This window comes from Paenibacillus guangzhouensis (assembly GCF_009363075.1).
Lineage (GTDB): Bacteria > Bacillota > Bacilli > Paenibacillales > Paenibacillaceae > Paenibacillus_K > Paenibacillus_K guangzhouensis.
The window spans coordinates 749,728-807,398 of the sequence record NZ_CP045293.1; the positions used below are offsets into that span (position 1 = coordinate 749,728).

Below are 57,671 nucleotides of genomic sequence, written 5' to 3' on the forward strand. Positions count from 1 at the left end.
CGATAACAACGACATCCTTGTCATAGGCATATTTAATCGCATCATGCAGGAAATTAGCTTCGGCGTAGTTGCCAAGGCTAAGGTTAATCACCTTCGCGCCATGATCTGTTGCCCAGATGATCCCTTGCGCCACCGAATAGGTCGTTCCTGCTCCAGAATTGTCGAGCACTTTAACCGGTAATATCTTGTTGTACCAAGACATACCAGCGATCCCTTCATGGTTATTCACTTTGGCGGCAATAATCCCGGCAACATGCGTGCCGTGCCCGACATCATCAAGCGGGTCTGAACCAGGGTCAATCGCATTGTAGCCCTTCAGTAATTGGTCCTTCAAATCTGGATGATGAATGTCCACGCCAGTATCCACTACGGCGACAATCACTTGATTATTGCCCTTTGTTAACCCCCAGCCTTTGTTCGTATCAATGATTGGCAAATTCCACTGGTACTCTTTGTAAAGCGAGTCATTTGGCTGTTCTCCGGCTGTCGGGTTCACAGCGACGTCATTGGTCATATATAAGAAATGGGGTTCAATATAGACGGGATCCCACTTCTTGAAGTAATTCGTCAGCTCATCCGCAGACATATACCTCGATCTAAAAATATAGGAATAGCCCACATGTTTCATATGAATGCTGTGGATGTCTTTTTTCATTTGATTCAGCTGCTTCTCCGTTGGCTGATGTTTGAAGCGGACAACGATCTCATTCGTATAGTAGTGGCTTGTATCGCCGTTCTGTTCACCTTGCGTAACACGTTTACTTTTCATATCGTCCGTATCTACGGTCTTGACCCGGAACTTATGATCATGTGGGTACGGAATGAGGCGAAGGTTGCGGCGTTGATGTTTGTTGACCGTATTTAATATTTCTTGATTGATGACAGCGACGATGCCGCGATTTTTATTGGTTTTGGAAGGAACGCCAAGAACAAGGTATTTATGGTTTCCTTTCAATGCTGGCGTCGTTTCATATTTCTGGCGCTGTTCGACCTTTTGCTTAGCGGTTTTAATTTCTTGTTCCAATTGAGACTTTGCTTCAGGGTGTAAATTTGGCGGTAATTGACCATAAACGTGCTGTTTTTTGCCGTCCATCCAGACGAGATAAGCCATGTGCTGATGGTCTTTCTGCAGTTTAGCAGCATAGGATTGAATACGTGCAGGTGTTGCTTTGTCCAGATCTTGAAGCATTTGATGGAGATGGTGATTGCAATCGATTTTGCACATCTTTTCCGTTAATTTTACGTCATTTTGCAGCACCATCTGTTTCATGTTTTTCTCTTGCTTCACATTAACATGAGGTGCAGCGTAAGGTGCTGGCTGTGGGGCTTTGGATTTCGAGTTGTTAGATGATATGATGGGGTATAGAAGCGCCCCAATCCCGATCACGAATAAAAAGGCGATAAGGCCTCGCCGCATAAGTAATCCCTCCGTTGTCCTGATTAGTCTATTCTTATCTTAGATTGGAGCACGGGGTGTTATTTTATTCGACAGGAAAAGAGTACCGTTTCCAAATGATTTATGGTAGGATTTAGATGGAACATTTGCTAAGGGGGAGCCATATATGTCAGCAGCCAATGTGAAGCAACTTTGTGAATCAACAAGAGATAAATTAAAGCTTGTGATTAAGCAGATGGAGAGCTTCTTGAATGAGTATTCACTCGCGAAATTAGTGGAAGATAATCAAGAAATGACCGAATTCTACCAAGGATATTTGTCTGACATGCGGCATTTGCTCGTATTCTCTGAAGTTTCTTATGAGGCGCTCGGTGTAGCGCTTAGACGTGCGACATTCGATGTCGATTTTGGCGAGAAGGCTTTATATGATGTGTATCATCGCTGTGTGAACAGCTTCTATTATCCGAAGAACGAATGTTATTCGGAAGACGGACGGTATGCTTATACAGGACAAGATGCCATTCGCTTCAGCAAGAAGCCGATTCGATTGGCTCGTGAGATTATCTTGGAACTCAGCAAAGTATATGAAGAGCTGCGTGAAGACCTCACTTATTATGAAAGTGACTATTTAACACAACGTCGCATGCAGAATCAGAAAATATAAATCGAAAATCGATCAGTCGATTTTTTGAAAGACCTCTAATATTTACTTGTTTAGTGCACCTCAATACAGGGTAACTTGTAGTTGGGGTGATAAATGATGACAACAACCAAACCAGTTGTAAAATGTAGTGTTGCGAACTGCAGCTATTGGGCTGCAGGGAACAAATGTCAGGCACAATCCATCATCATTGACGTGGATGCGAATGCACAAGCGCAATATGATGCCGAATTTGCTGCAGACTTCGGTTCGAAGTCGCCTGAGTCAGCGCCTACTTCTTCTGTCACTTGCTGCCATACGTTCAAACCTAAAGCGGGTGAATCCAAGTGAAGAAGAAACGTCACGGATCCCGTCATTTGAAGGATGAACATCGCGACATCAATGACCGAGAAGAATACGGTGCTGAGGTTGCACCCGGTGCTTGGGTAGAGAAGGACGATATGGGGCGTACAGCGCGTGCGCGTGAAGATTCAGACGCCGATGCAGGCGCAGGAGTAAGTTTGGGTTGGATTGCCCTCGTATTTGCGATCGCTTCCTTGTTCTTCTGGCCCGTTATTATGGGACCGACGGCTGCAATCCTTGGCTTCTATGCTTTCCAGCAAGGCCAGCGGGGATTAGGCACTTGGTCGATGATTCTAGGTGGTATTGCATTTTTTGTATTTGCATTCTTTATAAGGTAATTCGAGCAGCGAGGCGACTGATGGGTCGTCTCGTTGTTTTTTATGTGCAGATAAAGTTATTTTATGTCGAAAAATAGTGGTTCTAGACATCGAAAAAGTGTACAATAATAACAAAGTTGACTTTTTTGGAACGCATATCAATCAGAATGGGGAGAAATGATGCAAATCGATCCGCGCTTGATGAAGCAAATGATTCAGATGCAAGTAGTGAACAATATTGATTTGACAGGTACCGCATTGGAGAGTACGACGGTTCCACAGGGTTCAAGTAATGATTTTGGCGCTATGCTCGAGCAATTGCTGATGGGTGCTGAGGGACTCACAGATGACTCTTCTACGACTTCGAACTTGAATTTAAGCGCACTCGCCAGTTTGTATCCAGCAATGGGACAGGCATCATCGACCGCTACGGATGGCATGAGCGATTGGAGTACTCAGCAGCCTACGATTACAACGGAGTATGACGATCTTATTCGGAAGGCCAGTCAGAAGTATGGCATTAGCGAAGCCTTGATAAAAGCAGTCATTAAAGTCGAGTCTTCTTTCAACCCGGATACAGTATCTTCTGCAGGGGCGAAGGGGCTGATGCAGCTTATGGATGCAACAGCTCGCGGTCTTGGTGTAAGTAATTCGTTTGATCCTGCACAAAGTATTGACGGCGGTACACGCTATCTTAGTTATCAATTGCGTCGATTCGATGGACAAGAGAAGCTGGCGCTTGCGGCTTACAATGGTGGACCGAATCGTCTGGCACGTCTTGGTATTAAGACGGAAGAAGATTTGATGGCTAAGCTTCATTTACTGCCTCAAGAGACACAGAATTATCTGCGTAAAATCGATAACGCACTCCAAGCTGTTACAGTGTAATTAGACGAAGATTGTTGATCAACATCGATAAACAAGATATGGATTCAATGACGGATCAAAATGAGGGCCTCCTCGTTCTTTGATCCTTTTCTATGTATATCACACGGGATGGGTTAAGCACCCGCAGGAGAGGATGAACAACAGTGTTATATTTTGATCATTGTGCTTCAACACCACCCTACGATGAAGTCGTTCAGACATTAAGTGAAGTGATGCGCATGCAATACAGCAATCCTTCATCCATTCATCAGGCTGGTCTTGCAGCGGAGAAACTGGTGACAAGAGCCCGTGAGGTGATTGCGTCGGCATTAAAAGTAAATCCAGGTGAAATTCTATTCACATCGGGCGCCACAGAGAGCAACAATATCGCAATTCAGGGTGCGGCTCTCAAGAAGAAAAGCCGTGGGAATCATATTATTACAACAGGCATCGAGCATTCTTCTGTCTATGAATGCTGTCGGCTCATGCAGCGTCAGGGCTTCGAAGTGACCTATTTGCCTGTTGATACATTCGGCTGTATCCGGATCGAGGATTTAAGAGCAGCTATCACTGAACAGACGATCCTCGTGAGCATCATGCATGTGAATAATGAAATGGGGAGCATTCAACCGATCGCTGAGATTGGCCAATTATTACGTGACTATCCTCGGATTATTTTCCATGTCGATGGCGTTCAGGGACTCGGCAAGGCGCCTGTTCAGTTGAAGGAGTGGGGCGTAGACCTCTACAGCATCTCAGCGCATAAAGTTAAAGGGCCTAAAGGTGTTGGTTTACTATACTGCCGTGAGGGTATACAGCTGCAACCCATTTATGCGGGTGGAGAACAAGAGCGCGGATTACGCCCCGGCACCTTGAATGTACCGAGTATTGTCGCGATGGCGAAGGCCATTCGGATGACGACAGAACGTCAAGCAGAATCGGTAGAGATTATGCTGAAGCTGAGAAATCAACTGATTCAGGTAATAGATTCGATCCCGGCTTTGGTCTTGAACTCAGGAAGAGATACAGAACGCGCAGCACCCCATATCGTCCATTTCTCTTACCCAGGCATGAAGCCGGAAGTCATGATTCATATGCTTGAAGAATTCGGCATTATGGCGTCCACGCAATCGGCTTGTTCTTCCAAGGATCTAAAGCCAAGCCGCGTGCTCCTCGCGATGGGCTGCAATGAAGCTCGTGCTGCTGGTGGGATCCGAATCAGTCTAGCTGCGGAACATAGCGAACAAGATATTGCAACATTAGAAGCGGCGCTCCGCACGATTGTAACGAAGTTGAAGCCGCTCGAGAGGGGATAATAAGGTACATGAAATACGATATGTTAATTCTTCGTTTCGGCGAAGTCACGCTGAAAGGCAAGAATCGGACAAGGTTCGAAAATACGGCATTAAGCCATGTACGTCGACTTGTGGCGGAGTTCCCGGAAGTTGAAGTTCGTAAGGAGTATGGTCGTATCTATGTAGAGCTTCATGGATTAGATGCGGATCAAGTGATTACGAGACTCAAGAATGTCTTCGGGATCAATTCGATTTGCCTTGTGAAGCGGGCGGAATCGGTGCTGGAGGATATCCAAGCGATAGCGCTAGAATTTATGCATGAAGTGATGGAGCGTCATGGGCAAGAAGCGATCATTCCATTTAAGGTCAGCGCTAGGCGCGTATGGAAAGGGTTCCCACATGGCTCTCAGGAAATGAACCATCTGATCGGAACACCGATTCTTCGTACATTCCCTGCATTGAAAGTTAACGTGAACGATCCTGTCGTAGATCTGCGAATCGAGATTCGCCAAGATGGTACCTATATTTATCATGAAGTCGTTGAAGCGGTAGGTGGATTCCCGCTTGGTTCGAATGGAAAAGCGATGCTCTTGTTATCTGGAGGGATTGACAGTCCTGTGGCAGGGTGGTCTGCACTTCGCAGAGGGCTTGAGATCGAATGTGTTCATTTTCACAGTTATCCGTTTACTAGCGAACGCGCGCAGCAGAAGGTGCTTGACCTGGCTAAGGTACTTGCAGGCTTCGCAGGCAAGATTAAAGTGCATATGGTTCCTTTTACAGAGATTCAGACAAGATTTACACAGGTTGGTCATGATAATTTGATTATTACGTTGATGCGCCGTGCGATGCTTCGAATCGCGACAAAGCTTGCGGAACAGCATCGTGCGATGGCGCTAGTAACCGGAGATAGCCTCGGGCAAGTGGCGAGCCAGACGTTAGGATCTATGAATGTCATTGGCAGAGCAACGGATATTCCGCTGCTTAGACCGCTTGTCATGATGGATAAGAATGAGATCATTGATATTTCGGTAAAAATCGGAACCTATGATCTTTCCATCCTGCCTTATGAGGATTGCTGTACATTGTTTGTGCCGAAATCCCCGGCAACGAACCCGAATTTGAGAATCGTAGAACAGATTGAAGCGCACATCGAAGGCCTTGATGCGTTGATCGATGAAGCGGTTAACCATACGGAGACGATCGTTCTGCGAGACGAAATCGATGAGAACAACGAACACCAGGAATCAGCTTCTGTGGAGCTGAAGAGTGATGAGCCAACAACGAAGCTGATCGATGAAGATCGTTGGTTCTAGGTATTAGATGAATGAACAAAAGGGCATCCCTATGGGATGCCCTTTGTGTTTCGTATTACACGGCGAATTACGCACTTTGCTGCTCACGCCGATGTTGGGCATTCTTGAGCATTCTGCCAACGAGTAGAACGATCACAACGATAATCAATATGAACGTCCATTTGAGGACGGGAGATTCTGCGAAAAACGGATGTATTTTTTTCTCCTCTGTAATCATCTTCGCTGCGTTATATGCTAATACAGCGGAACCAAAATAGATGATCCAGGGGAAACGATCGATGAGGCGAATGAAAACGGTACTGCCCCATACGACGATCGGCACACTGATAATCAGACCGATTGCGACGAGTAACGTATGTCCTTGAGCTGCGCCAGCGACGGCGATGACATTATCAAGACCCATTGCAGCGTCAGCGACGATGATCGTCCAGACGGCTGCCATTAGTGACGTACCGGGCTTTATGTTTTCTTCTTCTTTATGATCAGCTAGTAGCTTGATGGAGATCCATAACAGCAGAAGCCCGCCAACAAGCAATAACCACGGGATTTGCAGCAGCTTTACGACGATAATTGTAGCGAAGATGCGGATTAGAACAGCACCTAATGTACCGAAAATGATCGCTTTCTTTTGCTGGTTTACATCAAGGTTGCGCGCTGCCATACCGATAACGATCGCATTATCACCTGCGAGGAGCAGGTCAACGAATACGATGTTGGCGAGTGCGATGAAAAACTCTAAACTAAATAATTCCACGTCTATCACTCCTCTGTCTACCCTTCATGCACTTATTGAAAATATATGGGCTCGAATTCAAGTCCAGGCAAGGGTCCATATTTAAGCATAGCTTGACTCACTTCTACATACAAGTGTAAAAGGGGGGTGAGCTGTTGGAAAATTTATTTCTACTACTCGAAATATTGATTATTAATATGGTTCTGAGCGGTGACAATGCGGTTGTAATTGCCATGGCAAGTAAGAACCTGCCCGTGTCACAGCGTAGAAAAGCGGTGTGGTGGGGGGCTTTTGGCGCTGTCATTCTTCGGTGTATCCTCACCGTTGCCGCGATGTTGCTCCTCGACATTCCCTTAATCCAGGCGATCGGTTCTTGTTTATTGCTCTATATTGCAATCAAACTGCTGATCGATGAAGATGACCTGGGTCGCGTGAAATCGGCTTCGAGCCTATGGATGGCGGTTCAGACGATTCTGATTGCTGATTTCGTGATGAGTCTAGATAATGTGCTCGCGATCGCAGCCGTAGCCAAAGGCGATTTCCCGCTCATTATTATCGGGATTGCACTAAGTATTCCCATTATCGTCTGGGGAAGCACGATGATCATGAACTTGCTTCATCGGTATCCGGTGCTGATCTACCTCGGTTCAGGCATTCTTGGATTCACGGCAGGGCAAATGCTCATGGAGGACCGAAAAATGCAAGAATGGATATTCCGTGATTGGGCGCCTGTGTTGTATATTGTTCTTCCTGTGCTTCTGGCTTTTATTGTTATTGCCATTGGACTTGCATTCAAACGCAGACAGTCTTATTCCCATTAATTTTCATTTCTGCAGGAGAAGCGCCTGCGGAATTTTTTTTGTGCGGCGGTGGTTTTTTTTAGAAAGTTCAGATAAACTAAAGGTAGAATCTGTCGCTTTTTGTCTTGTCCAATTGAATATATGGAATGGGGGTAAGGGGATGACGAATAAACAGCAGGGACTAGGGATCGGTATCTTATTCGTAGGTATCGTGATTTTGCTAGGCAAACTGGGTGTATTTAACTTTATCGGTGAACTGTTCTGGCCGTTGTTTATATTAATACCCGGCATTCTATTGCAGTTCCTATATTTCTCAAGAGTGCTGCCTGCAGGAATACTCATACCCGCTGGGATACTAACGACGTATGGACTTATTTTTCTCATCTGCAATCTGGCTGGATGGGAATCGCTACAATACTTATGGCCGTTCTTTATATTCGGTGTTGCTGTAGGATTGTATGAATATTATGTATTTAGTCAGGATCGGCCTCATGGCGCATATATCGCCTCGTTGATCTTAGCGATCATCACTGTCGTTTTCTTGGCAGCGACGATGCTGTGGACGATTGGGATCTATTTCATCGCAATCGGTCTAATTGTTGTTGGGCTTGTACTCGTCTTCTGGAAACGGAAAAGCAAATGGTAATCCTTGCATGACGCAAAATTCAGTTTGCATTTTTTATACAATTCCGTATAATTAAAGGGATATGTCAAGCGTCGGCATTTTGCCTGGCGCTTATTTTGTGTAAAACACCCAATGGAGTTACAATTAAATTTAAGATATTGAAAGGATTTGAACATTTCTTATGCATTCAAGAGAAAACATTCGTAATATCGCTATTATCGCGCACGTTGACCACGGGAAAACGACCCTCGTCGATAAGTTGTTGCAGCAATCGGGAACATTCCGTGAAAACGAGCAAGTCACAGAACGTGCGATGGACTCCGGTGATATTGAGCGTGAACGCGGCATTACGATTTTGGCGAAAAATACAGCTATCACGTATAAAGAGTTCTTAATTAACATCATGGATACACCAGGCCATGCGGACTTCGGCGGTGAAGTAGAGCGGATCATGAAAATGGTCGATGGTGTACTCCTCGTCGTCGATGCATTCGAAGGATGTATGCCACAGACAAAGTTCGTACTTCGTAAAGCGCTTGAGAGTAATCTAACGCCAATTGTTGTCGTGAACAAAATTGACCGTCCGAACGCTCGTCCAGCTGAAGTTATTGACGAAGTATTGGAGCTCTTCATCGAGCTAGGTGCCAATGATGATCAATTGGATTTCCCTGTTGTCTACGCGTCTGCATTGAACGGGACATCCAGCTTGGATCCGGAGAAGCAAGATGAGAACATGCTTGCCCTCTATGATACGATTACTAGCCACATCCCTGCGCCTACGGAGGATGTAACACTTCCGCTTCAGTTCCTCGTAACATTAATGGATTATAATGAATATTTGGGTCGTATTGCGATTGGTCGCGTGAACCGCGGAACGATTCGTCAAGGCCAACCGGTTGCCGTGATGACACGTGAGGGCCAGATGAAGCAAGCACGTATCGAGAAATTGTTCGGTTTCCAAGGCTTGAAGCGTATTGAAGTCGAAGAAGCGGGTGCAGGCGATATTATCGCAATCGCAGGTATCAAGGACATCAACATTGGTGAGACCATTGCAGATCCAGCGAACCCAGAAGCATTGCCAGTCCTCAAAATCGATGAGCCAACGCTTCAAATGACATTTATCGTTAACAACAGCCCATTCGCAGGTCGTGAAGGAAAATGGGTTACGTCCCGTAAACTTCGTGAGCGTCTATTCAAAGAGCTTGAAACAGATGTAAGTTTGCGTGTCGATGAGACAGATAGCCCAGATGCATTCATCGTATCAGGACGCGGTGAGCTTCACTTAGGGATTCTGATCGAAAATATGCGTCGCGAAGGCTTCGAGCTTCAAGTCTCCAAGCCAGAAGTTATCATCCGCGTTGAAGACGGCGTGAAAATGGAGCCAATCGAACGTTTGTTAATCGACATTCCAGAAGAGAGCATGGGTTCTGTTATGGAGAGCCTTGGATCACGTAAAGCGGAAATGGTCAACATGATTAACCATGGTAATGGCCAAGTACGTCTTGAGTTCTTGATCCCTGCTCGTGGATTAATCGGATACCGTACGAACTTCCTTACATTGACGCGTGGATACGGCATTATGAACCATGCATTCGATAGCTATGGACCGCTTGTTACAGGTCAAGTTGGCGGACGTCACCAAGGCGTATTAGTATCCAGTGAGAACGGTACGTCGACACTGTATGGTATTCTCTCGATCGAGGATCGTGGAATTCTATTCCTACAGCCAGGTTCAGAAGTATATGAAGGCATGATCGTGGGTGAACACACACGTGATAACGATATTATCGTGAATATCTGTAAAGAAAAACAATTGAACAACATTCGTTCTGCAGGTAAAGATGATACCGTGAAGATGAAAACTCCTCGTCTGTACACGCTTGAGCAAGCACTAGAATACTTGAACGATGATGAGTATTGTGAAATTACGCCGAAGTCCATTCGTCTTCGTAAAAAAATTCTGAACAAGAATGAACGCGAACGTGCGGAGAAACACCGCAAAATGGCTGAAGCGAACCTGTAAGTGTGAATTTGAATTCCACGCGGGCAGCATGAATCGAAGTATTTATTTAATCAAGAAAGAGGAGTGAACAGCATGTTTCATGACTGGTTTGCTGCGCATCCGATTATATCTTTTCTAATCATCTATTGTTTCTTGGTGTATATCTTTAATAAAGTGTTTCGTGTTCGGAAATTGCCGATTCTTAAAGACCTTGTCATCTATTTGATGATTGCGGTTGCGGCATTTGTGCTGCTCGTGTTTCAAATTGATAAATTACCCATTATTCCTTGTCTAACGGTGGCAGTTGCTCTTATGCTGATGGTGCGCATTCGATATTTCGTCGAAGCGCGCCAGAAGCGTAAAAGCGCTGGACAACCCTCTACGGATGGCAAGTAAGCTATAGTCAACGGTTGAAAGGGGAATAAGGAATGAAGCTGCAGGATGCCTTGTTTAATTGGCTTCAAATTCGAATGGTTGCAGACGCCAGACCAGATGATCGCGCAGCAGAAGATACGGTGCAGTTCTTCGCTACGATATTGCAAGAGGATCATGGCATGACTGAATTTGATATCGTCATGGTTGACGATACGATGGTACATATCAAGTATGTAATCGATGGAAAAGCAAAGAAACAAATGGTTCCACGCGAATCCGCTGAACAGTTGCTTCATGACATAAACTCGAACCCGAAATACAACGAATAATTACTGATTTAGCATTTGAAAAGGTGTTGTTGAGAATGAATCCAGCTACTGGACTCCCGCCGAGGGAGGGCCCTAAACGGAGACGCAGCGCTCAGACGACGAAGAAGAAGCAGGTGAAGCCGAAGAGTCCTGTGCGAACCACGCTTAAGACACTAGGCATTCTGCTCATTGTCGGTATTCTAGCGGCCTGTGTCTATGTTGGTTATGTCGCCTATAAGGCAGATAAGGAATTGGATAATATTTCGACGGTCGTCGATGAGAAGCCACTTCCTCCGGAAGAATCCGCTAAGGTGAAGCCGGTATCGATCCTGCTCCTAGGGGTGGATACACGGGAAGAGTCGGGCGGACTGAATACTGATGTCTTTATGGTGGCGACCTTAAATCCAGAGAAGAAGAGTGCGACGGTCGTATCGATTCCTCGGGATACGAAGGTAGAGCTTCGCGGTTATAAGTCTCACAAGATTAATAGCTATTATGCAGCTTTTCGTTCGAAGAATAAGGACACAGCCAATGATGAGATCAAGGAAATGGTTGGCAAATATTTGGATATTCCAATCGACTATGTTGCGATGATCAATTTTAAGGGCTTCAGTGATGTGGTTGATGCGCTAGGCGGTGTCGATGTGAATGTCGACATGGACATGCGTTATATCGATAAAGCTGACGGCACGAACATTAATTTGAAACAAGGCTTCCAGACCTTAAATGGCGAGGATGCGCTCAATTTCGTTCGTTATCGGAAGTCGAACACGAAGAACCCAACGAAAGGCTCAAGCGACTTCGATCGGAACCGGAGACAAAGCGAAGTGCTGCACGAAATGATGCGTAAGCTGCAGAGCTTCGATGGGTTGACGAAGGTGCCGGCCATTATTGAATCTGTCGGTAAGAACCTGAAGATGGATATTCAGAAAGAGCAAATCAAAGATATGATTACGACATACATCACGATGAATAAGGATAATATTCAATTCATTCCGATTGAGGGAAAATGGAAAAGCCCTTATGTCTATCTCGATGATGATAAATTCGAAGCGGCTAAGCAAGCGTTGAAGCAGCAGCTTACACTTCAACCATGACGCAACTTTATCGGGCGTAGGCATTTCTGCTAGTAGATGCAAGTTTCTTCCTGTGATATCATATAATTAATTAGAGGTTGTTCAAAAAGTCATCTTATGATCACGTAGCATGAACAAGGAGAGATTTCGACATCGAATCTTGCATTCAAACTCGAAGTCCGGTGCTCATTTAGGTTTTGCCTAAACTCCGCTCCTCCTTCTTCATTTTCAAGCAACCTTCTCGGTGCTAATAAGCCGACTTTTTGAACATATAATTAGAGGTTGTTCAATCTTATAGCAATTGAAGTTATAGGAGGCTAGGGGCCCATGGCAGAAGTGATTGTATCACTATCCGACGCTTTGCTGAAGCAATTAGAACAGGAATCCTTCGTCTTATTAAGTACGGTTGATGCCGAGACCGGCGGTCCAACGACAAATGCGATCTCATGGGTATACGCTGTAGACAACAAGACGTTGCGATTCGCAATTGATCAGCGTTCTAGACTAATTGCAAATGTGACGCAAAACCCAAAAGTTACAATATCGATATTTAGTGAAGGGTCTCTTCATGCGGTATATGGGACAAGTGAGGTCATCGCTTCTCCACTTGCCGAAGTGCCGATTAAGCTCGTCTGTATTGAAGTGAAGGTCGACACCGTTCGTGATGCGATGTTCTATGGCGCACGAATTTCGGTGATGCCTGCTTATGAGAAAACCTATGATAAACGTGCTGCTGACAAGTTAGATGGACAAGTTTTTGCAGCCATGCGTAAAGCCTAGTGAATTTTTCACTGGGCTTTTGCCTATTTAAGGGGCATGTTAACGGCTATTGCTTCGTATTATTCTGAGGAGAGGGTGATGGCCTGGTTGACCGAAATAGATAGATCATGAAGGAGTATGCATTACACGATGCGGCAGTGATTACCACGCTTGGAGGCGGCGCAGATGAAGAAAATATTTGTGTTGGATACGAATGTATTATTACACGATCCCAATGCGATTTTTGCTTTTGAGGATAATGATGTCATCATTCCTGCGGTGGTATTGGAGGAGATTGATTCTAAGAAACGGAATGCGGATGAAATCGGCAGAAATGCAAGATATGTATCCCGCTTATTAGACAGTCTTCGAGAAAAGGGGCAATTACACAGCGGCATTCAGCTCGATCAAGGCGGAACGCTCACCGTAGAGCTTAATCATCGGAGCTTCGTTCGAGTCCAAGAGATGTTCGGGGAAATTACGAATGACAATCGAATCTTGGCCGTAGCGTTGAATTATCACATCGAAGAGCAACAGACAGAGGAGCCAAGACCTGTCGTTCTCGTCAGCAAAGATGTTTTAGTCAGAATTAAATCCGATGTCCTTGGACTGAACACACAAGATTATTTGTCGGACCGCACGGTGTCGTTGACAGACTTATACCTTGGCAACCTAACGCTGCATGTGCACCCTTCCGTCATTGATGAGTTTTATACGTATCGGTATTTAAATATTTCACAGCTGCAATTGAAGTACCCGCTATATGCCAATGAATTTGTGATCTTGCGCGACGAAATGGGTACGAGCAAGTCGGCCTTATTGCGCGTGAATGCTGAAGCGACCAAGTTAGAGCCATTGTTCTTGAGCAATGACCCGGTATGGGGCATCAGTGCTCGAAATGCGCAACAACGTATGGCACTCGAGCTGTTGTTGAACGACGATATTCCCCTGGTTACGATTACGGGAAAAGCCGGTACAGGTAAGACATTGCTTGCACTGGCAGCAGGTCTGATGAAAGTGGAAGACGAGCACAAATATAAGAAGCTGCTTATCGCAAGACCTGTGGTTCCGATGGGTAAGGATATTGGTTATTTACCGGGAGAGAAGGATGAGAAGCTTCGACCGTGGATGCAGCCGATCTATGATAATCTCGAGTATCTTTTCGATACCAAGAAAGCTGGAGATATTGATAAGATCTTAGTCGGGCTTGGAAGCATCCAAGTAGAGGCGCTGACCTATATTCGGGGGCGTTCCATTCCAGGTCAATTCATTATTATCGATGAAGCTCAGAACTTATCGAAGCATGAAGTGAAGACCATTGTCTCGCGGGTCGGCGAAGGCAGTAAGATCATTCTGATGGGAGATCCGGAACAGATCGACCATCCGTATCTGGATGCAGCGAGTAATGGATTGACGTATATCGTGGAACGATTCAAGCAGGAAGGAATTAGCGGTCATATTACCCTCGAGAAAGGCGAACGATCGAAGCTCGCGCAATTGGCTGCTGATTTGTTGTGAGGATAATGGAATAAGAGTGTATAGGCCTGCTTCGAAATTCGAGGCAGGTTTTTTCTCGGCTTTCCCGTAGTGTGACTGACTATCTTCTAGGATAGCGCTCCATTGTACGCGGTTATTTTTGTAGGCGACAAATGCGTCCAACCTTGCTAGAATATAAGCATGAAAAGGGGGAGGGAGAATGCGTGTCTAACAAAAGAAATACGTTGATGCTCTTTGTTATGTTGCTCCTAATTCTTCTATTATTAACCCCTATGAACGGTGTAACACCAAATCGTAATACAGAGAAACGTGAGCAGGATACGAGTCAGGTTGCGATTGCGCCATCTGGAGACCAGGCGGAGCGTGAAGAGAAGTTAACGGTCTCTGTAAGTCTAGAGCCGGCTCAATTTGCTGTACTACAGTCCATGAATCAACGATATATGCAAGACCATCAGATGGTTGTTGAACTTTCCAATACATATCCACAAGATGCTTATCATCTATTTGCAGAACAATCGATGCTAGGGGACGCCGCAGATGTCATGCTCCTGCAAAGTGAGTGGGTGAATAAATTTGCCGTATCTGGCTATTTATTGCCTGTTGACTCGTATTTCTCTGGCGTTGCGGCTTCGGAGCCTTTAGATTGGTTAATGAACCAAGTGAAGTGGAATGGATACATCTGGGGAATTCCTAAAGACGTCGATCCTTATATTCTCGTCTGGAATCCTAAGTTGTTACGGGAACTTTCGATGGATCAGCTGCCGAGTGAGAGGGAAGGGTGGATCAATCTAGAGCGGTATTTCTCGAAATTGCCGAATGCCCCTTATCTGATTGCGGCTGATTTGAATGATGGCTATCAGATCTTATCATCACTGCGCAGATTGGGAAGTTTGGGGGAGATCTCCACGTTTCTAGAGTCGCTTCGGCCTCATATCTATGTGGCGGAAGATTCGGCATCGCTATGGGAAATGATGGCTCGAGGGGAATTGCTGGCGATGGTAACGACTGCGTCCGCATGGCAGCAGCATCCGAATACCGATTTGAGTGTCGAGTCCGTTAATCCAGCAAGGAACGGGAAAAGTTTTTGGGCTCGGAGTCGGAGTTTCGTTGTTTCTTCCAAGTCACGATTAGAGAAGGAAGCGAAGGATTGGATTCAAGCGATGACGACGGCAACGGCGCAAGAGGAAGTCCTTCACGAGACGAGAATGCTTCCCGCTCTGAAATATATGTACACACCATCTTCTCTTCCTGCACTACACGGAAGCATGCGTGACAGGCTAGCCCAAATGACTGATCTAGGTCTAAGGAATTCCCCGACAATCGTGCAAGAGATGAAGCAACTGGGGCATGTCTTCGGGCAATATATTCACAACCTCGTTCCACTGCAAACCTTACTCTTGCAATTGGAGTCACTAGAGCTGGAGACGACGGTCAAAAGCGTTGATCCGCACGATGAAATGGAAAAGGGGACATCATCACTAGATCACCCGTAGATTATGTCCCCACACGATTGTATAATTATAAGTTCATTTTTAACTTAACTTCCAACGTACCCTTATCGATCGTAACGCTTGTAGCTTGAATGAAGGAGACGAGCTTCGCAGGGTAGAACCCAAGATCGAATTCCTTCTCGAGTGATTTGCGCGTCGTGTCCGGCAGTTCGAGGCCGTTGAAAAGAAGATGATCCACATGGAATAAGATGCAGTTCTCTGGCGTACTCTCGACCGTATAATGACCTTTAATCTCGACTTTGATCGCATTCCGTTCACCGTAGGCGACAAGTTGATCTTTTTCGAATCGGAAGGCGAAATTTTTGAACATTTCATTTTTGTTGCGTAGAAATTGATTGAGATCTTCTTCACGTAAATTAATGGTGTAATTGAGTCCGTTAATGACAAGGCTGCCTTCTGTATTTTTAATGAGACTAGGCAAGTCCTGCATGGCATCGGAGAGGGCTTGGAAATAAGATCGTACCTCATACATGCCGATGTTCTGCCAGAAGCTTGTGAGTTCATCAATTAACTTTTTGAGTTGCTCTGCGTTTGTGCTATGCGCTAATTGGTCATTGACTTCATTCTGAAGAGCCAAAACGCGAGTCCGTTGCTCGGTCAGATTGGCGAGTACCTCGGTTAATTCGTCCTGCTTCTCTTGATATCGCAGCCCCAGCTTCTCAATCTCTTTGTATTCAGAGGCGAAAGTCGTCAATATATCGTGGTCTTGCTCCATGATGATGGAGTAATAATCATAGACCAAGAAGAATTTCTCGAGGCTATCGAGCGATAGGATGGCTGCGAGCAGCGAATCGCGGTCCCCCATATAATAAGCTCTTAATACTTGTCCGGCTTGCTTGCGTTTGATCTCGATTTGCTCGTTTTTTGCAGATAATTGAACTTGAATGTCAGATGATTGCTTTTGTAATGTATCTAATTCTTGTTGTATACGTTCAATTTCGTGATCAATTTCGACAATCGATAAGCTTTTCTCGAGAATTTGCTTAGTCTCTTCGTCTGTGGGTTCGGCGAGGATCAGAATGGGCTTCCATGTTGTGAGTAACAGGACCATACAGAGCAAGCACGCAAGTCCGCGAATCCAATATTTCATTGGGTGTCCCCCTTAGCTTGGTCCATATAAATATATGAGAGTGAAATGAAATCATGACGGATTCACATTAACTTCAGCTTTCGATAGAAAGGATGTCTCTCTTGTCTCATTATCAGGGAACCGATCAATTAATTCAATATATTCGCGCGGAAATGAAAGATAGTCCTATGCAGCATATCCCTTTTGGGCGCTATATGGAGCTTAGTTTATATCATCCAACAGCAGGCTACTATATGAAGGATCGACCTAAGATCGGCAAGGAAGGCGACTTCTATACCAGCTCGAATTTGGGTTCCATGATGGGGGAAATGTTAGCTGCAAAAATCGCGCATATAATAGAAGAAAATTTTCACAAGGCTACGAATGAGCAGGTTCGTATTGTGGAATGGGGCGCGGGCACAGGCCGACTTGGTGTGCAAATCCTCGAAACATTAGAGGGCAAATATCCTGAGATGTATCGGCGGATTGCATATACGATTGTAGAGCAGAGCGAATATCATCGCCAGCAATCTCAGGAACAGTTCGATAAGGCTGAGAAACAGGCAGAATGGTGGACAGAAGATCAGTTTTATGAGCGAAATGATCAATCTCCCGTCATTGTAATAGCAAATGAACTACTTGATGCATTTCCTGTCGAGCGGGTACGTTATCTAGAGGGGGAACGTGGTAAGTGGTCACTCGAGCAACAATTTGTGAGTTGGGATGAGGGATCTGCTGTGTTTGTTGCGAGGTGGAGTGAAGCAGTACCAGATGTCGAAGCCTATGTACGTGAACATGTGATAGAACGTGGGATTCGGCTTCAAGCCAAACAGGAGTTAGAGGTTAATCTAGGCGCGCTTGCTTGGATTCGGAAGATGGCGGCTGCGATTCGCCAAGGATATTGCATCATTATTGATTACGGTGATCAGACGAAGGAGCTCGCATCGGCACATCGCATGAAGGGAACCTTGATCTGCTATCATCGTCATCTCGCACATGATAATCCCTATATCAACGTAGGGGATCAAGATATTACAGCGCATGTGGATTTTACGGTACTTGAGAGTGAAGCTGCTGAATCGGGTTTTGTACGAACGTTCTATGGCACCCAGAAGTATTTCTTAATGGAGGCAGGTTTGCTGAACCAGCTGCAGGAGCATTACACGGCAGATCCATTCGATCCCATTGCGAAACGTAACCGTGCGATTAGACAGCTGCTGCTGAGTGATCAGATGAGTGAATTGTTCAAAGTGTGGATTGGACAGATAAAATAATTTTATAATGTAGAAATAAAAAAACGATCGAGCCGATGTCGGTTTCGATCGTTTTTGGTATGTGCGTGTAGATTAGAATGGTAATCCCATTTGAAAGACGGTCCAGTAACTAAAACCGGTAAAGGTCACGATCATATATCCCCAGAAAATAAGAATATAGGTTTTCTCGGTGAACTTCAGGTAGCCTAGCAGTACGAAGAATGCAGTCTGGAAGAAGAACAGTAATGCCATTTCCATCATATCTCCGGCGAATGCCATGAGCCCAATCATCAATGTGAAAAAGCCTAATACGCGAAACATACGTGCCATATGTACATCCCCCTCTCTAACGCGCTAACCATAATTTTCTAGTCCTATTATATCCTTCGCGATCCGAAGTGTAAATCCGGAATCGTGACGAAATAGCAAACTTTTATCATTATAGTGACATTTATTATTGATTTTTATACTTTGTCAAAAAATAGGTATGAGCCCCTGCCAATTTGGTTATACAAAATAGTAGAAAAAAGATTCTATGAACTCTACCAAGGGCATAGAGATGGAGTAAGCACATTTTTACCCCCGATGTATTCAAGCGGATGATTATTAGCTGCTTTGATATCGGTTTATTTTAGAATGTTGTTAGGAGGTTTATTGCATGACTGCCATTAGACAGGATGCATGGAGCGTTGAGGATGATTTAATTTTAGCTGAGGTAACTTTGCGTCATATACGCGAAGGAAGCACACAACTTGCTGCGTTCGAAGAGGTAGGCGAGAAAATTGGAAGAACATCGGCGGCTTGCGGGTTCCGGTGGAATAGCTTTGTGCGTAAAAAGTATGAAACAGCCATTCAAAATGCCAAAGCACAGCGGCAAAAGCGGAATTACATGAAGAAGCAGCCAATGATGGTCGAGGGAGCTCATGTTGCATCCCTAATGACGATGGAAGCAGCGGAAGAGACATCATTTAAACACGAAAATATGAGTGAAGAATCGATATCAATCGATGCGGTGATTCGGTTTCTGCGTCAGTGGAAAGGCGCCTATCAAGATGTAGGCCGTCAGATTAAATCACTCGAGAGAGAGATACGTGATAAGGAAGAAGAACTCTTGTATTTGCGTAAAGAGAACGAACGTCTCTCCCGGGAAGTGAACGATGTCCAGACAGACTATCGGGTCGTAAATGATGACTATAAAGCACTGATTCAGATTATGGATCGTGCGCGTCGGTTAGCCTTTCTCTCGGAAGAGGAAGAAGAGAACAGGACTCGCTTCAAGATGGATGCGAATGGGAATTTAGAGCGAATCGAATAGGTAGTTAACGTAAAAAATCCTGAGTATCGCCGTGTTGTAACGCGATTTACTCAGGTTTTTTGTGTTTTTTCCATATCTTTGCTATATATATCATTATAGCTTGGACAGAAGGGGAGCAAGTACCATGAATATACATATTGTTGGCGCCGGATCACTAGGGTTATTGTTTGCCGGGAAATTAGGCATCGCAGGAGCTAACGTTACATTGTATCCACGCACAGAACAACAGTCAGAACAATTGAGAGAACATGGCATTACGATTATTACCGCTCAAGATAAAATCGAACAGAGAACGCATGCTGTGACAATACAAGCTTGGGATCAAATCACTGCTGACACTATGGTTGAAGATGGGGATTGGATCCTAATAACTGTGAAGCAGAAACATATCGACGACTTGTTCATACAAAGATTGGCTTGGCTAGCCGGGCAGCAGGGATATATCTGTTGTTATCAGAATGGTGTGGGACATATAGAATGGATAGAACAGGCGATTGATGCGTCACAGGTATATGTCGCGATTACGACAGAAGCCGCGCGGCGAGATGCTACAGGCATCGTGACGCACACAGGTAGTGGGAATACACGAATTGGCCACCTAAGAGGCAGCTTGAATGAGGAAAATCTCGAAAATAGTCTAATGAAGTGGCTAAATCGAGCAGGATTCAGCGCACAGGTGTCGAAAAACATCGATATGGATGTTTATCGTAAACTTATGATCAATGCCATCATTAATCCGCTGACTGCGATCATGCGTATCCGGAATGGTGAGTTGTTGGACAAGCCGGAGCGATTGCAGTGGATGAAGTGGTTATATGAAGAGATTGAAGCGGTATATCAAGCGAACGATATTTATGTGGGGGCTGCCATGTGGGATCAAGTGAAGCATGTCTGCGCTGCAACAGCGGCGAATACGTCCTCCATGCTCAAAGATGTGCTAGCGGGATCGGACACAGAGATCGAATGGATTAATGGGAGTATACTTCGTCTAGCTGAATCGACTGAACTTGATCCTATCTACAATCGAGCGGTCTATACGCTTGTGCATTCACTCGGAGGGCCACTCGCATAACCATCTTATTCTGGAGAGGAGAATCGAGATAGGTGAAGATATTTGGTTTTTTATTACAGTTTTTGACGGTGTTGCCCTTCATTCCTTTTCTCAGTATATGGTTGATTTATGGATTCATAAATGGAGATAATAAGAAGGCTTTCCGTCTTGCTATGGATGTAACCACTTTATTCTTGATCCTTGTCGTCGCTACGATGTACAATACGATCTTTGGCGGCAGCTTCGGATTTTACCTGATTGTCTTGGTTTTATTGATCGCAGGAGGCTTACTGGGCGGGGCGCAGAACCGTAAACGAGGGAAGATCGATGCGCTAAAGCTAGTGAAAACGATCTGGCGGTTGACATTTTTTGTCATGGCGTTTTTTTACATAATATTCCTAATTACTGGCGTTATTCGATATTCCTTGCATATTGTCTGATAATTCTTTTAAATTAGACCTAGATTTTTTTGACCAGTGGATGTATACTAATTTTCAATTACTTTAAATATTTTTTAGGGGGAGTCTAGTTTGAAAAGAAAAAGTTTACTTCTGATTCTTACTTTGATTGTTGTCCTCGGGACAGTGCTGGCCGGATGTGGAGGCAAAACAGAAAACAAAAATGAAGCCTCTAAAGGTACAGAACAAACGACTGACTCCGAAACAGCTAAAGTAAGCAAGGGCGGAACATTCCGCATGAACTTGCATTCTGAGCCGCCAAGTCTTGATCCTGCACAAGCACAAGATAACACTTCGGGTACTGTGCTTAACGCGATTTTCGCAGGTCTTGCTGAAATCGACAAAGACGGTAAAGCCGTTCCAGCCGCAGCTGAGAGCTGGGAAGAGAATGGCAACAAGATCACTTTCCACCTTCGCAAAGATGGTAAATGGAGCAATGGTGATCCTGTAACAGCACATGATTTCGAGTACGCTTGGAAACATGTCTTGGATCCAAAAACACAACCAGCTCCACCTTATGCTTATCAATTGTTCTACTTGAAGAACGGTGAGAGCTATAACCAAGGTAAAGCTGATGCAGCATCTGTTGGTGTTAAAGCTACGGATGATTACACACTTGAAGTTGAGCTTGAGAACCCAACGCCTTACTTCGTTAGTTTGACATCGTTCTATACGTATATGCCAGTTCACAAATCGGCTCAAACAAATCCGAAATGGGCAGCTGATGCAAATACAATTATTTCGAACGGTGCATTCAAAATGACTGCATGGCAGCATAATGGTTCGATCGAGCTTACGAAGAACGAGAACTACTTCGCGCAAGACAAAGTTAACTTTGATAAAGTTCAAATGGCGATGATCGATGCATCCGCTACTGAGCTTAGCATGTACCAAACGAACCAATTGGATTACTCCGGTGCTCCAACGGGTGAATTGCCTACAGACCAAATTCCTGTATTGAAAAAATCGTTACCAGACGAATTGAAAATTCAAGGTATTGCAAGTATCTACTACTACGTATTCAACAACACAGTAGAACCTTTCGACAATGCTAAAATCCGTAAGGCATTTGCTATGTCGATCGATCGTCAACAAATCGTTGATAAAGTAACGCTTGGTGGCCAAATCCCAGCTTACGGCTTCGTATCCCCTGGTATCATGGGTGAGAGCAAACCGTTCCGTGAAGAGCATTCCGATGCGGAATACATCAAACCAGATGTAGCAGAAGCTAAGAAATTGCTTGAAGAAGGTATGAAAGAAAAAGGCTACACAACTCTTCCGCAAATCACTTTGATCCATAACCAAGGTGATGGACATAAGAAAATTGCACAAGCAATTACAGATATGTGGAAACAAAACTTGGGTGTAACTGTTAAAGTTGAATCCCAAGAGTGGGGCGTATTCCTTAAAAACCGTACCAACGGTAACTATCAAATCGCACGTTCCGGTTGGGGCGCAGACTACAGTGACCCTATGACATTCCTTGATATGTGGGTAACAAAAGCTGGTAACAACGATGCGAAGTTCTCGAACGAAGAGTACGACAAATTGATCAAAGAAGCAAAAGCAACAAGCGATAACAAAGTTCGTATGGATAACTTTGCTAAAGCGGAGAAAATCTTAATGGGCGATAGCACAGCGGTTCTTCCGATTTACTACTATACAAGTGTAGGTTTGGTTAAACCTAACCTTAAAGGTCTATTCCATGACTTTAACGGAAGCATCCACTTCAATAACGCTTACTTCGAAAAATAAGACATCTCAAGTTGTAGCACGATGAAGCTAGATTCGGGATATATGAGAAATCGCATATATCCCGAATTTTTTTGAAGATATAGATTGTATCTTATTTCACAGATATTGGATACAGTTTTTGAAACGAATACCGTCCCCTTAAACGACGGCGAGGTCGTTTCGTATGGTCAAAATATTATGATATGGGGGTGTTCGTTTGGCACGGTATATATTCAGCAAGTTTTTCTTTATGCTCGTTTCGATGTTTGTGCTAGCGTCATTGACTTTTGGTCTTATGAAAATTATTCCCGGCGATCCCTTTATGTCGGAGAAAGCTGTACCGCCTGAAGTAAAGGCGAAGTTATTTGAACAGTATGGGTTGGACAAGCCGATCCTAGAGCAATACGGTATTTATTTGAACAATATTCTTCATGGTAATCTTGGCGTTTCAATGAAATTGCAAAATCAAGAGGTTACTAAGGTAATCAGTGACTCTTTCAAATATTCGTTACGACTTGGTCTTGTATCAATTGTAGTATCGGTTATTGTCGGCGTATCCCTTGGAATGCTGGCAGCACTTAAACACCGCAAGCTGCTAGATAATGTGGCGATGGTGATTGCGGTTATCGGGATTTCGGTACCGAGTTTCGTACTTGCATCATTCATGCAGTATGCATTCGGGGTCAAATTGATGTGGCTTCCAGTTGCTGGATTGGATAGTCCGCTAACCTATGTCATGCCGGTTCTAGCATTGTCAGCGCTTTCCATTGCGTTCATTGCACGCCTAACGCGTTCGAGCATGTTGGAAGTATTATCGGCCGACTATATTAAGACAGCGAAAGCGAAAGGCTTGACAGCTGGTACGATTCTTCGCAGACACGTGCTGCGCAACGGAATCATGCCTGTTGTTACGTATATCGGTCCGCTTGCAGCTAACGTTATTACGGGTTCCGTTGTTATCGAATCTATCTTCGGGATTAGCGGCTTGGGTAAAGTCTTCGTCTACAATATTACGAACCGTGACTATCCAATGATCATGGGGATTACATTGTTTTACGGTATTATTTTGATGTTGGCGCGTTTTGTAACGGATCTATCTTATGGCTTTATCGATCCGCGTATTAAATTGCGTTCACAACGGAAGGAGGGCTAATCGTGGCAGGAAATCAGAATCATGAAGCTGTACTCAACAATCTGACGCCAGATGATTTTCGTCCTATTAGCCAAGATGATAAGAATAGCGAAATCATTCAGCGTGAGAGCCTTTCGGCATGGCGTGATGCTTGGGAGCGTCTGCGTGAGAATAAACTCGCCATGTCAGGTCTTACCATTCTAATTCTTCTAATTATTATGGCCATCTTCGGTCCAATGTTCTCAAAGTATGATTACTTTACTAATAACCTAGATGCGACGAATTTAGCACCATCCGGTGATCACTGGTTCGGAACGGATGATCTTGGTCGCGATATGTGGGCAAGAACATGGATGGGTGCGCGCATTTCCCTTATTGTTGGTTTTGCGGCTGCGCTGTCCGATTTGATTTTCGGCGTTATCTATGGTGGTATTATGGGTTATGTCGGCGGTAAGACCGATGAAATTATGAATAAGGTATCTGAAATTCTATATTCGATTCCTTACTTGCTCGTTTGTATCCTATTGCTTGTTGTCATGGAGCCAAGTCTATTGACTATCATTATTGCGATGGCGATTACAGGCTGGATTAATATGGCTTGGATCGTTCGCGGTCAGACGATGGGTCTTAAGAACCAAGAGTATGTTCTTGCATCCCGTTCGATGGGTGCTGGCGCAGGCCGCATTTTGCTTCGCCATTTGATTCCGAATGCGATGGGTCCAATCATCGTAACTTTGACGTTAACGGTTCCATCTGCGATTTTCGCAGAGGCGTTCCTCAGCTTCTTAGGTCTTGGTGTTCAAGTTCCAGTCGCATCTTGGGGTTCCATGATCAGCGATGCATTGAGTTCGTGGATGATCTATCCATGGCGCATGTTCTTCCCAGCGATCCTCATCAGCTTGACGATGTTGTCGTTCAACGTACTTGGTGATGGTCTTCGTGATGCACTCGATCCAAAAATGAAAAAATAGGAGGTGTGTAGGTATGCAACCCATTTTGGAAGTTAAAGATTTAAGCGTGTCCTTTAAAGTCCGCGGCGGTGAGGTTCAAGCGGTTCGCGGTGTGAATTTCCATGTGAATAAAGGGGAAGCGGTAGCGATCGTGGGTGAATCGGGTAGTGGTAAGAGTGTTACGGCACAATCCATTATGCGACTTCTTCCTACACCCCCAAGCTTTGTGAAGAATGGTTCGATTCTTTTCCAAGGGGAAGAGATTCTGAATAAAACGAATAAAGAGATGGAAGCGATCCGCGGTAAAGATATCGGGATGATCTTCCAAGATCCGATGACTTCGCTTAACCCGACGATTACGATCGGGAAGCAGATTACAGAAGGTCTAATCAAGCATCAGAATGTATCGAAAAAAGATGCACAAGGTCGTGCGATTGAGATGTTGAAACTCGTTGGTATTCCGAATCCGGAGTCCCGGTTCAACCAATATCCGCATGAATTCTCAGGCGGTATGCGTCAGCGCGCGATGATCGCGATTGCGCTTGCTTGTAACCCATCGCTTCTTATTGCGGATGAGCCGACAACAGCGCTAGACGTTACGATCCAAGCTCAAATCCTCGATGTAATGAAGGATATGCAGAAGAAACTTGGCGTTTCGATCATTCTGATTACGCATGACCTTGGTGTCGTTGCAGATATGTGTGATCGCGTTGTCGTTATGTATGCAGGTAAAGTCGTTGAGACAGGGACGAAATGGGAGATCTTTAAGAATCCTCAGCATCCTTATACAAGAGGCTTGCTTCGTTCATTGCCTCGTCTGGATCAGAAAAAAGACGAGCCGCTCATTCCGATCCACGGAACACCGCCAGATTTGATCAAGCCACCAGCTGGCTGTGGATTCTGTGCGCGTTGTGATGAAGCGATGCGCATCTGTGAGACGCAGGATCCAGGTGTAACGCAGCTTAGTGAATCACATGCATCCCGTTGCTGGTTGCTGCATCCAATGGCTAAGGAGGTGCAGGCATGAGTAATAAACAACCTTTAGTTGAAGTAGATCAACTGATGAAATATTTTAACATTGGGGGCGGCGCAACACTTAAGGCCGTGAACAATATTAGTTTCTCAATCCAACAAGGTGAGACTTTAGGGGTTGTAGGGGAGTCGGGTTGCGGTAAATCTACTGCAGGCCGTACGATACTCAGACTCTATGAGCCAACAGCAGGACAAGTCCGATTCAATGGAACGAATATCTATGATTTGTCGGGTTCCAAACTTAAAGCAATGCGCCGCGAAATGCAAATGATTTTCCAAGATCCATACGCTTCTCTTAATCCGCGTATGACGGTCTCGGATATTATTGCAGAGCCGCTCTTGATTCATAACTTGAACGCAAGCCGCGCAGAGCGTAAAAAACGTGTTGAAGAATTGCTAGATCTCGTTGGTCTGAACGCGGAACATGCGACACGTTACCCGCATGAGTTCTCAGGCGGACAACGTCAACGGATTGGGATTGCAAGAGCGCTTGCTGTAAATCCGAAGTTCATCATTTGTGATGAACCGATCTCAGCGCTAGACGTATCGATCCAAGCACAGGTCGTGAACTTGCTGCAAGATTTGCAGCGTGATTTCGGATTGACTTACCTGTTCATCGCGCATGACCTCTCCATGGTTAAGCATATCAGTGACCGGGTAGCGGTTATGTATCTTGGTAAAGTTGTTGAGCTTGCGACGAGTGAAGAGCTCTATGCAAATCCGCAGCATCCTTATACGCGCGCGCTATTATCCGCAATTCCGATTCCGGATCCAGAAGTCGAAGCAACGAAAGAGCGCGTCGTATTGAAAGGCGATCTTCCGAGTCCAATCAATCCGCCAAGCGGCTGCCATTTCCGGACAAGATGTCCGATGGCAACAGAGAAATGTGCTTCGGTTGAGCCAGAATTGGTAGAGACTAAATCGGGTCATTTCGCCGCATGTCATTATATTTAATCGGTTAAGCAAAGGGTTGTTTATTGGAGTCCTCCAGGACTTCGATAAACAGCCTTTTTTTATTTTTTGCTCCTTGTTCCTTTGACGAAATGACCTCAGGTTGTGTACAATCAAGAGAGATCACTTTCAAAAAAATAGTGGCTTGTTTTTTTGGGTCCAAATATAAATTGAAATGGAGGGGCTGGACGTGAACGTAGTTCAAGTACCCATGAAAGTCAATCAACCTTTATCAGATACATATATAAAGGATTATGAGCAGGTTCGTGAATTGTTCGATTATAATCCAGTATCTGAGCAGGATTGGCATGCAAGAGTAGCTTGGTTAGACAAGACGCGCGATTTACGCGCGGAACGCAAAGAGCTCGTTAAGCGATTGCGCGCATATAATGCGGAGAGAAATCCGCATGCTGCCGTATCAACGGCATTGGATCAATTGGAGCAAGATGATGCGTTGGTCGTGGTCGGGGGTCAACAAAGTGGTTTATTTACAGGACCTCTGCTCGTGATCTATAAGGCGCTAACTATTATTCAGACAGCACGTATGGCGGCACAGCGATTGAGTCGTCCCGTTGTTCCTGTATTCTGGATCGCAGGGGAAGATCACGATTTCGACGAAGTAAATCATACGTACGTATTATCGCCAGAACTACAAGTACAGAAGATTCGAATAGATCATCCGACAGGCGTAAGATCGATGGTGAGTGAGGTTGTTGTATCGCCAGAAGTTTGGCATGCTGCAATCCAGCAGCTATGTGACCTTCTTCCAAATACAGAGTTCAAGGCTGATCTTATGGAGAAGCTGAATACTTATGCGGCTGTCTCGGATACGCTAAGTGATTTCTATGCACGCATTTTCGGCATGTTGTTCGGGGAAGCAGGACTCGTCTTAATTGATTCGGCCGATCAAGCCATTCGTTCCATCGAAGTGCCGATGTTCGAGCGTATTATTGCACAGAACGATGAGCTGGAGCGCGCATATTTCCAATCCCAAGATGATGTTGCAAGGCAAGGGTTCTCAGCCCAAGCAGATGTTACGGCCGGGAATGCGAACTTGTTCTATATTCATGAAGGTACACGGTTGTTATTGCACAAAGAGAATGGGCGGTTTACAGATCGGAAAGGGCTGGTGTCCTTCAGTGTTGATGAATTAAGAACTGCACTTGCATCATCCCCAGAACGTTTCAGTAATAATGTACTGACAAGACCGCTCATGCAGGATTATTTGTTCCCTGTGCTATCGGCGATACTTGGCACGGGAGAAATTGCTTATTGGGCATTGACGCACCATGCGTTCCATGAGGTGGGCTTCCGAATGCCGATTATCGTGCCGCGGATGTCTTTCACGTTCGTAGAAGGTACGGTACAGAAGCAAATGACCAAATATGATCTGACGTTCGAGGATGTTACGGAACGATTCGCAGAGCGGAGAGAAGCTTGGCTGCATGCGCAGGATACACTTGGACTGGATGCGGACTTCGATCATCTGAAGCAAGAGCTGGAGTCCATGTATCAACCTATCTTAAGCAAATTGGCTCAGATCCAAGCGGGATTAGGGAAACTTGGCGAGACGAATAAGCAGAAGGTGATGGAGCAGGTTGAATTTTTGCAAAATCGGGCTGTCAACGACTTAGCGAAGCAGAATGAAACGGCACTCAGACACTGGGACCGCATTCATAGTTCCTTAATGCCCCTTGGCAAACCACAGGAACGTGTTTATAATATCTTTGCGTATCTTAATCGATATGGAAGCGCTTGGATTTCATCCTTATACGAGATTCCACTTGATCTAACAGGTCAGCATCGTGTGATTTCTTAATCTAATGCAGACGTCATAACCACACTGTAGGAGGTAAGCGAATGAGTAATGCAGCACAGAACAGTATTGTAAGAGATATGTCTTTAGCGCCGGAAGGGCACCTAAAGATCAGTTGGGTAGATGCACATATGCCTGTACTGAACAGCATTCGTGAACAATTTGAGAAGGATCAGCCTTTCAAAGGGTTAAAGGTAACGATCTCCCTCCATTTGGAAGCCAAAACAGCTTATCTGGCAAAGGTTGTTCAAGCAGGTGGCGCCGAAGTTACCATTACAGGCAGCAATCCACTGTCCACACAAGACGATGTCTGTGCTGCCTTGGTCGAAGACGGGATTACCGTATTCGCGAAATATAATCCAGACCCGAAGGAATACAAAGAGCTCTTGATTAAAGCGCTTGAGACGAAGCCTGATTTGATTATTGATGATGGTGGCGATCTGGTTACGATTCTGCACTCCGAACGTCAAGATCTTCTCGCGACCGTACGCGGCGGGGCGGAAGAGACAACCACAGGTATTTTACGCTTAAAAGCACTGGAGAAAGAAGGCCAGTTGAAATTCCCGATGGTTGCGGTTAATGATGCATTCTGCAAGTATTTGTTCGATAATCGATATGGTACGGGTCAATCTGTATTTGATGGCATCAATCGGACGACGAACCTCGTCGTAGCAGGGAAGAATGTCGTCGTTGTTGGGTATGGCTGGTGCGGTAAAGGCGTAGCCATGCGTGCAAAAGGACTCGGTGCAAACGTCATTGTCACGGAAATCGATCCAATTAAAGCGGTAGAAGCATTTATGGATGGATTTACGGTATTGCCAATGATCGAAGCAGCGAAGGTCGGAGACCTATTCGTGACCGTGACAGGGAACCGTGATGTGATTCGCGGGGAGCATTATGATGTGATGAAGAATGGTGCGATTCTATCGAATGCTGGTCACTTCGATGTTGAAGTGAACAAACCCGAATTGAATGAGCGTTCCACTTCTGTTCGCACCGTTCGCCGTAATATCGAAGAGTTCCAATTGAAGGACGGACGCAAAATCTACTTACTCGCAGAAGGGCGTCTTGTCAACTTGGCAGCAGGTGACGGACATCCGGCCGAGATTATGGATATGACATTTGCGCTTCAAGCGTTAGCGCTTCGTTATGTGAATGAGCAATATGAGAGAATCGGGAATCACGTTCTGAACGTCCCTTATGAGACGGATCAAGAAGTTGCGCGTCTGAAGCTTGGATCTTTGGGCATTCAGATCGATTCGCTGTCCGATGAACAACGTGCATATTTGGATAGTTGGGCAGATCACGAGTAAGGATTGAACTTATTTTATAAAATATGGGTTTCGAAGCAACCTCCTTGGGGTACATCGCGTCTATTGGGAAAAGGTGTAAAAAACACCGCGCGATAACCAATAAGGGGGTTGTTTTGTGCGTACAAGGTTAACAAAGAGATTGAGTATGGTATTACTGCTGTGTATGGTCTTCATCAGTGTTGCGACTGGATGCAGCAGCGCTTCGAAAAGTGAAGATCTTAAGTCGAGCAGTCTCCATTCTGAATCCACAGCAGATCAATCGACAGCCGCAGCACCAGCCGAATCGAAAGCAGAGATGGCAGCAAACACAGATGCGAATGCCGATACAATTGACGCAGAATCCACAAAATCGGCACTAGGTGCTGGGGCCGATCGTTCCTTAAGTCCTTCGATGGATCAGCGGAAGCTGATCTATCAAGCGAATGTCACGATGGAAGTAAAGGACTACGGGAAGGCGCAGACCGAACTGCAGAACAAGATTCAACTTGCTGGGGGTATTTGCTCCAGTTCTCAGATCAGAAGAGCGACTATGAGCTGGGAGGCAACTTTACTTTTAAAGTACCCGCGAATGGGTTCATGGACTTCATGAAGCAGCTTGGTCAAATGGAGCATACGAAGTATGAACGGCAATTGCAAGGGCAAGATGTGACCGAAGAATATGTAGACTTGGCATCGCGACTGAAGGCCAAACAGGTTGTTGAGAAACGATTGCTTGGGTTTATGGATAAAGCAGTCAATGCAGGAGATTTGTTGAAATTCTCCTCCCAATTAGCGGAAGTTCAGGAGCAAATTGAACAAATCCAGGGTCGGATGCGTTACCTAGATCAGAACGTGGCCTACTCAACAGTTAGCTTAAGACTATACCAGCCCATTGAGTCTACCGACCCAGGGTTAGTGACAAAAGATAAGCCTTTTACAGAGCGTATGGGGATTACTTTGCAGAAAAGTATGGATGCAGTCGTCGTCTTCTTTCAAGGGCTAGTCCTTGTCCTGATTGCAATTTTCCCTTTTATTGTGATATTACTGATCGTAGGTATCCCTCTCTTGTACTATTATCGTAAGCAGAAACGCAAGAAAATAGATCTATAGAACCTTGACGAATTTAATAAGTCTCAATTATTAAAAATCCTGCATTCGTTGCAGGATTTTTGTTGTGAATGGCGAAATAGTATGACTGAAGTGGAGGAAAGTGGTGCGAAGTGGTAGATTAGGGGGAAGAGGTGGAGCGGCCGATGTTTATGGGGGAATACCAGCATACGATTGACGACAAAGGCCGAATGATCATTCCTTCTAAATTTCGCGATGCGCTAGGAACCTCCTTTATTATCACTCGCGGTTTGGATAACTGTCTTTTTGTCTATCCACGTTCAGAATGGGAAGTGCTGGAGCAGAAGCTTAAGGCGCTGCCACTGATGAAATCGGATGCCCGTGCGTTTACGCGGTTCTTTTTCTCAGGGGCGACAGAATGTGAATTGGACAAACAGGGCAGGGTAAATATACCGAATAATCTGCTGCAATATTCCAAGCTCGATAAAGATTGTGTGGTGCTTGGTGTATCGAACCGGGTAGAGATTTGGAGTAAGGAGAATTGGGAGGGTTACTTCGAGCAATCGGAGGAATCTTTCAACGAAATTGCCGAGAAACTGGTTGATTTTAATTTTTAACAGAAGTATTGCTTGAGATTTGCTAGCTAGGAGGGCTTATTTTGTTTCATCACATCACGGTATTAAAAGAAGAGGCTGTCGAAGGCCTCCGCATCAAGCCCGATGGCATCTATGTCGATTGTACATTAGGTGGAGCGGGCCACAGTTCGGTCATCGCTTCGCAGCTGAAGGCACCGGGACTCTTGATCGCACTGGATCAGGATGATACGGCGCTTGCGAATGCCAAAGTGAAGCTTGCACCTTATGAAGATCGTGTTCGATTGATTAAGACGAATTTTCGATATATAGAAGAAGTGCTTCGTGATTTGCCTGAAGTTCCACAAGTGGATGGCATACCGCAAGTCGATGGCATCTTGTTCGATTTGGGCGTATCGTCCCCACAACTGGACGAGGCGGATCGAGGATTCAGCTATAACCATGATGCGCCGCTCGATATGCGGATGGACCAAGAGGGTATGCTGACTGCGTACGATATTGTCAACACATGGTCTGAGCAGGAGATCGCGAAGATTTTGTTCGAATACGGGGAGGAGAAATTCTCGCGCCGCATTGCGAAGAACATCATAGAGGCTCGGAACGCTGCGCCAATCGAGACAACGGGACAGCTCGCTGAGCTCGTGAAGGAAGGGATTCCGGCCGCAGCGAGACGCACGGGTGGACATCCCGCGAAGCGTAGTTTCCAAGCGCTCCGCATTGCAGTGAATGATGAGCTTGGTGCATTTGAAGAGGCGTTGAACAAGACGGTACGCTGTCTTGCCCCTGGTGGCAGAGCGTCTGTTATTACGTTCCATTCGCTTGAGGACCGAATCTGTAAGCAAATTTTTGCACAGTATATCGAAAAATGTACGTGCCCTCCGGATTTCCCAATGTGTGTATGCGGCAAGAAGGGGACGTTGAAGTTAGTCAATCGGAAGCCGTATATCCCAAGTCAACGCGAGCTGGATGACAATCCGCGATCCCGCTCAGCCAAATTACGCATTGCGGAAAAGTTATAGTAATGGGGGAGTATAGTCAATGGCATATGTTCGTGGGAATTTAGCGCTAAAAGAAAAGAAGATCCAACGCACACCGGAACGGTATCGCGAGACGACGAAAGTTGTGTCGCGGAAGGGGTTACTATCCACGCAGGAGAAGCTGCTCTACCTGTTCACCATTGTTGTATGCTCCCTTGTTGCTGGTGTAATTATTTGGCGCTATGCGCAAATCTATGATCTGAACATGCAGATGCAGAAGATGAATCGTGAAGTGCAAGTGATGAAGAAGGAAATTGCTGTGCTCAAGACAGAGAAAGAGAAATTGTCGAGCCCGGCTGCGATCTATGATCGAGCTGTGGCACTTGGTTTTCAGCCCAAGTCCAAAAAAGCGGGGGATTGATTAACTCGAGGCCGTTGATGTAACGGCTGCGGATAAGGGGATGTTGGATAATGGTGAAGAGAATACGAATACGGACCATGTTTATCGGAGGATGTATTACCATCCTCTTTTTTATTCTATTAACGAGAATTTTCTGGGTTCAGGTGGTCAATGCTTCATTCTGGACGGAGAAAGCAAAAGAAACGTGGTCGACCACGGTTAAACTAAATGCGGTTCGAGGAACGATCTTCGATCGGAATATGAACACACTCGCCGTTGATGCACCGGCTTATACTGTTGCGGTCAATCCGAAGCGGATTCATGATTTGCAGATGGAAGAGCCGATTGCTGCCAAGCTGAGCGAGATTCTGAAGAAGCCGCTTCCTGAGATGTTGGCGCTGGTAACGGCCAAGAAGGATGATGGAACCTATTATGACCAGCGCGAAGTTCGCCAGGAGGGCTGGAAGATTGATCAGACACTTGCGGATAAGATCAATACCTACATCGATGAAATTCGAGAAAAAGTAGGAAAAAACGCGGACGTCGGTATTTACCTGATGAAAGAAACGAAGCGCTTCTATCCGAATGATTCATTAGCTGCACATGTTCTTGGCTATACGGATAAGCAAGGGAAAGCTGTTACAGGACTTGAAGCCTTTTTCAATAAGGATTTAGCGGGAACGAATGGTTCCATCTCTTATGATCAAGACCGCAAAGGATACAAGCTGCCTTCCGCTGACGAGATCTATAAGCCGGAGAAGGACGGTAAAAATTTGGTGTTGACGCTCGACCAGAATATTCAGCATTTTACGGAAGAAGCACTCAAGGAAGTGTATAACAAGTATCAACCGATAAGCGCCACGGCAATCGTCGCTGATCCGAGTACGATGGACATTCTTGCGATGGCCAATCTGCCGAACTATAACCCAAACAAATACTGGGAAACGACCAATCAGAAGAACTTCTATGATCATGCGATCAAATCAGTGTATGAACCAGGCTCGACATTTAAGATCATCACACTAGCTGCTGCGGTACAGGAGGGGCTATTCAATCCGAACGAGACCTATATGTCGGGACAAATAAAAGTTGGCAAGTGGCCAATACGTGACCATAAACGCGGAGGTTGGGGTGAAATTACATTCTTAGAAGGACTTAAGCGTTCGAGTAACGTCGCCTTCGTCAAGTTAGGGTATGAACGGTTACAGAAGGATAAATTGGAGAAATATTTCGAAGATTTCGGTTTTGGTCAAAAAACAGGCGTACCGTTGTTTGGCGAACAAGCAGGGTTATTGCGATTGGATTCAAATGCAGCCGTAGCCACAGCAACATTTGGTCAAGGTAGTGTCGTTGTAACACCGATTCAACAGGTTGCAGGTGTCGCGGCTGTTGCGAATGGCGGGAAGCTCATGGCGCCTCGTCTTGTCAAAGAAATCATTGATCCAACAACCAATACAACGACGAAGATCGAACCGACGATGATCAGACAAGTGATCTCGCCAGAGACTTCTCGCAAGGTTGGGGAGTATTTAGAGCAAGTTGTATCCGATAGGAAGATTGGTACAGGTAAGAGTGCATATATTGAGGGCTACCGAATCGCGGGTAAAACAGGAACGGCACAGAAACCGAAAAAAGGCGGGGGTTACGAAGCGAATAAATATGTCGTATCCTTTATCGGTTATGCACCAGTTGAGGATCCGAAATTATTGATTTATGTCATTATTGATGAACCGAATGACCAATATGTAGGCGGTGGTTCAGCAGCCGGTCCTGTATTTAAATCGATTATGAGCCAGTCCTTAAGATACCTGGGGATCGAACCTAGCACGGAACCGAAGCCAGAGACAGAAACAGAGAAGAAAGAAGACGCCAAAACAGCTAAACCTGTTGTTATTGTCCCAGATGTGCTCAAGCAGAAGGTCGTGGATGCGAAGAAGAAGCTCACCGATCAGGGCATCGCGTTTGATACGATTGGCAAGGGGAGCAACATTGTACGCCAAGTGCCGGATGCGGGAACACCAATCGCTGAAGGGAATCGCGTCTACCTGATTACCGAGGATCCCAAGAACATTACGATGCCGGATATGAAAGGGTCATCGCTTCGAGATGTGCTTGAGTTCTGCACCTTACTCGATATTTCGTATACCGTTACGGGAGAAGGTTATGTTGTAAGCCAAGAGACGACGAAAGACGGCGATAAAATTCATGTGAATTTCAAGCTCGAACCGATGACGGGGACGCCGAGCGACCCTCCGCCCAAATAGCTTGTTCTAACCCCTGTTTGTCCTGAATAGTCATGTTATGAAACCATTCATGATGGGACAGGGAGGGGTACGCTGTGAAAAGTTCAGGCGTCACAATACGGCGCAGAATTATGTTGTCATTAATCGTGATAACCGTAGGATTTGCTGCCTTGATGGGCAGGCTAGGGTTTGTGCAATTGTATAAGGGAAGTGAACTCTCCAAGGAAGCGGAAGATTCCTGGCGTCGTGAAATCCCGTTCTCTGCGAAGCGCGGCGAGATCTTGGATCGCAATGGCGTTCGACTCGCCTACAATATCAGCTCACCAAGCATATTGGCTATTCCTGTTCAAATTAAGGACAAGGAAGCTACAGCTGCAGCATTGGCGAGTGTTCTAGGGACAACGAAGGAAACGATGCTTAAATATGTCTCGAAGAAAGGTTCATTTATCGTCAACATCCAGCCGGCAGGGCGTAAAATTACGCTAGAGAAAGCACAGCAAGTTCGGGACTTGAACCTGAAAGGCATCGTCGTCGCGGAAGATAACAAACGGTATTATCCTTTTAACGAGCTTGCAGGGCAAGTGTTGGGGATTGTGGGGCTCGACGGCGGGCTTACAGGCGTAGAGAAGGTCTACGATGATAAGCTGCAAGGTCAACGTGGGAACGTGTCATTCTTATCGGATGCAGCCGGTCGTCAAATGCCGAATTCATCTGAGAAGTACACGGAGCCGCAAGATGGATTGAATTTACAATTGACACTGGACAAACATCTACAGACAATAGTAGAGCGGGAACAAGATCAAGCGATGGCTCAATTGAACCCTAAATCGATTACAACCATCGTCATGAATCCGAAAAACGGAGAGATCCTTGCGATGTCTAGTAAGCCTGGTTATGACCCGGGAAATTATCGTGATTACGCGCCTGAGTTGTATAATCGAAATCTACCTATTTGGAGTACGTATGAGCCGGGATCAACGTTTAAGATTATAACCCTGGCTGCTGCTGTTCAAGAGAAGAAAGTCAATTTGAAGTACGACCATTTCTACGATCCGGGTTATGTCGATGTGAGCGGGGCCAAGCTCCGCTGCTGGAAGAAAGGCGGCCACGGAAGCGAGACGTTCATGCAAGTCGTAGAGAACTCTTGCAACCCGGGGTTCGTGGCACTAGGACAACGCCTCGGCAAGGACAAATTGTTCGAGTACATAAAGAATTTTGGGTTTGGCCAGAAGACAGGCATTGATCTGAACGGGGAAGCGACAGGGATTCTCTTTAAGTTATCCCGTGTAGGTCCGGTTGAGCTTGCGACGACGGCTTTTGGACAGGGGGTATCGGTGACACCGATCCAACAGGTCGCTGCCGTATCTGCAGCGATTAATGGAGGATACTTGTATCAGCCTCATGTTGGCAAACGATTGATTCAACCTGAGACAGGGACGGTTCTTCAAGATATGGAATCAGAACCCGTCCGTCAAGTAATCTCAGAGGAGAGCTCCAAAATCGTTCGGGAAGCACTGGAGAGTGTCGTCGCCAAAGGGACGGGGGGCAAAGCGTTTATCGATGGGTATCGTGTTGGTGGAAAGACGGGAACGGCACAAAAGGTTATCAATGGAAGATACTCACCGAATGAGCACATCGTATCTTTTATTGGCTTCGCGCCAGCGGATGATCCGCAATTGGTCGTCTACACCGCAGTCGATAATCCGCAAGGGATTCAATTCGGGGGTTTGATCGCTGCGCCGATTGTTCGCAACATTATGGAAGATGCGTTACAATATATGGGCGTTCCGAAACGAAAGGATCAGATCGCGCATCAATATAAACCGGATGAAGTGCCGCTTGTTACGGTGCCTGATATGAAGGGGATGACCTTGGAGGACATCTATCAAGACATGAATACCAACTTCAATCTTGCCAAATCGGGTACGGGCAAAGTTGTCATCGCCCAAGCGCCTAAACCGGGAGAACGCGTGGAGAAAGGTTCCACCATTCGGATTTATATGGGCAGTGAAGCTGCCTTGCCGAATGAATAACTTAAATTTTTAAATGGATGCATTGAAATGCGCAAGGTGTAACACTTAAGGAAAATGACGGAGGGATTAGACATGTTAGTGAAAGAGCTCGTGTCGCGGTTAACTACAGCACAAATTGAAGGAGACGGGGATATTCAGATAACGGGAGTCCAGACGGACTCACGTAAGGTGCAACCAGGGGACTTGTTCATTTGTTTGCCTGGTCATACCGTCGATGGGCATGCATTCGCTGACAAGGCTGTTGCCCAGGGTGCAGTGGCACTGGTGGTCGAACATAAGCTCAATGTTCCGGTAACGCAAATTGTGGTGAAGGATTGCAGATATGCGATGGCGGTCTTCGCAGATTATTACTATGGATCGCCTAGCAAGCAGCTGAAAATGATCGGTGTGACGGGGACGAATGGCAAGACGACGACGACGTACCTGATCGAACGGATTCTAGAAGACGCGAAATTCCGTCCTGGCATCATCGGTACGATTCAGATGCGTTATGCTGGACAGCAAATAGAGATGAGCCGTACAACGCCGGAAGCGCTAGAACTGCAGCAATCGTTGCACGCCATGGTTGAAGCGGGTACTGACGCGTGCGTGATGGAGGTGTCGTCCCATGCGCTCTTGCAAGGACGTGTCAAAGGATGCCGGTTCCGTACTGCGATTTTCACGAACTTGACGCAGGATCATTTAGACTACCATAAGACGATGGAAGAATATAAAGCAGCCAAAGGGCTCTTGTTCTCGCGTCTTGGGAATGATTTTGCAGAATCGCCGGATCAACATACGTATGCGATACTGAATGCGGACGATGCGGCAAGCGACTACTTCCGTTCCATTACTTCGGCAGAAGTGATTACTTACGGTGTAGATCGGCCGTCAGATGTGCAGGCAAGTCAGATTAAGATCACATCCAAAGGTACGAAGTTCCATGTTACATCATTCCGAGGCAGTGCAGATATTGAGCTGCGTATGGTCGGAAAGTTCAATGTCTACAATGCGCTTGCAGCGATTAGTGCGGCACTTGTAGAAGGGATTTCCTTGGAGCAGATTAAAGCAAGTCTTGAATCGATCGCGGGTGTGGATGGGCGTGTCGAAGCGGTGGATGCAGGACAACCGTATGCAGTTATCGTAGATTATGCGCATACACCGGATGGGCTAGAAAATGTTCTTAAGACTGTGAAGGAATTCGCTACGGGCCGCATCCTCTGTGTCTTCGGATGTGGCGGAGATCGTGACCGTACGAAACGGCCGATTATGGGCCAGATTGCTGCAGAGTATTCGGATCATGTTCTCGTTACTTCGGATAATCCTCGCACAGAGAATCCGGATCTCATCTTGAAAGATATCGAACAAGGAATCGTAGATTATACATCGCGCCAATCGACCTATGAGCTGATTGTGGATCGCAGATCAGCGATACAAAAGGCTATTGAAATGGCAAGCTCTCACGATGTAGTATTGATTGCGGGGAAAGGGCATGAAACCTACCAGATCATCGGTCAAGAGACGTTTGATTTTGATGATCGAGAAGTTGCTAAAGAAGCGATAAGGGGCCATGAATGTGATTAAGAAAACATTGCGAGAGATTGCTAATGCATGCGGCGGGAGACTGTCGGATTTACAATATGAAGGATTACAGGTTCACGCTGTCGAGACGGATACGCGTAAACTTCATGAAGGCTGCTTGTTCGTTCCTTTTGCCGGGGAGCATTTTGACGGCCATGATTTTGTTGGCAAGGCGCTTGAGCAAGGCGCACAAGCTGCCTTCTGGCCGGAACATCGTGAACAACCTGAAGTGAACGGGGCATTGATTCTTGTCGATGACCCATTACTTGCGTTACAGCGTCTAGCTGCCTATGTGCTTCGGGAATCGGGTGTTCGAGTCGTTGGCGTGACAGGCAGCAATGGTAAGACAACGACGAAGGATATGATCGCTGCCGTCCTTAGCGCGAAATATAAAGTTCATAAGACGAACGGAAATTACAATAATCATATAGGTCTGCCGCTCACGATTCTTCAGATGGAACCCGAGACGGAAATTATTGTGCTGGAGATGGGGATGAGCAGCCGCGGTGAGATTGAGCTGTTATCGTCAATCGCATGTCCTGAGGTTGCCGTCATTACGAATATCGGCGATGCTCATTTGCTACAGCTTGGCTCTCGGGAAGAGATTGCTAGAGCGAAGGTGGAGATTATCAGTTCCTTGCGCGAAGGTGGCCTACTCATTTCGAACGGCGATGAGCCTCTTATCGCACAAGTGCTGGAGGAAGCTTCGACCGTCAAGCCGAAACAGATGGCGCAGATTCGATTTGGCTTCGAGCAGGCTAATGATATTTATGCGACAGGGGTTATGCTGAATGCGCGTGGAACGATATTTACGACGTCTGTATCGCATCAATCCAGTTACTTCATCCCGCTGTTAGGTCAGCACAATGTAGCGAATGCACTGGCTGCGATGGCGGTTGCCGAATACTTTGGTGTTCCAGAGCAAGAGATCGATAAGCAATTACGGAATCTTGTTGTAACGGGGATGCGTACGGAAGTGGTCGAAGGGGTAACAGGTCTTACGATCATAAATGACGCGTACAATGCAAGCCCGACAGCCGTTCGCGCGGCGCTGCAGCTGTTCGATTTGATGAGCGGTTTCCGCCAGAAAGCAGTCGTGCTTGGCGATATGTTAGAATTAGGACCAGAAGAAGTGAATTTGCATCGTCAGATTGGTCATGAATTCAAAGGAATCAAAATAGATTACTTGTATACCTATGGACGACTGGCTGCGGAGATTGCATCTGCTGCATCTGCCTATTTACCTGCGGATCACGTCAGAGCATTTCAAGATAAAGAAGAGCTTGCAAAGGCGCTTGTCTCCGTATTAACACCGCGTGATCTTGTTCTTGTGAAAGGTTCAAGAGGGATGAAGCTCGAAGAAGTGGTACGATCGCTAAGAGATACCGCGTTATAATAATTGTGTTTTTCTGATTCATGAATGGTTGTAATCGCAAGGATATGCGGTTTTGATCGTATTTTAGGAGTGTGACGGTAGTGGACTTTAAATTGGTATTACTTACGATCGGGGTTTCGTTTCTGTTAGCGGTGATTGCAGGACCATTATGTATTCCGCTGCTCCGAAGATTGAAATTCGGTCAGCAGATTCGACAGGATGGCCCTCAAGGGCATTTGAAAAAAGCAGGTACGCCGACAATGGGCGGTATTATTATTCTACTTGCTTTTACACTTAGCTTCTTGAAGTTCTCCGTGATGAATACGGACTTTATTGTCTTGCTCGTGGCGACATTAGGGTTCGGTCTTGTTGGATTCCTGGATGACTATATTAAAATTGTGTTCAAAAGATCGCTTGGCTTAACGGCAATGCAGAAGTTGTTCGGTCAACTGCTCTTTGCTGTCATCATATGTGCTCTCTTAATTTCGAACAATCATAGTACGGTGATTGCGATACCGGGCACTTCGGTGGCTTGGGATTTCGGCTGGTTCTACTATGTGTTCATTACGTTAATGATGCTCGCGATCAGTAATGCAGTGAATTTCACGGATGGGCTAGACGGCTTGTTATCAGGCGTTAGCGCCATTGCATTCGGGGCCTTTACGGTCGTTGCGATGCAAGTTGAAGGACATGCGTCTGCTATCGCAGCCGCAGCCATGATTGGGGCCGTACTCGGTTTTCTTGTATATAACGCGCATCCTGCCAAAGTGTTCATGGGGGATTCCGGTTCCTTGGGAATTGGCGGCGCGATTGCTGCGATTGCGATTTTGACGAAAACCGAGCTGTTGTTTATTATTATCGGAGGCGTATTTGTTATTGAGATGCTGTCCGTTATTCTTCAGGTCGGTTCCTTCAAATTGAGAGGCAAGCGGATTTTTAAGATGAGTCCGATCCATCATCACTTTGAATTGTCAGGCTGGTCAGAATGGCGCGTCGTTATTACGTTCTGGATCGTAGGCCTGCTGCTCGCAGGGCTTGGACTTTATATCAACAAGGGGTTGTAGTGCATGTTGTTACCAGAAAGCTATCGAGGCCAAGACGTCGTTGTTCTTGGTCTTGCCAAAAGCGGCTTGCAAGTCGCGAAAGTACTCGCCAAGTGGGGCGCGAACGTGATCGTCAATGATAAGAAAGAACGAGACCAGAGTCCCGAAGCTGACGAATTAGAAGCTTTGGGCATTTCTGTTATTTGCGGAGGGCACCCGGACGAACTAATTCACCCCGGCGTGGCCCTTGTTGTCAAAAATCCGGGAATTCCCTATAGCGTCAAGCCGCTGCAGCAAGCGTTGGAACTTGGAATCGAGATTGTCACGGAAGTGGAAGTCGCTTCTTACATATCTGCTGCGCCGATGATTGGGATCACGGGCTCAAATGGGAAAACAACGACCACCACGTGGGTGGGTAAAATATTAGAGCATGCCGGGAAGCATCCGATCGTGGCGGGGAACATTGGTACGCCGCTTGTTCAGGCTGTCGCGAAGGCAACGGCTGAGAACCATATGGTTGTGGAATTAAGCAGCTTCCAATTAAAAGGGACGAGTGCGTTCCGTCCGCATATCGCGTGCCTGCTGAATGTTGCAGAGACCCATCTGGACTATCATGGTTCGATGGACGATTATATTGGATCCAAAGCGAAAATATTCGCTAATCAGACGGATTCTGATTTTGCTGTGCTTAACATGGATGATCCGGTCTGCCGGAGACTGGCTGCTGATGTCTCTGCACAAGTGCTGCCTTTCTCAGGCAAGGAGCGTCTTGCATTCGGTGTGTATGTTGAACCGCCATATGCCGAAGAAGCAGACGTGAATGCAGGAGAGCATGTCATTCGACATGTCGTCTACCGAGATCATGAGGCGCAGGTTCATCCGATTATCGAAGTCGATCACATCGGTCTGCCAGGTCGCTACAATGTAGATAACGCACTAGCAGCTTCGGCAATCAGTATCGCTGCAGGCGTAAGCCCTTCGGAGCTTCGAGCTCCGCTTGCCGAATTCCGCGGTGTAGAGCATCGCTTGGAATTTGTTGAGGTGAAGAACGAGGTTGTCTATTACAACAATTCAAAAGCAACGAATGCCATTGCAACGATTATGGCGCTGCAAGCGTTCAAAGAAGATATTATCCTCATTGCTGGCGGTCTTGACCGAGGTCTGGATTTTCACGATCTGATTCCAGCGCTGCAAGCGCATGTCCGAGGGATTGTGACCCTTGGCGAGACGCGTCACAAGTTAGCGTCTGTTGCGGAAAAAGCGGGGATATTGGATATTAAAACCGTCGATACTGTGGAAGATGCGGCGGATACGCTGCGCATGGCCGTCCGGCAAGCTGCTCAGCTTGCTAAACCTGGAGACATCGTTCTTCTCTCACCGGCATGCGCTAGCTGGGACATGTTTGCTTCCTATGAACAGCGTGGACGAATTTTTAAAGAGGCCGTGCATAATCTTTAATAGGGGGGCATGTTCGAGCCCTCACATTTTAAATGTAAGGGTGTGCCTGCTATGTCAAAAACTCGTTCCGCGCCAGATATTTGGCTGATCTTCTCGATCCTCGCGCTGCTCGGCATCGGAATGGTGATGGTGTACAGCGCCGGAGCTGTTGTGGGATTCCACGCGCACGGCGACTCGTTCTATTTTGTGAAGCGCCAGTTGCTATTTGCTGTACTTGGGTTAGTTGCGATGTATTTTACGATGAATACAGACTATTGGGTCTGGAAGAAGTATGCGAAGGTGGGGCTGCTCATCTGCTTCGCATTGCTCGTCATCGTGTTGATCCCGGGGATCGGGGCTGTACGGGGTGGTGCACGAAGTTGGCTCGGAATTAGCTCCTTCGGTATCCAGCCCTCTGAGTTTATGAAGCTGGCGATGATTCTGTTTCTATCGAAGCTGCTCGCAGATCGCCAGAAGGAATTGGATTCGTTCGTCCGAGGCTTGCTGCCGCCGCTTGGCATTATGGGGCTTGCCTTTGGACTTATTATGCTGCAGCCCGATCTCGGAACAGGTACGGTGATGGTCGGAGCTTCACTAATCGTGATTTATACGGCAGGAGCACAGATACGGCATCTGGTTTCGCTAGCGATGGTAGGTGTTGCGGGTTTTGTTGGTCTTGTTCTAGCTGCGCCGTATCGACTTGCTCGGATAACTTCGTTTCTAGACCCATGGAGTGATCCGCTCGGCGCGGGATACCAGATCATTCAGTCCTTATATGCAATTGGGCCAGGCGGTTTTGTTGGACTCGGGCTTGGCATGAGCCGACAGAAGTACAGCTACGTACCGGAGCCGCAGACGGACTTCATTTTCTCGATCCTAGCGGAGGAACTTGGATTTATTGGCGGGATGACCGTTTTATTATTATTTCTTATTTTAGTCTGGCGCGGGATGCGCGTAGCGATGACGATATCCGATCCGTTCGGAAGTTTCCTGGCGGTTGGCATCGTCGGTATGTTCGCTGTGCAGGTCATCATTAACATTGGCGTCGTCATCGGTCTGATGCCGGTAACGGGAATTACGCTGCCATTAATCAGCTATGGAGGTTCTTCTCTGACGTTAATGCTGACCGCGTTAGGCATTTTACTCAATATATCCCGTTACGCGAGGTGAGTGTCATGCGAGTTGTACTCAGCGGCGGCGGCACCGGAGGACATATCTATCCGGCTGTTGCGATTGCGAGACAATGTCAAGCAGAACATCCAGATACAAAAATACTATACATAGGGACAACGAAAGGGCTAGAGAGCACGTTGGTTCCGAAAGAAAATATACCATTTGAATCGATTGAAATTACAGGATTCCGTCGTAAGCTGTCTTTAGATAACGTGCGGACGGTGCTGCGTTTCATTCAAGGGGTTAACCGTTCGAAGAAGTTGCTGCAGCAATTCAAACCGGACGTTGTAATCGGAACGGGAGGGTACGTATGCGGACCGGTCGTCTATGCGGCTTCGAAGCTGGGGATTCCGACGCTCATTCATGAGCAGAATGCAATCCCAGGGCTGACGAACAAATTCCTAAGCCGCTACACCGATACGGTAGCTCTGAGCTTCCCAGAATCGAAGGAGCATTTTGGTAAAGGCAAACATGTCCTATACACAGGCAATCCGCGTGCTACAGCCGTATTTAAGGCTAATCGTCGTAAAGGATACGACGTGTTAGGACTTCCTGAAGGACGTCGGGTCGTGCTGGTCGTTGGCGGTAGCCGCGGCGCCAGAGCGATCAATGATGCGATGGTTCAGATGGCACCTGCGCTTGCACATCTATCCGATGTGCATTTCGTCTATGTGACCGGCGAGAGTTACTTTGCAAGCACGAAGGAACGTATCGAGCAAGCTGTTAATCCGATGCCTAAGAATCTGCAAGTCTTGCCTTATATCCATAACATGCCGGATGTGCTCGCTGCGACATCGCTTGTCATCGGCCGTTCCGGCGCGTCTTCCCTAGCGGAGCTAACGGCGTTAGGCATACCGTCGATCCTGATTCCTTCACCGAACGTGACGAACAATCACCAGGAAGCGAATGCACGCTCCTTAGAGCGAGTGAATGCAGCAGAAGTGATTCTCGAGAAGGATCTCGATGGCGATAAGTTGTTCGCTCGGGTGGAAGCGATAATGAAAGATAAAATTCGGTTCGAGCAAATGTCACAAGGTGCGCGATCCCTTGGCCAACCGGATTCAGCAGAAATGATTGTACGTGAATTGCAGCGTTTAGTGAAAAACAATAAATAAGTAAAAACATCAAGAATTTGCACACAAGAGAAGAACTTAGGCGATTGTCACACTCCCCCTCTGTCTGACATAAGATACTCTATAATCGTGACAGACATTCATGAGTTCCGGTTTATCATACCGATTTGGAGTCGTATTCATGCCTGATGACGCTTCTCTTATTGAGGCATAGAAGGAGGGTTCATTAGAATGCAGCCGTTTTTATCTGAATTAGCATCCGCGAATGTCGGTAAGGTGCTCTACCATGAGCCGTTAGCAAATTATACGACTTGGAAAATCGGAGGGCCTGCAGACGTCCTCATCATACCGGGCGGAAAAGAACAACTGGTGAAAACGGTCAAGCTGCTGCATAAGCACGGAATTCCTTGGACTTCAATTGGTAAAGGATCCAATATGCTCGTGACCGATAAAGGCATCCGAGGTGTTGTGATCAAACTAGGAGAAGGAATGGATCACATCCAATTTACCGGCGATGAGGTTCGTGTAGGCGGTGCGTATTCTTTTATCACACTTAGTATTAAGGCGGGTAAAGAAGGTCTATCGGGCTTGGAATTTGCAGGGGGCATTCCGGGAACGGTCGGCGGCGCTGTATACATGAATGCAGGAGCTCATGGATCAGATGTGTCACGTATATTAAAGGAAGCTGAGATTGTACTGGAGACCGGGGAATTGGTACGGTATACCACGTCGGATATGCAATTTGCTTATCGACACTCCATATTGCAAGAGGTGAAGGGGATCGTTCTTGAAGCCACCTTCAAACTCGAACATGGGGATCGGAAAGAAATCGCGGCCGCGATGGCATCGTACAAAGAACGTCGAAGAAAAACACAGCCTTATCAGTTGCCATGCTGTGGCAGCGTATTTCGAAATCCGCCGAATGATTTCTCTGCGAGACTGATTCAAGAAGCGGGCTTGAAAGGTTATCGTGTTGGGGGCGCTGAAGTATCGACGTTACACGCCAATTTCATTGTGAATACCGGGCAAGCGACAGCTAGAGATGTTCTCACCCTAATCGAGGAGATAAGGCAGACGATCCAGTCGAAGTATGGGATTTCGTTAGTGCCGGAAGTGTTGGTCGTGGGTGAGCGGTAAACTCGGAGGTGATACATTGGACAAATTGGTGATTGAGGGAGGGAGACCCCTATCAGGAACCATTCGTATCCATGGAGCGAAAAATGCCGCATTGCCGATTCTTGCAGCAAGCCTTCTGACGCGTGGAAGAATACAGCTTCATAATGTTCCGAAATTGCTGGATATACAGGTTATGCTGCAAATCTTAGAGGATATTGGTTGCGAGACGCAGCATTCAGGCGATACCGTCGTGATTGATACAACCGCAGCGAATTCCTCGCATGTTCCGGAATCCTTAATGAAGCAAATGCGGTCTTCCATATTCTTGATGGGTCCGCTGCTGGCTCGCTTTGGGGAAGTGCAGATCTACCAGCCGGGAGGCTGCGCAATCGGCGAACGCAAGATTGATCTGCATCTCTGTGGACTCATGGAACTCGGTGCTCAAATATTGCAGACGGATCAACGCATTATTTGCAGAGCGGAACAACTGATAGGCGCGAATATCCATCTAGATTTCCCAAGCGTTGGCGCGACGGAGAATATTATGATGGCGGCTGTCTTGGCCAAAGGTACGACAGTCATCACGAATGCGGCAAGAGAACCGGAAATCCAGGATTTGCAGAATTTCTTGAATCGGTTAGGCGCCCGAATTATCGGAGCTGGAACAGATACGATCACAATTGTGGGGGTTGAGGAGCTGACGCCTTGTTCGTACGAGGTGATTCCGGATCGCATTGTCGCAGGGACGTTTATGATCGCTGCAGCAGCCACGCGAGGCAATGTCACGCTAACACATGTAAATGCATCGCATTTAACATCTCTCATCCATGTACTCAGGCGGGCCGGTGTTCAAGTGGCAGTAGACGATGATATAATACAAGTGAGCAGCGAGACAAGACCGCTTGCGGTTGAACGCATCGTAACTTCGCCTTACCCGGCATTTCCGACAGATTTACAATCTCAGATCATGGTACTGCTGTCGTTGTCGGACGGATTTAGCATTATGAAAGAGACGATTTTTGAAGGTCGATTTAAGCATGTCGAAGAACTGACCCGGATGGGTGCAGATATTCGGACGGATCTAAATTCTGCTTTTATCCGCGGCGTGAACCGATTGTTCGGAGCAACGGTGGAAGCAACCGACCTACGCGCAGGAGCAGCGCTTGTCATTGCTGGACTCTGTGCGCAAGGGAAGACAGTCATCGAACAAGTGCATCATATTGACCGCGGCTATGATCAGATTGAGCGATTATTTACGAGTCTTGGGGCAACGATATATCGTGAATCGCAAGTAGCAAGGCAGCTTGACTTTGCAAATTAACCGCCTTCATCCCCTTCGCTCGCTGGAGGGGATCGAGGCTTTTATAGGTGGTATGGATATGGCTAAGCAGCTTCCCGTATTAAAAGAGAAAAAAGTAAAGAAGAACACCAGCAGAAAGCTGCTTCTGATCCTGCTGCTTCTTTTTGTCGTCATTTTAGCCGTTCTATTCTTTCGATCTTCCGTAAGCAAGATTTCAGAGATTCAGATTAAGGGTTACCACATGATCACCAAAGAGGAGATATTGCTGAAAAGTGGACTTCATGTTGGCGATCAATTTTTTGGGACAAGCAAGGAAACCATCAGCGAGCGAATTCGAAAAATCCAAGCCGTTGAAGATGTGAAGATTGATCTTCAGTTCCCTGGGGTCATTCAGATTAATGTTCAAGAATTTCCTGCGGTAGCGTATCAAATATCACAAGGGAACGGACAGATTACAGGTATACTTTCTAATGGGACGAATGTCTTACTGCAGCAGGATCATGTCCTCGTAGAGAAGCCTATTCTAACCCAGTGGAAATCGGGCGATCCGTTACTTGCCCAACTGTGCAAGCAGCTCGCGATGATCCCTGATGAACTGCTCACGGATATATCCGAGATTATCCCCGATCCTACGAAGGCGTACCCGGATCGCATCAAGATGTATACTCGTTCACAGTTCGAGATTACGACATCCATATCGCTATTAAAGGATAAGGCAGAGTACTTGAATAAAGTGATTGAGACACAACAGCCGGGGCTGATTACGATGCTGGCAGCAGACACGTATAAGCCGTTCGACCGCGCAACATCGGACATTGAACCGGAAAAAGAGACTACTCAATAATGTGAAAAAATGTTAGAATGGTAGTTATAGGTTTGCCCGTCTTTTTTTGAGTTTTGGTAAACATTTACCAATAAAAAAATTGTAGAAAAAAGAGGGAATACATAAAATTTGTTGAATATGTACAGAGTGTCATACAATATTACTATTATACTTAGGTAGAAATAGGAGGTGCCACAGATTGAGCAACGGTGACATCATTGTTAGTTTGGACATCGGTACATCCAAAGTTCGAGCTATTATCGGTGAAATGAACAATGGAACCTTTAATATTATTGGAGTTGGATCTGCCGACTCGGAAGGTATTCGAAAAGGAGCAATTGTAGATATTGACCAGACGGTACAGTCGATTCGCAATGCTGTCGATCATGCAGAACGTATGGTTGGCATTCAAATATCGGAAGTTTTTGTCGGAATTTCAGGAAATCATATTGGGCTACAATCAAGTCATGGCGTAGTTGCTGTGTCAAATGAAGATCGTGAGATCGGTGATGAAGATATTGAACGGGTGTTAAAAGCTGCTGAAGTCATTGCTCTCCCTCCTGAGCGAGAGATTATTGACGTGGTTGCGAAGCAATATGTTGTGGACGGGCTTGAGGGCATTCAAGATCCACGCGGCATGATTGGCGTACGCCTGGAAGTGGAAGCAACGATCATTACGGGTGCGAAGACAGCGATACATAACCTATTAAGATGCGTTGAAAAAGCAGATTTAAAAGTAAAAGATCTCGTGCTTATGTCTCTAGCAGCGGGACAGTTGGCGCTGTCCAAGGATGAGAAGACGATGGGATCCATCTTGGTCGACATTGGTGCAGGCGCGACGACCATTGCTGTATTCCAGAATGGAGCGATGATTGCGACGTCAACGTTGCCGATTGGCGGCGAATTCGTCACCAACGATATTGCCTATGGGCTTCGCACATTGACTGACCAAGCGGAGCGAGTGAAGCTGAAGTTCGGTTGCGCTTATGGTCCGGATGCGGAAGAGGATCAAGTCTTCAAAGTCATTCGCATTGGCAGCAATGTCGAGAAAGAATTCTCCCAATTAGATCTAGCGGCGATTATTGAACCTCGTGTTCAGGAAATCTTCCAAATGGTGCGTCAAGAGGTTAAGAGATTAGGATATAGCGAGATGCCAGGCGGATATATCTTAACAGGTGGAACAGTATGCATGGCAGGCGTGCTAAAAGTTGCCCAAACGGAACTGGAAGCGACTGTCCGCATTGCCGTTCCAGATTTTATCGGTGTACGTGATCCGGGCTACACGAGCGGTGTTGGTATTATTCATAGTGTCATTCGCACAGTTAGAATGCGTAATGCTTCACCTGCGAAGAAGGCTGCGAATCGTCCCAAAGCGCCAAAGAGTGTGGAAGAAAAGCCGGGTATTTTTGACCGTATGAAGAAATTTTTTGAGGATTTCATATAAGATGACAGGCATGAAGATATCCTGGGCAGGCTAGCGCAATGAGGGGGAGATGGAGATTATGTTGGAATTTGATTTTGAAATGGAGTCGTTAGCGCAAATAAAGGTCATCGGCGTAGGTGGCGGCGGTAGCAACGCAGTCAACCGAATGATTGATAATGGCGTTAAAGGCGTAGAATTTATTACTGTAAATACAGATGCTCAAGCGCTTCATTTGGCAAAATCGGAGCATCGTTTACAAATTGGTGATAAATTAACACGTGGACTTGGAGCAGGTGCGAACCCAGATGTGGGGAAGAAAGCTGCTGAAGAATCCCGTGAAGCGATTATGAATACTTTGCGCGGTGCAGATATGGTGTTCGTTACTGCAGGTATGGGTGGCGGAACAGGTACGGGTGCTGCTCCAGTGATTGCTGAAATCGCTAGAGAATGCGGTGCATTAACGGTTGGAGTCGTAACACGTCCTTTCTCTTTCGAAGGCCGCAAACGTTCTACGCAAGCAGAACTCGGTATCGAAGCACTGAAAGAAAAAGTAGATACACTTATTGTCATTCCGAACGATCGCCTATTGGAGATGGTGGATAAGAAGACACCAATGCTTGAAGCATTCCGTGAAGTCGATAACGTATTGCGTCAAGCGGTACAAGGTATTTCGGACTTGATCGCTGAACCAGCGTTAATCAACCTTGACTTTGCGGACGTGAAGACGATCATGACCGAGCGCGGCTCTGCATTAATGGGGATTGGCGTTGCGAATGGAGAGAACCGTGCGGCCGAAGCTGCGCGTAAAGCGATTATGAGTCCACTTCTCGAGACTTCGATTGAAGGCGCTCGTGGTGTCATCATGAACATCACTGGCGGGATGAACTTATCCTTGTATGAGGTCAATGAAGCAGCTGAAATTGTTATCTCGGCATCCGATCCAGAAGTAAATATGATTTTCGGTGCGAGGATTGAAGAAGACATGAAAGACGATATCAAAGTAACTGTTATCGCAACAGGGTTCGAATCGAAGCCGGTTCACATCCCTGCTCGCAGACCTGTGACTGCTGCACAAACGGAAGAGGCTCCAGATACTCGTTCTACGAGTCATTTACGACCGTTCGGCAATCAGCCGTCAGGCGATCAATTGGATATTCCGACCTTCTTACGCAATCGTCCTCGTCATAACGATTAATACTTCGTCGACAAGCTCATTTTACAGAATTTATTTCTGTGAGATGGGCTTTTTTCATGATTTAAGCAATTTTCCTCGGTTCGTTTCTTCGACAAAAAAAGATGCACAGCTTCTCCATGTTTAGACAGACTTTGAATATGAGGTTTAATATACTAGTTTCATCCGTTGCCAAGTTCGGTGGATGTGATGAGGCGGTGAAGCGACTGGTTGTATATCTTGATCTCATTTTTCTCATGAATTTGCTCATTGATGGTGCACTATTATGGACAACGGCATGGATGCGTAAAATAAAGCCTCGAATTTGGCGTCTGATTGCAGCGTCCGTTCTTGGTGCTTCGTATGTCGTGATGATGTTCGCACCCGCATTATCTTTCTTATTTACATTTTTAATTAAATTTCTGATGTCTCTGGGGATGCTCTGGATTGCGTTTGGATTTAACAGCCTACAGAACTACTTACGCAATATGGCAGCATTCTATGTCATAAATTTTGTGGCGGCAGGAGGCATCCTTGGACTCCATTACTTGATGCAGAATTCAGGCGATGTATTAAACGGCATTTGGTTCTCCCACTCCGGTGGATTTCAGTTTAATTTGAAAATTGGGTTCTGGATTATTGCCATCGGGCTCGTCGTTACATTTCTTTTGTATCGTACCGTGATACGCAGCCGTGCGAACAAAGAAGCGATGACGCAATTTCTCGCGCAAGTGGAAGTCTGGATCGATCAAGATCAGTCAAGCTGTATCGGACTCATTGATACCGGGAATCAGTTGACTGACCCGCTGACGCGCAGCCCTGTCATCGTCATGGAAGCGGGCTTATGGTTAAATGCGTTCCCCGAAGGATGGATTGATCGTTTGCGTGATCTCTCTGCCGATCAATGGATTATGGAAATGCAAGACGCATCCGTACCATGGCAAGATCGGCTCCGAATGGTTCCTTACCGTGGGGTGAACCGTGGCAGTACACAGTGGATGATCGCTGTCAAACCGGATAAGGTTATTCTGACTCATGGTGGAACGACCACGGAATGCACGAAGGTATTAATCGGTCTAGATGGCGGCAAGCTATCGTCAGATGGCAGCTATCAGGCGATTCTGCATAGCGCGCTATTTCATCATTAATGTTTAGGAGGAGACGGAATGCTCTTAAAACTGAAATTGACAATGCAATTGAACTATTACCGAATTCTTTTTTTGCTAGGGTTGAAGAGCGAAGAGATCTATTATATTGGCGGCAGCGAGGCCCTACCTCCGCCCCTCACGCGCGAGGAGGAAGAATATTTACTAACGAGACTATCCTCGGGAGATACGGCGATACGGGCGATGTTAATCGAACGCAACCTGCGGCTTGTCGTATATATCGCTCGTAAATTCGAGAACACCGGCATTAACATTGAGGATTTAGTCTCCATCGGCGCCATTGGACTCATCAAAGCTGTTAATACGTTCGATCCTGACAAGAAGATTAAGCTCGCGACCTATGCTTCACGATGTATCGAAAATGAGATTCTGATGTATCTACGTCGAAATAGCAAGATCCGAACAGAGGTATCATTCGACGAGCCGCTCAATATCGACTGGGATGGAAATGAGCTATTGCTATCCGACGTCCTTGGAACGGAGAACGATACGATTTACCGGAATATAGAGGAGCAGGTAGACCGCAAACTTTTACATAAGGCATTAGATAAATTATCGGACCGTGAGCGTGTCATTATGGAATTGCGCTTTGGACTCACGGATGGGGAAGAGAAGACCCAGAAGGATGTTGCGGATATGCTCGGCATATCACAGTCCTATATTTCACGACTGGAGAAGCGAATTATTAAACGGCTGCGAAAAGAATTTAATAAGATGGTATAAGCAAAGCCTGGCGCGGAGTAGGCGTCGAAATGAGTCGAAGATGTGTCGAATTGTAACCTGAAAAAGGAATAAAAAAACAGCCCTCGGAGATAATGAACATTAATGTTTCTCCTTGGGAGGTTGTACACGATGACCCGAAATAAAGTCGAGATTTGTGGTGTGGATACTGCAAAACTGCCAGTTCTAACGAACGCGGAAATGCGCGAATTATTCGTCGCCTTACAACAACAAAATGAACGAGCAGCAAGAGAGAAATTAGTGAATGGCAATCTAAGGCTCGTACTCAGCGTCATTCAACGATTCAACAATCGCGGGGAATTTGTGGACGATCTGTTCCAGGTCGGCTGCATCGGGTTGATGAAAGCCATCGATAACTTTGATCTAGGTCAGAACGTCAAATTCTCTACGTATGCCGTACCGATGATTATTGGTGAGATCCGGCGTTACCTTCGGGACAATAACCCGATTCGCGTCTCACGCTCGCTACGAGATATTGCGTACAAAGCGCTTCAGGTTCGCGACAGCTTAACGAATAAGAATGCGCGTGAACCGACGATCTTCGAAATCTCTGAAGCGCTGAATGTCCCCAAAGAAGATGTCGTGTTCGCCCTAGATGCCATCCAAGATCCCGTATCGCTCTTCGAGCCGATCTATCATGATGGCGGAGATCCGATTTATGTGATGGACCAGATCAGTGACGATAAGAATAAGGATGTATCTTGGATTGAGGAGATTGCACTTCGTGAAGCGATGCGCAAACTGAACGATCGTGAGAAAATGATCTTATCTATGCGATTTTTCGAAGGGAAGACTCAGATGGAAGTGGCAGAGGAGATTGGCATATCCCAGGCACAGGTATCGAGACTTGAGAAATCGGCCATTAATCAGATGCAGAAGCATGTTAAATCGTAAATCTCTAGTTGGCTATGAAAGTCCTAACGTTGAATGCGTTAGGGCTTTTTTGAAATTGAAGATGGATATGCTTCGGGGTTTCATAACGCTTAACCAGTTTCGGTTTTCTTTTGAGGATCAGGACATTTTACGTCTTTTCCACATATATTTAGGATATAGTCGTGTATCAGCCCATTTCCCATTCCTTCATGCGAAGTGAGAGGGAGGGTACGAACCCTAAAATTATAAGGTTAGTGGTGATGACGGGTGAAGATATCGGATTTTCAGACGAAGGATGTTATTAATATTGTGGACGGGAAGAAGCTCGGGCAAATATCAGATTTGGAACTGGATTTGCGTCAAGGGCGGATCAGCTCGATTGTCGTGCCGAACTATAATAAATTTCTTGGTCTATTCGGTGGGGGAACCGACCTTGTGATTCCTTGGCGGAATATCGTGAAGATCGGTGCGGACGTCGTCCTCGTCAAAATGGATGAGACACGTGTCACGAAGCAGGAGGAATATGAGCCATTATCAGACCGATACGAGCGGCTGGACCCGATGACGCGAGAGACGCGAACCTATCCTAGTTAGTGAAAATTAACGGCAGCCTATGGTACACTAGGGTTGAGGTGAATGAACAATGGAACCATTCGTACAACAGACTAGACCATCAGCACCTGCTCTATTTATGCTGAAACCTTGGATAACGAAGGGATCGGACATTACAGCAGGTTTTTCTTCGAAAAATGGCGGTGTCAGCAGCGGCCCCTATGACTCGTTAAATTGCGCCTTTCACGTTCATGATCGGGATGAAGATGTCATCCGGAACCGGGAAGCGATCGCAGAGGTGCTGCAGCTTCCGTTCGAGGCATGGACGTGCGGTGAGCAAGTGCATAGCAATCATGTGTTTGAAGTGAAAGAAGAGCAGCGCGGACTCGGACGTGAGACGAGAGCATCGGCTATCCAGGATACGGACGCATTGATTACCAATGTACCCGGCGTGTGGCTGACCTCGTTTTACGCCGATTGCGTTCCGTTATACTTCTGGGATCCTGTCGTTCGGGCGGTAGGACTTGCCCATGCAGGCTGGAAAGGAACTGTACTTGAGATTGCCGCAAAGACGATTGAGAAGATGGGCGAGGCTTACGGCTCGATTCCGAGCAATATACGGACTGCAATTGGTCCCTCGATTGGCGCCTGCTGCTATGAAGTAGATGAACATGTCATGCAGCATGTGAAAGACTTAGCACAGACGTTCGCTCTAACAGACCAAGATCCTCCGATTTATATCGCGAAGCCAAACGGGAAGTTCATGCTTGACTTGAAACAATTTAATCGACACATTATGATAAAAGCAGGAATTCTACCGACAAATATCGAATGTTCTACGTGGTGTACAAGTTGTCAGGAGGAGGATTTCTTCTCTCATCGACGCGATCAAGGAAGAACAGGTCGAATGATCAGTTGGATCGCAATAGAAAAGGAGTGATCTTCGCATGGCATTGCAAGAGCGAATCGAGCTCGTGGAACAACGTGTGAATGAAGCATGCAGACGCAGCGGTAGACTGCGTGAAGATGTACATATCATTGCCGTAACGAAATATGTATCACTCGCGATGACGGAATCCGTGCTGAAGCATGGGTTAGAGCATATTGGTGAGAATCGTTGGCAGAATGCCGAGGAGAAGTGGAATGCGCTCGGGAACCAAGGGACATGGCATTTCATCGGTCATCTGCAGACGAATAAAGTGAAGGATGTTATCGGCAAATTTGCTTATATTCATTCGTTGGACAGGCTGTCGCTTGCCAAGGAATTGAACAAGAAAGCGGAAGCGTTACAGATGGATGTGAATTGCTTCGTGCAGGTGAATGTCTCTGGGGAGACGTCGAAGTATGGCATGGAGCCTGAACAGCTCGTTCCATTCATTGAAGAATTACGCGCATACCCTCGAATTCGGATCGCCGGACTCATGACGATGGCGCCATTCGAGTATGAAGCAGAACAGACACGACCGGTCTTTCGCGGATTGCGAACTCTACGGGATGAGCTTAACCAGCTTGCAATCACAGAAGACCCCATTCAACACCTTTCCATGGGAATGTCCAACGATTTTGAGGTGGCCATTGAAGAGGGAGCAACTTGGATTCGACTCGGCTCTATTTTAGTAGGGGATAAGGAGGAAGTGTAATGGGCGTTATGAATCGGTTTATGAATTTTCTGGGGCTGCAAGAGGAAGAAGAAGTGGTCGAACGGGAGAAAATAACGCACGAAGAAGAACAAGAAATTGAAACCCCGAGCTTTGAACCACGTAAAAATGTAAAAGCAAGTAATGTGGTTAGCATCCACTCGCAGAAAAATGCCAAAGTGGTGCTCTATGAACCGCGTTCGTATGACGAAGCGCAAGAAATTGCAGACCATCTGCGTTCTCGCCGTTCTGTCGTTGTGAACTTGCAGCGGATTCGCAAAGATCAGGCGATGCGTATTATCGATTTTTTGAGCGGGACCGTCTATGCGCTGAATGGGAATATCTCTAAGCTTGGCATCAACATCTTCATGTGCACACCGGACACCGTTGAAATTCAAGGCGCAATCTCCGAAATCTTATCCGAGGAAAAAGACTATAGCTAAATGAGGTGACTGATTTTGGGGCAAATTGATTATTACATTTCCATGCTTGGACAGATTTATCTATACATGATTATCGTGTATGTGCTTCTCTCTTGGGTGCCGAATGCGCGCGAGAGTTTTGTTGGGAATTTGCTTGCGAAGCTGGTCGAGCCGTATTTGAGTCCGTTTCGTAAAATTATTCCGCCAATTGGAGGTATGTTAGACATTTCGCCGATTGTTGCGTTGTTCGTTCTGCAATTCGTAATCCAGGGTATCATTGCAGTCGTGCATTTCATAATCCCAGGGTGATTCGCGTATGAGCGATTTATTCAATCATTTTCATCCGGATGAGCGGCCTTTTGTGGATCGGGCGATGGAGTGGGTTACCAACGCCGGAGAATATCATGAGGCCAAGCTAACCGATTTCCTAGATCCGAGACAAGCATTCATTGTCCAGACGCTCGTGAATCGGCATCCGGATGTTGCTGTGCGATTCGATGGGGGATACCCCGAAGCAGAGAGACGCCGTGCCTTCATCGCTCCGGATTATCGGCATTTGGAGAGCGAGAAGATGGGGCTCGTCGTCCTCTCGGTTACATCTCCTGATCAGAAGTTCATTGAACTCGATCATGGCGACTATATGGGCTCGATTCTAGGGCTTGGCATGAAGCGGGATAAGATTGGTGACATTCATGTGCTCGAGACAGGCTGTCATTGTATAGTTGAAGAGGAGATTAGTAATTATATCAATATACAACTTCGTCAAGTACACCGGATTCAAGTTCAGACAGATATTCTTCCGATCGAGCGTTTGCAGACAAACGTCTCGCAGCTGGAGGAGATGAACTTGACGGTGGCTTCTTTTCGTCTAGACGGGATAGCGAGCGACGTCTTCCGCATAAGCCGCACGAAGATCGTATTGCCAATCAAGGCGGGGCGTTGTCGTATAAATTGGAAGGTGGAAGAAGATCCGTCGAAGCCGCTTAAAGTCGGGGACGTTGTTTCTATGAAAGGCTTAGGTCGCTTTAAAGTTCTTGAGATCGATGGCGTAACGAAAAAAGGCAGGAATCGTGTGAAAATCGGGAAATTCGTGTAGAGCGATTGCAGGAATTTTAGAGTTCTTGTCGAAATGAATAGGCAATAGAAACAAGGTTTGTTGACTTTATAGGAGGTGCAGAGAGGATGCCGTTAACCCCGTTAGATATACATAACAAAGAGTTTGGCCGCAGACTGCGCGGATATGACGAAGATGAAGTGAATGAATTCCTTGACCAAGTCATTAAGGACTATGAGTCCATTATTCGTGAGAATAAAGACCTGCAGAACCAAATTTTCTCCCTGCAAGAGAAATTGGACCACTTTGCGAACATCGAAGAAACATTAAGCAAGACGATCATCGTCGCACAGGAAGCGGCGGATGAAGTGAAGCATAATGCGAAGAAGGAAGCTCAGCTGATTCTGAAGGAAGCAGAGAAGAATGCGGATCGCATTGTGAATGAATCCTTAGTGAAATCACGTCGGATCGCACTGGAAGTCGAAGAA

58 protein-coding genes (2 of these 58 only partly in view) are annotated in these 57,671 nt (G+C 46.3%); 54 read left to right on the top strand and 4 right to left on the bottom strand.

Going from position 1 to position 57,671, the window contains the following annotated elements; all coding sequences use genetic code 11:
- On the bottom strand, positions 1-1,417 hold the 5' portion of the coding sequence (locus GCU39_RS03090) for a S8 family peptidase (RefSeq protein ID WP_152392166.1). The gene continues 464 nt to the left of window position 1, outside the view; only the first 1,417 of its 1,881 coding nucleotides appear in the window; it begins with the start codon at positions 1,415-1,417; its stop codon lies beyond the left edge, outside the window.
- A gap of 145 nt (positions 1,418-1,562) precedes the next feature.
- Between GCU39_RS03090 and GCU39_RS03095 the strand changes: the two genes are divergently transcribed.
- From GCU39_RS03095 to thiI, 6 genes are all read left to right on the top strand, one after another.
- Complete coding sequence (locus GCU39_RS03095; protein WP_152392167.1) at positions 1,563-2,060, top strand: YpuI family protein; 498 nt, start codon at positions 1,563-1,565, stop codon at positions 2,058-2,060.
- A gap of 93 nt (positions 2,061-2,153) precedes the next feature.
- Positions 2,154-2,387: a DUF1540 domain-containing protein gene (locus tag GCU39_RS03100; protein WP_407671632.1), complete on the top strand. Its 234-nt coding sequence runs from the start codon at positions 2,154-2,156 to the stop codon at positions 2,385-2,387.
- Entirely contained in the window at positions 2,384-2,737 is a 354-nt protein-coding gene (locus tag GCU39_RS03105) for a hypothetical protein (RefSeq protein ID WP_152392168.1), read from the top strand. The genes GCU39_RS03100 and GCU39_RS03105 overlap by 4 nt, the downstream gene beginning before the upstream one ends.
- 159 nt (positions 2,738-2,896) lie before the next feature.
- A complete protein-coding gene (locus GCU39_RS03110) occupies positions 2,897-3,604 on the top strand; it encodes a lytic transglycosylase domain-containing protein (protein ID WP_152397063.1) in 708 nt (235 codons plus the stop codon).
- A 143-nt stretch (positions 3,605-3,747) separates the two neighbouring features.
- Positions 3,748-4,899 carry a cysteine desulfurase family protein gene (locus GCU39_RS03115; RefSeq protein ID WP_152392169.1) on the top strand — a complete coding sequence of 384 codons (1,152 nt, stop codon included), beginning with the start codon at positions 3,748-3,750 and terminating at the stop codon, positions 4,897-4,899.
- An 8-nt stretch (positions 4,900-4,907) separates the two neighbouring features.
- A complete protein-coding gene (thiI, locus tag GCU39_RS03120) occupies positions 4,908-6,191 on the top strand; it encodes a tRNA uracil 4-sulfurtransferase ThiI (RefSeq protein ID WP_152392170.1) in 1,284 nt (427 codons plus the stop codon).
- A 67-nt stretch (positions 6,192-6,258) separates the two neighbouring features.
- Here thiI and GCU39_RS03125 read toward each other — a convergent pair whose 3' ends face one another.
- On the bottom strand, positions 6,259-6,945 hold the full coding sequence (locus GCU39_RS03125; protein WP_407671633.1) for a TerC family protein: 687 nt from the start codon (positions 6,943-6,945) through the stop codon (positions 6,259-6,261).
- 134 nt (positions 6,946-7,079) lie between these two features.
- On the opposite strand from GCU39_RS03125, the gene GCU39_RS03130 reads away from it, so the two are divergent.
- From GCU39_RS03130 to GCU39_RS03170, 9 genes are all read left to right on the top strand, one after another.
- Positions 7,080-7,745 carry a TerC family protein gene (locus tag GCU39_RS03130; protein ID WP_152392171.1) on the top strand — a complete coding sequence of 222 codons (666 nt, stop codon included), beginning with the start codon at positions 7,080-7,082 and terminating at the stop codon, positions 7,743-7,745.
- A gap of 139 nt (positions 7,746-7,884) precedes the next feature.
- The gene (locus tag GCU39_RS03135) at positions 7,885-8,370 is read left to right on the top strand and encodes a hypothetical protein (RefSeq protein WP_152392172.1); all 486 of its coding nucleotides are present in this window, start codon (positions 7,885-7,887) and stop codon (positions 8,368-8,370) included.
- A gap of 160 nt (positions 8,371-8,530) precedes the next feature.
- Positions 8,531-10,372, top strand: coding sequence for a translational GTPase TypA (gene typA, locus GCU39_RS03140; protein ID WP_152392173.1), 1,842 nt, complete (start codon positions 8,531-8,533; stop codon positions 10,370-10,372).
- Positions 10,373-10,444: 72 nt separating this feature from the next.
- Complete coding sequence (locus GCU39_RS03145) at positions 10,445-10,747, top strand: YlaH-like family protein (protein WP_152392174.1); 303 nt, start codon at positions 10,445-10,447, stop codon at positions 10,745-10,747.
- A 32-nt stretch (positions 10,748-10,779) separates the two neighbouring features.
- Positions 10,780-11,055, top strand: coding sequence for a hypothetical protein (locus GCU39_RS03150; protein WP_152392175.1), 276 nt, complete (start codon positions 10,780-10,782; stop codon positions 11,053-11,055).
- Between the two features lie 35 nt (positions 11,056-11,090).
- Positions 11,091-12,131, top strand: a complete 1,041-nt coding sequence (locus GCU39_RS03155) for an LCP family protein (protein ID WP_152392176.1) — start codon at positions 11,091-11,093, stop codon at positions 12,129-12,131.
- A gap of 306 nt (positions 12,132-12,437) precedes the next feature.
- A complete protein-coding gene (locus GCU39_RS03160; RefSeq protein ID WP_152392177.1) occupies positions 12,438-12,890 on the top strand; it encodes a pyridoxamine 5'-phosphate oxidase family protein in 453 nt (150 codons plus the stop codon).
- A gap of 165 nt (positions 12,891-13,055) precedes the next feature.
- Positions 13,056-14,387 (top strand): PhoH family protein, encoded by a 1,332-nt coding sequence (locus GCU39_RS03165; RefSeq protein ID WP_152392178.1) that lies wholly within the window; start codon positions 13,056-13,058, stop codon positions 14,385-14,387.
- A 182-nt stretch (positions 14,388-14,569) separates the two neighbouring features.
- Positions 14,570-15,859 carry an ABC transporter substrate-binding protein gene (locus tag GCU39_RS03170; protein WP_193726745.1) on the top strand — a complete coding sequence of 430 codons (1,290 nt, stop codon included), beginning with the start codon at positions 14,570-14,572 and terminating at the stop codon, positions 15,857-15,859.
- A gap of 25 nt (positions 15,860-15,884) precedes the next feature.
- Here the strand turns inward: GCU39_RS03170 and GCU39_RS03175 are convergent, their stop codons facing one another.
- The gene (locus GCU39_RS03175) at positions 15,885-16,967 is read right to left on the bottom strand and encodes a coiled-coil domain-containing protein (RefSeq protein WP_152392180.1); all 1,083 of its coding nucleotides are present in this window, start codon (positions 16,965-16,967) and stop codon (positions 15,885-15,887) included.
- 101 nt (positions 16,968-17,068) lie between these two features.
- Here GCU39_RS03175 and GCU39_RS03180 point away from each other — a divergent pair, with 101 nt between their 5' ends.
- A complete protein-coding gene (locus tag GCU39_RS03180) occupies positions 17,069-18,220 on the top strand; it encodes a class I SAM-dependent methyltransferase (RefSeq protein WP_193726746.1) in 1,152 nt (383 codons plus the stop codon).
- Between the two features lie 72 nt (positions 18,221-18,292).
- Here the strand turns inward: GCU39_RS03180 and GCU39_RS03185 are convergent, their stop codons facing one another.
- Positions 18,293-18,529, bottom strand: coding sequence for a DUF2626 domain-containing protein (locus GCU39_RS03185; RefSeq protein WP_152392182.1), 237 nt, complete (start codon positions 18,527-18,529; stop codon positions 18,293-18,295).
- 328 nt (positions 18,530-18,857) lie between these two features.
- Between GCU39_RS03185 and GCU39_RS03190 the strand changes: the two genes are divergently transcribed.
- The 38 genes from GCU39_RS03190 to GCU39_RS03375 all read left to right on the top strand — a co-directional run.
- A complete protein-coding gene (locus GCU39_RS03190) occupies positions 18,858-19,514 on the top strand; it encodes an RsfA family transcriptional regulator (protein WP_152392183.1) in 657 nt (218 codons plus the stop codon).
- Between the two features lie 124 nt (positions 19,515-19,638).
- Entirely contained in the window at positions 19,639-20,586 is a 948-nt protein-coding gene (locus GCU39_RS03195; RefSeq protein WP_152392184.1) for a ketopantoate reductase family protein, read from the top strand.
- A 32-nt stretch (positions 20,587-20,618) separates the two neighbouring features.
- A complete protein-coding gene (locus GCU39_RS03200; RefSeq protein ID WP_152392185.1) occupies positions 20,619-21,005 on the top strand; it encodes a DUF3397 domain-containing protein in 387 nt (128 codons plus the stop codon).
- Between the two features lie 90 nt (positions 21,006-21,095).
- Positions 21,096-22,778 (top strand): peptide ABC transporter substrate-binding protein, encoded by a 1,683-nt coding sequence (locus GCU39_RS03205; RefSeq protein ID WP_152392186.1) that lies wholly within the window; start codon positions 21,096-21,098, stop codon positions 22,776-22,778.
- A 196-nt stretch (positions 22,779-22,974) separates the two neighbouring features.
- A complete protein-coding gene (locus GCU39_RS03210) occupies positions 22,975-23,910 on the top strand; it encodes an ABC transporter permease (protein WP_152392187.1) in 936 nt (311 codons plus the stop codon).
- Positions 23,911-23,951: 41 nt separating this feature from the next.
- Positions 23,952-24,860: an ABC transporter permease gene (locus tag GCU39_RS03215; protein WP_193726954.1), complete on the top strand. Its 909-nt coding sequence runs from the start codon at positions 23,952-23,954 to the stop codon at positions 24,858-24,860.
- Positions 24,861-24,873: 13 nt separating this feature from the next.
- Positions 24,874-25,866 carry an ABC transporter ATP-binding protein gene (locus GCU39_RS03220; RefSeq protein WP_152392189.1) on the top strand — a complete coding sequence of 331 codons (993 nt, stop codon included), beginning with the start codon at positions 24,874-24,876 and terminating at the stop codon, positions 25,864-25,866.
- Positions 25,863-26,825 (top strand): ABC transporter ATP-binding protein, encoded by a 963-nt coding sequence (locus GCU39_RS03225; protein WP_152392190.1) that lies wholly within the window; start codon positions 25,863-25,865, stop codon positions 26,823-26,825. The genes GCU39_RS03220 and GCU39_RS03225 overlap by 4 nt, the downstream gene beginning before the upstream one ends.
- A 208-nt stretch (positions 26,826-27,033) precedes the next feature.
- Positions 27,034-28,641 (top strand): bacillithiol biosynthesis cysteine-adding enzyme BshC, encoded by a 1,608-nt coding sequence (gene bshC, locus GCU39_RS03230; RefSeq protein WP_265333443.1) that lies wholly within the window; start codon positions 27,034-27,036, stop codon positions 28,639-28,641.
- 41 nt (positions 28,642-28,682) lie between these two features.
- On the top strand, positions 28,683-29,951 hold the full coding sequence (locus GCU39_RS03235) for an adenosylhomocysteinase (protein WP_152392191.1): 1,269 nt from the start codon (positions 28,683-28,685) through the stop codon (positions 29,949-29,951).
- Between the two features lie 115 nt (positions 29,952-30,066).
- A complete protein-coding gene (locus tag GCU39_RS32185; RefSeq protein WP_152392192.1) occupies positions 30,067-30,540 on the top strand; it encodes a DUF4349 domain-containing protein in 474 nt (157 codons plus the stop codon).
- Positions 30,450-31,040: a DUF4349 domain-containing protein gene (locus GCU39_RS03245; RefSeq protein WP_152392193.1), complete on the top strand. Its 591-nt coding sequence runs from the start codon at positions 30,450-30,452 to the stop codon at positions 31,038-31,040. The genes GCU39_RS32185 and GCU39_RS03245 overlap by 91 nt, the downstream gene beginning before the upstream one ends.
- Before the next feature lie 143 nt (positions 31,041-31,183).
- Entirely contained in the window at positions 31,184-31,615 is a 432-nt protein-coding gene (gene mraZ, locus GCU39_RS03250; protein WP_152392194.1) for a division/cell wall cluster transcriptional repressor MraZ, read from the top strand.
- 41 nt (positions 31,616-31,656) lie between these two features.
- Positions 31,657-32,610 carry a 16S rRNA (cytosine(1402)-N(4))-methyltransferase RsmH gene (rsmH, locus tag GCU39_RS03255; protein ID WP_193726748.1) on the top strand — a complete coding sequence of 318 codons (954 nt, stop codon included), beginning with the start codon at positions 31,657-31,659 and terminating at the stop codon, positions 32,608-32,610.
- 19 nt (positions 32,611-32,629) lie between these two features.
- Complete coding sequence (ftsL, locus tag GCU39_RS03260; protein ID WP_152392196.1) at positions 32,630-32,989, top strand: cell division protein FtsL; 360 nt, start codon at positions 32,630-32,632, stop codon at positions 32,987-32,989.
- A 50-nt stretch (positions 32,990-33,039) separates the two neighbouring features.
- Positions 33,040-35,232, top strand: a complete 2,193-nt coding sequence (locus GCU39_RS03265; RefSeq protein ID WP_227793427.1) for a penicillin-binding protein — start codon at positions 33,040-33,042, stop codon at positions 35,230-35,232.
- 74 nt (positions 35,233-35,306) lie between these two features.
- Positions 35,307-37,244 (top strand): stage V sporulation protein D, encoded by a 1,938-nt coding sequence (locus tag GCU39_RS03270; protein WP_152392197.1) that lies wholly within the window; start codon positions 35,307-35,309, stop codon positions 37,242-37,244.
- Between the two features lie 72 nt (positions 37,245-37,316).
- On the top strand, positions 37,317-38,807 hold the full coding sequence (locus GCU39_RS03275; protein ID WP_152392198.1) for a UDP-N-acetylmuramoyl-L-alanyl-D-glutamate--2,6-diaminopimelate ligase: 1,491 nt from the start codon (positions 37,317-37,319) through the stop codon (positions 38,805-38,807).
- Positions 38,794-40,200 (top strand): UDP-N-acetylmuramoyl-tripeptide--D-alanyl-D-alanine ligase, encoded by a 1,407-nt coding sequence (locus GCU39_RS03280; RefSeq protein WP_152392199.1) that lies wholly within the window; start codon positions 38,794-38,796, stop codon positions 40,198-40,200. Before GCU39_RS03275 ends, GCU39_RS03280 begins: the two co-directional genes overlap by 14 nt.
- A gap of 80 nt (positions 40,201-40,280) precedes the next feature.
- Complete coding sequence (gene mraY / locus GCU39_RS03285; RefSeq protein WP_152392200.1) at positions 40,281-41,243, top strand: phospho-N-acetylmuramoyl-pentapeptide-transferase; 963 nt, start codon at positions 40,281-40,283, stop codon at positions 41,241-41,243.
- Positions 41,244-41,246: 3 nt separating this feature from the next.
- A complete protein-coding gene (murD, locus tag GCU39_RS03290) occupies positions 41,247-42,680 on the top strand; it encodes a UDP-N-acetylmuramoyl-L-alanine--D-glutamate ligase (RefSeq protein WP_152392201.1) in 1,434 nt (477 codons plus the stop codon).
- A gap of 51 nt (positions 42,681-42,731) precedes the next feature.
- The gene (spoVE, locus tag GCU39_RS03295) at positions 42,732-43,829 is read left to right on the top strand and encodes a stage V sporulation protein E (RefSeq protein ID WP_152392202.1); all 1,098 of its coding nucleotides are present in this window, start codon (positions 42,732-42,734) and stop codon (positions 43,827-43,829) included.
- 5 nt (positions 43,830-43,834) lie between these two features.
- Complete coding sequence (gene murG, locus GCU39_RS03300) at positions 43,835-44,947, top strand: undecaprenyldiphospho-muramoylpentapeptide beta-N-acetylglucosaminyltransferase (protein WP_152392203.1); 1,113 nt, start codon at positions 43,835-43,837, stop codon at positions 44,945-44,947.
- 189 nt (positions 44,948-45,136) lie between these two features.
- The gene (gene murB, locus GCU39_RS03305; protein ID WP_152392204.1) at positions 45,137-46,042 is read left to right on the top strand and encodes a UDP-N-acetylmuramate dehydrogenase; all 906 of its coding nucleotides are present in this window, start codon (positions 45,137-45,139) and stop codon (positions 46,040-46,042) included.
- A 16-nt stretch (positions 46,043-46,058) separates the two neighbouring features.
- Positions 46,059-47,342, top strand: coding sequence for a UDP-N-acetylglucosamine 1-carboxyvinyltransferase (murA, locus tag GCU39_RS03310; RefSeq protein ID WP_152392205.1), 1,284 nt, complete (start codon positions 46,059-46,061; stop codon positions 47,340-47,342).
- 58 nt (positions 47,343-47,400) lie between these two features.
- Positions 47,401-48,165: a cell division protein FtsQ/DivIB gene (locus tag GCU39_RS03315; protein ID WP_407671634.1), complete on the top strand. Its 765-nt coding sequence runs from the start codon at positions 47,401-47,403 to the stop codon at positions 48,163-48,165.
- Between the two features lie 178 nt (positions 48,166-48,343).
- Positions 48,344-49,588: a cell division protein FtsA gene (ftsA, locus tag GCU39_RS03320; protein ID WP_152392207.1), complete on the top strand. Its 1,245-nt coding sequence runs from the start codon at positions 48,344-48,346 to the stop codon at positions 49,586-49,588.
- Between the two features lie 58 nt (positions 49,589-49,646).
- Positions 49,647-50,762 carry a cell division protein FtsZ gene (ftsZ, locus tag GCU39_RS03325; protein WP_152392208.1) on the top strand — a complete coding sequence of 372 codons (1,116 nt, stop codon included), beginning with the start codon at positions 49,647-49,649 and terminating at the stop codon, positions 50,760-50,762.
- A 203-nt stretch (positions 50,763-50,965) separates the two neighbouring features.
- Positions 50,966-51,886, top strand: a complete 921-nt coding sequence (gene spoIIGA / locus GCU39_RS03330) for a sigma-E processing peptidase SpoIIGA (protein ID WP_407671694.1) — start codon at positions 50,966-50,968, stop codon at positions 51,884-51,886.
- 18 nt (positions 51,887-51,904) lie between these two features.
- The gene (gene sigE / locus GCU39_RS03335; RefSeq protein ID WP_152392209.1) at positions 51,905-52,627 is read left to right on the top strand and encodes an RNA polymerase sporulation sigma factor SigE; all 723 of its coding nucleotides are present in this window, start codon (positions 51,905-51,907) and stop codon (positions 52,625-52,627) included.
- 129 nt (positions 52,628-52,756) lie between these two features.
- Complete coding sequence (gene sigG, locus GCU39_RS03340) at positions 52,757-53,539, top strand: RNA polymerase sporulation sigma factor SigG (protein ID WP_018756670.1); 783 nt, start codon at positions 52,757-52,759, stop codon at positions 53,537-53,539.
- Positions 53,540-53,785: 246 nt separating this feature from the next.
- Positions 53,786-54,112: a YlmC/YmxH family sporulation protein gene (locus GCU39_RS03345; protein WP_152392210.1), complete on the top strand. Its 327-nt coding sequence runs from the start codon at positions 53,786-53,788 to the stop codon at positions 54,110-54,112.
- Between the two features lie 49 nt (positions 54,113-54,161).
- On the top strand, positions 54,162-55,010 hold the full coding sequence (pgeF, locus tag GCU39_RS03350) for a peptidoglycan editing factor PgeF (RefSeq protein WP_152392211.1): 849 nt from the start codon (positions 54,162-54,164) through the stop codon (positions 55,008-55,010).
- 7 nt (positions 55,011-55,017) lie between these two features.
- Positions 55,018-55,710, top strand: a complete 693-nt coding sequence (locus GCU39_RS03355) for a YggS family pyridoxal phosphate-dependent enzyme (RefSeq protein WP_152392212.1) — start codon at positions 55,018-55,020, stop codon at positions 55,708-55,710.
- The gene (locus GCU39_RS03360; protein ID WP_152392213.1) at positions 55,710-56,150 is read left to right on the top strand and encodes a cell division protein SepF; all 441 of its coding nucleotides are present in this window, start codon (positions 55,710-55,712) and stop codon (positions 56,148-56,150) included. The genes GCU39_RS03355 and GCU39_RS03360 overlap by 1 nt, the downstream gene beginning before the upstream one ends.
- A 42-nt stretch (positions 56,151-56,192) precedes the next feature.
- Positions 56,193-56,438, top strand: coding sequence for a YggT family protein (locus GCU39_RS03365; protein ID WP_152392214.1), 246 nt, complete (start codon positions 56,193-56,195; stop codon positions 56,436-56,438).
- A 7-nt stretch (positions 56,439-56,445) separates the two neighbouring features.
- Positions 56,446-57,225 carry a YlmH family RNA-binding protein gene (locus tag GCU39_RS03370; protein ID WP_152392215.1) on the top strand — a complete coding sequence of 260 codons (780 nt, stop codon included), beginning with the start codon at positions 56,446-56,448 and terminating at the stop codon, positions 57,223-57,225.
- Positions 57,226-57,311: 86 nt separating this feature from the next.
- Positions 57,312-57,671 carry the 5' portion of a DivIVA domain-containing protein gene (locus tag GCU39_RS03375; RefSeq protein WP_152392216.1) on the top strand. It continues 156 nt past the right edge of the window, so the window shows 360 of its 516 coding nt (coding positions 1-360); it begins with the start codon at positions 57,312-57,314; its stop codon lies off the right edge, out of view.

What these genes read in the sequence shown, in the direction of transcription:
- GCU39_RS03265 (WP_227793427.1), top strand. Translation starts at nt 33,040, where the DNA reads ATGGTGAAGAGAATACGAATACGGACCATGTTTATCGGAGGATGTATT.
- GCU39_RS03370 (WP_152392215.1), top strand. Translation starts at nt 56,446, where the DNA reads ATGAGCGATTTATTCAATCATTTTCATCCGGATGAGCGGCCTTTTGTG.
- GCU39_RS03145 (WP_152392174.1), top strand. Translation starts at nt 10,445, where the DNA reads ATGTTTCATGACTGGTTTGCTGCGCATCCGATTATATCTTTTCTAATC.
- bshC (WP_265333443.1), top strand. Translation starts at nt 27,034, where the DNA reads ATGAAAGTCAATCAACCTTTATCAGATACATATATAAAGGATTATGAG.
- ftsL (WP_152392196.1), top strand. Translation starts at nt 32,630, where the DNA reads ATGGCATATGTTCGTGGGAATTTAGCGCTAAAAGAAAAGAAGATCCAA.
- GCU39_RS03275 (WP_152392198.1), top strand. Translation starts at nt 37,317, where the DNA reads ATGTTAGTGAAAGAGCTCGTGTCGCGGTTAACTACAGCACAAATTGAA.
- GCU39_RS03225 (WP_152392190.1), top strand. Translation starts at nt 25,863, where the DNA reads ATGAGTAATAAACAACCTTTAGTTGAAGTAGATCAACTGATGAAATAT.
- GCU39_RS03315 (WP_407671634.1), top strand. Translation starts at nt 47,401, where the DNA reads ATGGCTAAGCAGCTTCCCGTATTAAAAGAGAAAAAAGTAAAGAAGAAC.
- typA (WP_152392173.1), top strand. Translation starts at nt 8,531, where the DNA reads ATGCATTCAAGAGAAAACATTCGTAATATCGCTATTATCGCGCACGTT.
- GCU39_RS03235 (WP_152392191.1), top strand. Translation starts at nt 28,683, where the DNA reads ATGAGTAATGCAGCACAGAACAGTATTGTAAGAGATATGTCTTTAGCG.
- GCU39_RS03355 (WP_152392212.1), top strand. Translation starts at nt 55,018, where the DNA reads ATGGCATTGCAAGAGCGAATCGAGCTCGTGGAACAACGTGTGAATGAA.
- GCU39_RS03135 (WP_152392172.1), top strand. Translation starts at nt 7,885, where the DNA reads ATGACGAATAAACAGCAGGGACTAGGGATCGGTATCTTATTCGTAGGT.
- GCU39_RS03360 (WP_152392213.1), top strand. Translation starts at nt 55,710, where the DNA reads ATGGGCGTTATGAATCGGTTTATGAATTTTCTGGGGCTGCAAGAGGAA.
- spoVE (WP_152392202.1), top strand. Translation starts at nt 42,732, where the DNA reads ATGTCAAAAACTCGTTCCGCGCCAGATATTTGGCTGATCTTCTCGATC.
- GCU39_RS03280 (WP_152392199.1), top strand. Translation starts at nt 38,794, where the DNA reads ATGAATGTGATTAAGAAAACATTGCGAGAGATTGCTAATGCATGCGGC.
- GCU39_RS03150 (WP_152392175.1), top strand. Translation starts at nt 10,780, where the DNA reads ATGAAGCTGCAGGATGCCTTGTTTAATTGGCTTCAAATTCGAATGGTT.
- mraZ (WP_152392194.1), top strand. Translation starts at nt 31,184, where the DNA reads ATGTTTATGGGGGAATACCAGCATACGATTGACGACAAAGGCCGAATG.
- GCU39_RS03095 (WP_152392167.1), top strand. Translation starts at nt 1,563, where the DNA reads ATGTCAGCAGCCAATGTGAAGCAACTTTGTGAATCAACAAGAGATAAA.
- GCU39_RS03110 (WP_152397063.1), top strand. Translation starts at nt 2,897, where the DNA reads ATGCAAATCGATCCGCGCTTGATGAAGCAAATGATTCAGATGCAAGTA.
- murB (WP_152392204.1), top strand. Translation starts at nt 45,137, where the DNA reads ATGCAGCCGTTTTTATCTGAATTAGCATCCGCGAATGTCGGTAAGGTG.
- GCU39_RS03195 (WP_152392184.1), top strand. Translation starts at nt 19,639, where the DNA reads ATGAATATACATATTGTTGGCGCCGGATCACTAGGGTTATTGTTTGCC.
- GCU39_RS03220 (WP_152392189.1), top strand. Translation starts at nt 24,874, where the DNA reads ATGCAACCCATTTTGGAAGTTAAAGATTTAAGCGTGTCCTTTAAAGTC.
- GCU39_RS03160 (WP_152392177.1), top strand. Translation starts at nt 12,438, where the DNA reads ATGGCAGAAGTGATTGTATCACTATCCGACGCTTTGCTGAAGCAATTA.
- sigE (WP_152392209.1), top strand. Translation starts at nt 51,905, where the DNA reads ATGCTCTTAAAACTGAAATTGACAATGCAATTGAACTATTACCGAATT.
- murD (WP_152392201.1), top strand. Translation starts at nt 41,247, where the DNA reads ATGTTGTTACCAGAAAGCTATCGAGGCCAAGACGTCGTTGTTCTTGGT.
- sigG (WP_018756670.1), top strand. Translation starts at nt 52,757, where the DNA reads ATGACCCGAAATAAAGTCGAGATTTGTGGTGTGGATACTGCAAAACTG.
- GCU39_RS03165 (WP_152392178.1), top strand. Translation starts at nt 13,056, where the DNA reads ATGAAGAAAATATTTGTGTTGGATACGAATGTATTATTACACGATCCC.
- GCU39_RS03175 (WP_152392180.1), bottom strand. Translation starts at nt 16,967, where the DNA reads ATGAAATATTGGATTCGCGGACTTGCGTGCTTGCTCTGTATGGTCCTG.
- GCU39_RS03365 (WP_152392214.1), top strand. Translation starts at nt 56,193, where the DNA reads ATGCTTGGACAGATTTATCTATACATGATTATCGTGTATGTGCTTCTC.
- murG (WP_152392203.1), top strand. Translation starts at nt 43,835, where the DNA reads ATGCGAGTTGTACTCAGCGGCGGCGGCACCGGAGGACATATCTATCCG.
- pgeF (WP_152392211.1), top strand. Translation starts at nt 54,162, where the DNA reads ATGGAACCATTCGTACAACAGACTAGACCATCAGCACCTGCTCTATTT.
- GCU39_RS03185 (WP_152392182.1), bottom strand. Translation starts at nt 18,529, where the DNA reads ATGGCACGTATGTTTCGCGTATTAGGCTTTTTCACATTGATGATTGGG.
- GCU39_RS03100 (WP_407671632.1), top strand. Translation starts at nt 2,154, where the DNA reads ATGATGACAACAACCAAACCAGTTGTAAAATGTAGTGTTGCGAACTGC.
- GCU39_RS03155 (WP_152392176.1), top strand. Translation starts at nt 11,091, where the DNA reads ATGAATCCAGCTACTGGACTCCCGCCGAGGGAGGGCCCTAAACGGAGA.
- GCU39_RS03190 (WP_152392183.1), top strand. Translation starts at nt 18,858, where the DNA reads ATGACTGCCATTAGACAGGATGCATGGAGCGTTGAGGATGATTTAATT.
- ftsZ (WP_152392208.1), top strand. Translation starts at nt 49,647, where the DNA reads ATGTTGGAATTTGATTTTGAAATGGAGTCGTTAGCGCAAATAAAGGTC.
- thiI (WP_152392170.1), top strand. Translation starts at nt 4,908, where the DNA reads ATGAAATACGATATGTTAATTCTTCGTTTCGGCGAAGTCACGCTGAAA.